The 57,193-nt window shown below is 56.3% G+C and carries 57 protein-coding genes (2 of these 57 running past the window's edge); 13 read left to right on the plus strand and 44 right to left on the minus strand.

Translation table 11 applies throughout. The features are described 5' to 3' along the window. Positions 1-266, minus strand: the start of a protein-coding gene (rimP, locus tag D9V82_RS02830; RefSeq protein WP_121910875.1) for a ribosome maturation factor RimP. Its footprint begins 274 nt before the window's first position; 266 of the gene's 540 nt are visible here — the first part of the coding sequence; the start codon lies at positions 264-266; the stop codon falls past the left edge of the window. Between the two features lie 38 nt (positions 267-304). On the opposite strand from rimP, the gene D9V82_RS02835 reads away from it, so the two are divergent. Beyond that, positions 305-1,153: a DUF4439 domain-containing protein gene (locus D9V82_RS02835; RefSeq protein WP_239088639.1), complete on the plus strand. Its 849-nt coding sequence runs from the start codon at positions 305-307 to the stop codon at positions 1,151-1,153. Between the two features lie 62 nt (positions 1,154-1,215). Here the strand turns inward: D9V82_RS02835 and D9V82_RS02840 are convergent, their stop codons facing one another. Further along, on the minus strand, positions 1,216-1,578 hold the full coding sequence (locus tag D9V82_RS02840) for a DoxX family protein (protein ID WP_121910876.1): 363 nt from the start codon (positions 1,576-1,578) through the stop codon (positions 1,216-1,218). Positions 1,579-1,637: 59 nt separating this feature from the next. Further along, positions 1,638-3,407 carry a proline--tRNA ligase gene (locus tag D9V82_RS02845; RefSeq protein WP_121910970.1) on the minus strand — a complete coding sequence of 590 codons (1,770 nt, stop codon included), beginning with the start codon at positions 3,405-3,407 and terminating at the stop codon, positions 1,638-1,640. A gap of 30 nt (positions 3,408-3,437) precedes the next feature. Between D9V82_RS02845 and yaaA the strand changes: the two genes are divergently transcribed. Beyond that, positions 3,438-4,160: a peroxide stress protein YaaA gene (gene yaaA / locus D9V82_RS02850; protein ID WP_121910877.1), complete on the plus strand. Its 723-nt coding sequence runs from the start codon at positions 3,438-3,440 to the stop codon at positions 4,158-4,160. A gap of 33 nt (positions 4,161-4,193) precedes the next feature. On the opposite strand, the gene D9V82_RS02855 is transcribed toward yaaA, so the two are convergent. From D9V82_RS02855 to D9V82_RS12555, 5 genes are read right to left on the minus strand one after another with little or no spacing between them, the layout of a single operon-like run. After that, positions 4,194-4,931, minus strand: coding sequence for an ABC transporter permease (locus tag D9V82_RS02855; protein WP_121910878.1), 738 nt, complete (start codon positions 4,929-4,931; stop codon positions 4,194-4,196). A 28-nt stretch (positions 4,932-4,959) separates the two neighbouring features. After that, entirely contained in the window at positions 4,960-5,859 is a 900-nt protein-coding gene (locus D9V82_RS02860; RefSeq protein WP_121910879.1) for an ABC transporter ATP-binding protein, read from the minus strand. Positions 5,860-5,918: 59 nt separating this feature from the next. Then, complete coding sequence (locus D9V82_RS02865; protein WP_121910880.1) at positions 5,919-6,644, minus strand: response regulator; 726 nt, start codon at positions 6,642-6,644, stop codon at positions 5,919-5,921. Continuing rightward, a complete protein-coding gene (locus D9V82_RS02870) occupies positions 6,637-7,569 on the minus strand; it encodes a sensor histidine kinase (protein WP_234462838.1) in 933 nt (310 codons plus the stop codon). Before D9V82_RS02870 ends, D9V82_RS02865 begins: the two co-directional genes overlap by 8 nt. A 54-nt stretch (positions 7,570-7,623) precedes the next feature. Next, complete coding sequence (locus tag D9V82_RS12555) at positions 7,624-7,818, minus strand: hypothetical protein (protein ID WP_234457579.1); 195 nt, start codon at positions 7,816-7,818, stop codon at positions 7,624-7,626. 66 nt (positions 7,819-7,884) lie between these two features. Between D9V82_RS12555 and D9V82_RS02875 the strand changes: the two genes are divergently transcribed. Then, positions 7,885-8,709: a PhzF family phenazine biosynthesis protein gene (locus D9V82_RS02875; protein ID WP_121910881.1), complete on the plus strand. Its 825-nt coding sequence runs from the start codon at positions 7,885-7,887 to the stop codon at positions 8,707-8,709. A 1-nt stretch (position 8,710) separates the two neighbouring features. Beyond that, positions 8,711-10,066: a protein adenylyltransferase SelO gene (locus D9V82_RS02880; RefSeq protein ID WP_121910882.1), complete on the plus strand. Its 1,356-nt coding sequence runs from the start codon at positions 8,711-8,713 to the stop codon at positions 10,064-10,066. A 106-nt stretch (positions 10,067-10,172) separates the two neighbouring features. On the opposite strand, the gene mqo is transcribed toward D9V82_RS02880, so the two are convergent. After that, on the minus strand, positions 10,173-11,669 hold the full coding sequence (gene mqo / locus D9V82_RS02885; RefSeq protein ID WP_121910883.1) for a malate dehydrogenase (quinone): 1,497 nt from the start codon (positions 11,667-11,669) through the stop codon (positions 10,173-10,175). A 281-nt stretch (positions 11,670-11,950) separates the two neighbouring features. Here mqo and D9V82_RS02890 point away from each other — a divergent pair, with 281 nt between their 5' ends. Together D9V82_RS02890 and mtr are read left to right on the plus strand one after the other, a co-directional pair. Further along, on the plus strand, positions 11,951-13,009 hold the full coding sequence (locus D9V82_RS02890) for an alpha/beta hydrolase (RefSeq protein ID WP_121910884.1): 1,059 nt from the start codon (positions 11,951-11,953) through the stop codon (positions 13,007-13,009). A gap of 35 nt (positions 13,010-13,044) precedes the next feature. Continuing rightward, positions 13,045-14,445 carry a mycothione reductase gene (gene mtr / locus D9V82_RS02895; protein ID WP_121910885.1) on the plus strand — a complete coding sequence of 467 codons (1,401 nt, stop codon included), beginning with the start codon at positions 13,045-13,047 and terminating at the stop codon, positions 14,443-14,445. A 142-nt stretch (positions 14,446-14,587) separates the two neighbouring features. Here mtr and map read toward each other — a convergent pair whose 3' ends face one another. From map to dxr, 5 genes are all read right to left on the minus strand, one after another. Beyond that, positions 14,588-15,457, minus strand: coding sequence for a type I methionyl aminopeptidase (map, locus tag D9V82_RS02900; protein WP_121910886.1), 870 nt, complete (start codon positions 15,455-15,457; stop codon positions 14,588-14,590). Positions 15,458-15,514: 57 nt separating this feature from the next. Continuing rightward, a complete protein-coding gene (locus D9V82_RS02905) occupies positions 15,515-17,365 on the minus strand; it encodes a penicillin-binding transpeptidase domain-containing protein (protein WP_121910887.1) in 1,851 nt (616 codons plus the stop codon). Between the two features lie 95 nt (positions 17,366-17,460). Then, positions 17,461-18,624: a flavodoxin-dependent (E)-4-hydroxy-3-methylbut-2-enyl-diphosphate synthase gene (ispG, locus tag D9V82_RS02910; RefSeq protein ID WP_121910888.1), complete on the minus strand. Its 1,164-nt coding sequence runs from the start codon at positions 18,622-18,624 to the stop codon at positions 17,461-17,463. A gap of 175 nt (positions 18,625-18,799) precedes the next feature. Further along, the gene (locus D9V82_RS02915) at positions 18,800-20,008 is read right to left on the minus strand and encodes a M50 family metallopeptidase (protein ID WP_121910889.1); all 1,209 of its coding nucleotides are present in this window, start codon (positions 20,006-20,008) and stop codon (positions 18,800-18,802) included. Between the two features lie 12 nt (positions 20,009-20,020). Next, on the minus strand, positions 20,021-21,181 hold the full coding sequence (gene dxr / locus D9V82_RS02920; protein WP_121910890.1) for a 1-deoxy-D-xylulose-5-phosphate reductoisomerase: 1,161 nt from the start codon (positions 21,179-21,181) through the stop codon (positions 20,021-20,023). Between the two features lie 139 nt (positions 21,182-21,320). On the opposite strand from dxr, the gene D9V82_RS02925 reads away from it, so the two are divergent. Next, positions 21,321-21,809, plus strand: a complete 489-nt coding sequence (locus tag D9V82_RS02925; protein ID WP_121910891.1) for a DUF2631 domain-containing protein — start codon at positions 21,321-21,323, stop codon at positions 21,807-21,809. Positions 21,810-21,993: 184 nt separating this feature from the next. Here the strand turns inward: D9V82_RS02925 and rlmN are convergent, their stop codons facing one another. Beyond that, the gene (gene rlmN, locus D9V82_RS02930) at positions 21,994-23,106 is read right to left on the minus strand and encodes a dual-specificity RNA methyltransferase RlmN (protein ID WP_121910971.1); all 1,113 of its coding nucleotides are present in this window, start codon (positions 23,104-23,106) and stop codon (positions 21,994-21,996) included. 104 nt (positions 23,107-23,210) lie between these two features. Between rlmN and D9V82_RS02935 the strand changes: the two genes are divergently transcribed. Then, positions 23,211-23,612, plus strand: a complete 402-nt coding sequence (locus tag D9V82_RS02935; RefSeq protein WP_121910892.1) for a LapA family protein — start codon at positions 23,211-23,213, stop codon at positions 23,610-23,612. Between the two features lie 107 nt (positions 23,613-23,719). On the opposite strand, the gene D9V82_RS02940 is transcribed toward D9V82_RS02935, so the two are convergent. The 5 genes from D9V82_RS02940 to rpsB form a co-directional block, all read right to left on the minus strand. After that, positions 23,720-24,598, minus strand: coding sequence for a phosphatidate cytidylyltransferase (locus tag D9V82_RS02940; RefSeq protein ID WP_183122447.1), 879 nt, complete (start codon positions 24,596-24,598; stop codon positions 23,720-23,722). A 123-nt stretch (positions 24,599-24,721) separates the two neighbouring features. Further along, positions 24,722-25,279 (minus strand): ribosome recycling factor, encoded by a 558-nt coding sequence (frr, locus tag D9V82_RS02945; RefSeq protein WP_121910893.1) that lies wholly within the window; start codon positions 25,277-25,279, stop codon positions 24,722-24,724. 70 nt (positions 25,280-25,349) lie between these two features. Continuing rightward, a complete protein-coding gene (gene pyrH, locus D9V82_RS02950; RefSeq protein WP_121910894.1) occupies positions 25,350-26,078 on the minus strand; it encodes a UMP kinase in 729 nt (242 codons plus the stop codon). 184 nt (positions 26,079-26,262) lie between these two features. After that, the gene (tsf, locus tag D9V82_RS02955; RefSeq protein ID WP_121910895.1) at positions 26,263-27,075 is read right to left on the minus strand and encodes a translation elongation factor Ts; all 813 of its coding nucleotides are present in this window, start codon (positions 27,073-27,075) and stop codon (positions 26,263-26,265) included. Positions 27,076-27,380: 305 nt separating this feature from the next. After that, positions 27,381-28,214 carry a 30S ribosomal protein S2 gene (rpsB, locus tag D9V82_RS02960; protein ID WP_121910896.1) on the minus strand — a complete coding sequence of 278 codons (834 nt, stop codon included), beginning with the start codon at positions 28,212-28,214 and terminating at the stop codon, positions 27,381-27,383. A 392-nt stretch (positions 28,215-28,606) separates the two neighbouring features. Between rpsB and D9V82_RS02965 the strand changes: the two genes are divergently transcribed. Continuing rightward, positions 28,607-29,128: a M23 family metallopeptidase gene (locus tag D9V82_RS02965; protein WP_234456537.1), complete on the plus strand. Its 522-nt coding sequence runs from the start codon at positions 28,607-28,609 to the stop codon at positions 29,126-29,128. 7 nt (positions 29,129-29,135) lie between these two features. On the opposite strand, the gene D9V82_RS02970 is transcribed toward D9V82_RS02965, so the two are convergent. The 8 genes from D9V82_RS02970 to lepB (D9V82_RS03005) form a co-directional block, all read right to left on the minus strand. After that, positions 29,136-30,053: a tyrosine recombinase XerC gene (locus D9V82_RS02970; protein ID WP_121910897.1), complete on the minus strand. Its 918-nt coding sequence runs from the start codon at positions 30,051-30,053 to the stop codon at positions 29,136-29,138. A 22-nt stretch (positions 30,054-30,075) separates the two neighbouring features. Further along, positions 30,076-31,257, minus strand: a complete 1,182-nt coding sequence (dprA, locus tag D9V82_RS02975; protein WP_121910898.1) for a DNA-processing protein DprA — start codon at positions 31,255-31,257, stop codon at positions 30,076-30,078. After that, positions 31,254-32,819 carry a YifB family Mg chelatase-like AAA ATPase gene (locus D9V82_RS02980; protein ID WP_121910899.1) on the minus strand — a complete coding sequence of 522 codons (1,566 nt, stop codon included), beginning with the start codon at positions 32,817-32,819 and terminating at the stop codon, positions 31,254-31,256. The genes dprA and D9V82_RS02980 overlap by 4 nt, the downstream gene beginning before the upstream one ends. Further along, the gene (locus D9V82_RS02985) at positions 32,806-33,219 is read right to left on the minus strand and encodes a YraN family protein (protein ID WP_121910900.1); all 414 of its coding nucleotides are present in this window, start codon (positions 33,217-33,219) and stop codon (positions 32,806-32,808) included. The genes D9V82_RS02980 and D9V82_RS02985 overlap by 14 nt, the downstream gene beginning before the upstream one ends. Positions 33,220-33,402: 183 nt before the next feature. Continuing rightward, positions 33,403-33,708 (minus strand): DUF2469 domain-containing protein, encoded by a 306-nt coding sequence (locus tag D9V82_RS02990; RefSeq protein WP_005278666.1) that lies wholly within the window; start codon positions 33,706-33,708, stop codon positions 33,403-33,405. 61 nt (positions 33,709-33,769) lie between these two features. Next, the gene (locus tag D9V82_RS02995; RefSeq protein ID WP_121910901.1) at positions 33,770-34,411 is read right to left on the minus strand and encodes a ribonuclease HII; all 642 of its coding nucleotides are present in this window, start codon (positions 34,409-34,411) and stop codon (positions 33,770-33,772) included. Further along, complete coding sequence (gene lepB, locus D9V82_RS03000) at positions 34,398-35,135, minus strand: signal peptidase I (RefSeq protein ID WP_121910902.1); 738 nt, start codon at positions 35,133-35,135, stop codon at positions 34,398-34,400. The genes D9V82_RS02995 and lepB (D9V82_RS03000) overlap by 14 nt, the downstream gene beginning before the upstream one ends. Then, a complete protein-coding gene (lepB, locus tag D9V82_RS03005) occupies positions 35,113-35,808 on the minus strand; it encodes a signal peptidase I (protein WP_234456553.1) in 696 nt (231 codons plus the stop codon). Before lepB (D9V82_RS03005) ends, lepB (D9V82_RS03000) begins: the two co-directional genes overlap by 23 nt. A 425-nt stretch (positions 35,809-36,233) precedes the next feature. On the opposite strand from lepB (D9V82_RS03005), the gene D9V82_RS03010 reads away from it, so the two are divergent. From D9V82_RS03010 to D9V82_RS12560, 3 genes are read left to right on the plus strand one after another with little or no spacing between them, the layout of a single operon-like run. Then, complete coding sequence (locus D9V82_RS03010) at positions 36,234-36,461, plus strand: hypothetical protein (protein WP_234456536.1); 228 nt, start codon at positions 36,234-36,236, stop codon at positions 36,459-36,461. Positions 36,462-36,463: 2 nt separating this feature from the next. After that, positions 36,464-37,297 carry a hypothetical protein gene (locus tag D9V82_RS03015; protein ID WP_121910905.1) on the plus strand — a complete coding sequence of 278 codons (834 nt, stop codon included), beginning with the start codon at positions 36,464-36,466 and terminating at the stop codon, positions 37,295-37,297. Positions 37,298-37,302: 5 nt separating this feature from the next. After that, on the plus strand, positions 37,303-38,274 hold the full coding sequence (locus tag D9V82_RS12560; protein ID WP_234456535.1) for a hypothetical protein: 972 nt from the start codon (positions 37,303-37,305) through the stop codon (positions 38,272-38,274). A gap of 332 nt (positions 38,275-38,606) precedes the next feature. Here D9V82_RS12560 and rplS read toward each other — a convergent pair whose 3' ends face one another. The 9 genes from rplS to rpsP all read right to left on the minus strand — a co-directional run bounded on the left by rplS (position 38,607) and on the right by rpsP (position 47,710). Next, a complete protein-coding gene (gene rplS, locus D9V82_RS03025; RefSeq protein ID WP_005278655.1) occupies positions 38,607-38,951 on the minus strand; it encodes a 50S ribosomal protein L19 in 345 nt (114 codons plus the stop codon). A gap of 172 nt (positions 38,952-39,123) precedes the next feature. Further along, positions 39,124-41,331, minus strand: coding sequence for a YhgE/Pip family protein (locus tag D9V82_RS03030; RefSeq protein ID WP_121910906.1), 2,208 nt, complete (start codon positions 41,329-41,331; stop codon positions 39,124-39,126). Positions 41,332-41,584: 253 nt separating this feature from the next. After that, positions 41,585-43,909: a Tex family protein gene (locus D9V82_RS03035; protein WP_121910907.1), complete on the minus strand. Its 2,325-nt coding sequence runs from the start codon at positions 43,907-43,909 to the stop codon at positions 41,585-41,587. Between the two features lie 151 nt (positions 43,910-44,060). Further along, a complete protein-coding gene (locus tag D9V82_RS12565) occupies positions 44,061-44,210 on the minus strand; it encodes a hypothetical protein (protein WP_234457581.1) in 150 nt (49 codons plus the stop codon). An 18-nt stretch (positions 44,211-44,228) separates the two neighbouring features. Then, positions 44,229-44,399: a hypothetical protein gene (locus tag D9V82_RS12570; protein WP_234457979.1), complete on the minus strand. Its 171-nt coding sequence runs from the start codon at positions 44,397-44,399 to the stop codon at positions 44,229-44,231. A 97-nt stretch (positions 44,400-44,496) separates the two neighbouring features. Further along, positions 44,497-44,871, minus strand: coding sequence for a hypothetical protein (locus D9V82_RS03045; RefSeq protein ID WP_239088638.1), 375 nt, complete (start codon positions 44,869-44,871; stop codon positions 44,497-44,499). A gap of 5 nt (positions 44,872-44,876) precedes the next feature. Then, positions 44,877-45,767: a tRNA (guanosine(37)-N1)-methyltransferase TrmD gene (trmD, locus tag D9V82_RS03050; RefSeq protein ID WP_121910909.1), complete on the minus strand. Its 891-nt coding sequence runs from the start codon at positions 45,765-45,767 to the stop codon at positions 44,877-44,879. Continuing rightward, positions 45,764-46,261, minus strand: coding sequence for a ribosome maturation factor RimM (gene rimM, locus D9V82_RS03055; protein ID WP_121910910.1), 498 nt, complete (start codon positions 46,259-46,261; stop codon positions 45,764-45,766). The genes trmD and rimM overlap by 4 nt, the downstream gene beginning before the upstream one ends. A 960-nt stretch (positions 46,262-47,221) precedes the next feature. Beyond that, positions 47,222-47,710: a 30S ribosomal protein S16 gene (rpsP, locus tag D9V82_RS03065; RefSeq protein ID WP_121910912.1), complete on the minus strand. Its 489-nt coding sequence runs from the start codon at positions 47,708-47,710 to the stop codon at positions 47,222-47,224. Positions 47,711-48,068: 358 nt separating this feature from the next. On the opposite strand from rpsP, the gene D9V82_RS03070 reads away from it, so the two are divergent. Next, positions 48,069-50,336, plus strand: coding sequence for an acyltransferase family protein (locus D9V82_RS03070; RefSeq protein WP_121910913.1), 2,268 nt, complete (start codon positions 48,069-48,071; stop codon positions 50,334-50,336). Positions 50,337-50,416: 80 nt separating this feature from the next. Here the strand turns inward: D9V82_RS03070 and ffh are convergent, their stop codons facing one another. The 7 genes from ffh to D9V82_RS03105 all read right to left on the minus strand — a co-directional run. Continuing rightward, a complete protein-coding gene (gene ffh / locus D9V82_RS03075) occupies positions 50,417-52,057 on the minus strand; it encodes a signal recognition particle protein (protein ID WP_121910914.1) in 1,641 nt (546 codons plus the stop codon). A 51-nt stretch (positions 52,058-52,108) separates the two neighbouring features. Continuing rightward, positions 52,109-54,247, minus strand: coding sequence for a [protein-PII] uridylyltransferase (locus D9V82_RS03080; RefSeq protein ID WP_420826860.1), 2,139 nt, complete (start codon positions 54,245-54,247; stop codon positions 52,109-52,111). Then, positions 54,248-54,586 (minus strand): P-II family nitrogen regulator, encoded by a 339-nt coding sequence (locus D9V82_RS03085; RefSeq protein WP_121910915.1) that lies wholly within the window; start codon positions 54,584-54,586, stop codon positions 54,248-54,250. Between the two features lie 225 nt (positions 54,587-54,811). Beyond that, a complete protein-coding gene (locus D9V82_RS03090; protein WP_121910916.1) occupies positions 54,812-55,180 on the minus strand; it encodes a Na+/H+ antiporter subunit G in 369 nt (122 codons plus the stop codon). A gap of 3 nt (positions 55,181-55,183) precedes the next feature. Continuing rightward, positions 55,184-55,474 (minus strand): cation:proton antiporter, encoded by a 291-nt coding sequence (locus D9V82_RS03095; protein WP_121910917.1) that lies wholly within the window; start codon positions 55,472-55,474, stop codon positions 55,184-55,186. Beyond that, positions 55,471-56,004 carry a monovalent cation/H+ antiporter subunit E gene (locus D9V82_RS03100; protein WP_121910918.1) on the minus strand — a complete coding sequence of 178 codons (534 nt, stop codon included), beginning with the start codon at positions 56,002-56,004 and terminating at the stop codon, positions 55,471-55,473. Before D9V82_RS03100 ends, D9V82_RS03095 begins: the two co-directional genes overlap by 4 nt. Beyond that, positions 56,005-57,193, minus strand: partial view of a monovalent cation/H+ antiporter subunit D family protein gene (locus D9V82_RS03105; protein ID WP_121910919.1) — the 3' portion only. Its footprint extends 353 nt past the window's final position; 1,189 of the gene's 1,542 nt are visible here — the last part of the coding sequence; its start codon lies beyond the right edge, outside the window — the gene reads right to left on this strand; it ends in the stop codon at positions 56,005-56,007. It lies immediately after the preceding gene.

Raw genomic sequence — 57,193 nt, forward strand, 5'->3', positions numbered from 1 at the left:
TCCACCCCGGGGGTGGATACCTCCAAGGTGTATCCGGCGCCAAAATTCAGCTCGCCTGCAGCCTCTTTTTCATCGAAGAAGCCAGAAATATCGTCGGAGACCTCCTCCAATACATCGGAGCTTGGCCGTTTATCACCGTCGATGCGGATGATGACCTGTGATTTCTTTCCTGCCTTGGTGGTTTTAATATCCTCCACATCAAGCCCGCGGGCTTCCAGGCGAGGTTGGAGCAAATCAGTTAATTGCTGTGCATCTGGGAAAGGCATGCCCACTAGCCTACGTCGTGCAAGGTACAGTCTTGTGAGTGAAATGCCGACGTTTTATTCTAACTTCCATAGCCTCGACTGCCGCTTTGCCCGCCCTTGGGGGCTGTTCCGCAGTTGATTCCGTCGTCGACTATTTTGGCCCTCGCCCAGAAGAAACACTCGAGCGCCTCGCCGTGGCCGCCGCGAGCGATAGCCTCGCTTTGCAGGGAGTCGATGATGCGGCCGCGGATATGCGCAGCTCCCAAGCCGATGCGTTGTATGAAGAAATTGCACGCCTTTGCGGCACCGATGAGCGAGGTAACGTCCCACACAGCTGTGAGGTAGAACGTCCCACACAGGCCCTATCGGCTACAGATAGCTCCCAGGTTCTAGAACAAGCCGCTTTAGCCACCACGGAAGCCGCCGATGAGGGCAACTCTGAGTCGCGGGCCATAGTCACCCAACAGGCCATCACGCTAAATGCCTGGCTGCCAGGCGGTGCCCCCGGAATTCCCCCGCTTTCCCAGCCCCACCGCGAGAGCGCTGTCGATTTGTTGCAGTGGGAATATGAGCAGGTCTTTGGCCTGGATTTCGCCCGGGCTTATAGCGGTCCTGCTGCCGAAGGGCGCATCGATAAACTCTTAAGCCTCCATCACCGCCGCATCAACCAACTCCATGGGGCGCTTGGACATAATGGCGAGATCCCCCAGCCGGAGCCTGCCTATTCCTCTGCTGCAGCCACGCTTCCCAGCGATGCGGATTCTACTGCCGCCTTTGTCGATACCTTGGTTGAACAGGATGCGGATAAGTGGCATGCGGCCGCAGTGGCTGCGGCGCAAGAAAAAAGACCTAACCAGGAGTGGCTGAACTGGTTAATCGGCATCGCCGCGCAATCCCAGGCCACCTAGACCGCGCCTACTGCGGCCCGAGGCACCCAGGAACAGCAGTAAGGCGCCGGATTTTGTGCCTTTTATGCCCTACCCTGCGCGATTTTCCAGGCGTACCGGATCAATGGAATCTGCAACGGTAACCGGATGATGTGATAAAGCTTTTTCGGCCATCCCGCATCGCGCTCTATCCAGGCGTGGTACATATTCGCCGGCCACACGGCAAGAAAGAGGGCCGCAGCGGATGCACCGCCGGATTCACGGGTGGCGCGATCAGTAAGCAGATAGCCAGTAACTATTTCCCAAGCGCCGGAGGCAAAGTTATACAACCGGGGCGAGCCCGGCAATTGCGGCGGCACAATGGATTCGAAATTTTTCGGGCGCAGGAAATGTAGCGCTCCCATGGTAATAAGAGCCGTGGGGAGCACTTTTTTATTAAGTCTCATACTCCCTACCCTACCCTGCAGCTCTTTATCAGCGCCGAGCCCTGGCGCGGTGCTTTAAGCTAAGCCCGCACCAACTCAAGGATTTTATCCGCAATCTCGTCCGCCGGAACCTCCAGTGTTTCCTGGCCGCGGATGCGCAACTCGATAATGCCGTCTTTGAAGGCGCGTCCCAAGATGGCCACAAACGGCATGCCGAGCAGCTCTGCGTCCTTGAACTTCACGCCGGGAGAGACCTTGGGGCGGTCATCAAAAAGCACCTCAAGGCCCGCCTGGGACAGCTCTTCCACCAACTTATCTCCGGCCTCCATGGCCTCAGCATCCTTATTCGCCACTGCCACGTGCACCTGGTAAGGCGCCACTGCAGCCGGCCAATTCAGGCCCTTCTCATCGTGGCGCTGCTCGGCCAGCACGGCCAGCATGCGCGAGATACCGATGCCATAAGAGCCCATCGTCGGGATGGCCCGCTTGCCGTTTTCATCGAGAATTTGCACATCGAAGGCCTCGGTGTACTTACGGCCCAACTGGAAGATGTGCCCCAGTTCGATACCGCGCTGCAAGACCAAGGTGCCCTGGTTATTCGGTGCGGGATCGCCCTCTTTGACCTCGGCTGCCTCCACAAACTCATCGACGTGGAAATCACGACCGCTCACGCAGCCCACGACATAGGAGTTTGGTGCATCGGCGCCGGTAATCCAGGAAGTTCCCGTTACAACGCGGGGATCGGCAAAGACCTTCACGCCATTGGAATTCAGCGCGCGGGGGCCTACAAAACCTTGCACCAAGAAGTCGTACTGCGCGTAAATTTTATCGCTTGCCAGGCAGAATTCTGCCGGTTCCAAGGCAGCCTCAAGGCGCTTGGGATCCAGTTCGCGGTCACCCGGAATCAGCACGGCCGCTAGTTCCTTTTCCTCTTCGCCATTCGCCTGCGCTGGATGGGTTACTTCCACCATGACACACTTGAGAATATCCGCGGCGCTGGCTTTATGGCCCTCGATCGCAATGTCCTCGACCTTTACCCGGTGCACCAGCGCTTCAATGGTGGTCGCATCCGGGGTGTTGTACTCTTTTGCTGGCGGTTGGCCCGCGATGTCTTTTTCTGGCGGCGCTTGCGTCACGACCGCCTCTACATTGGCCGCATAATCACCCTCGGTGGAGCGAACAAAGAGGTCTTCGCCCACCTCAGAAATCGCTAAGAACTCCTCGGAGGCAGACCCGCCCATCGCCCCAGAGGTAGCCTTGCAAATGGCATAATCGATTTCTAAGCGGTCAAAAATATTCTGATACGCCTTGCGGTGGCGAGCGTAGGAGGAATCTAGCCCCTCATCGTCCATATCGAAGGAGTAGGAATCCTTCATCACGAACTCGCGTCCGCGTAGCACCCCGGCGCGGGGGCGTTCCTCATCGCGGTACTTCGTCTGAATTTGATACAGGGTGACGGGGAAATCCTTGTACGAGGAGTACATGTCCTTTACAGCATTGGCAAACATTTCCTCGTGCGTGGGCCCGAGCAGCAAATCCGCATTCTTGCGGTCCTGCAGGCGGAATAGGTTAGGGCCGTATTCCACCCACCGGTTGGTCTTTTCATAAGGTTCTCGCGGCAGCAGGGCCGGGAATAGCATCTCTTGCCCGCCAATGGCGTCCATTTCTTGGCGTACTACGTCTTCAATCTTGCGCAGGGTACGCAAACCCAACGGCAGCCAGGTATAAATGCCCGGTGCAACGCGACGCACGTAACCGGCACGCACCAGCAGCTTGTGGCTAGGAACCTCGGCATCGGCTGGGTCCTCACGAAGGGTGCGGAGAAATAGTTCAGAAAGGCGGGTAATCATGGTCAAAATATACATCGCTACCCTAGCTATATGCTCATTATGCTCCCTCCTTCAGAAACCAAGGCCCATGGCGGCACTGGAAAGCCGCTTGATTTTGCCAACCTATCTTTTCCAGAACTAAGCGATACGCGACGAGAAATTGCCACTGAGCTGCAGTCTCTTCCTACTGATGAGGCAATGCGGGTGCTTAAGCTCTCGGAGAAGCTACGCGGTGAGGCCGAATCCAACAGTCAGCTCTTTACCACCCCCACTATGCCGGCGCTGGAGCGTTATACTGGCGCCCTTTTTGATGCCCTTTCGGCATCCACCCTTCCTTCTTGGCGGCGTCTTGCTATTGGCGATGCCCTCTTTGGTCTGCTGCGCGCAGACGACCTAATCCCTCATTACCGCTTATCGGGCAGTTCGAAGCTGGGAGGTCGCACCATGAAGTCGTATTGGGGCACACAGGTAACGCAGGCGCTAGAAAACATCGATGAGCTAGTCGTAGATCTGCGCTCTGGCACCTACCAACAATTAGGCCGGCTGCCTTCGGCTGTGACGGTGCGGGTAGAAAGCGTGCAGCCGGATGGCTCACGCAAGGTGGTCAGCCACTTTAATAAGCATTACAAGGGCCTGCTGGCCCGGGAGCTGGCACTGTCGCCTGTCGATGCCTTCAGTGTTGCCGATGTCGCCGCTATTGCGCGGGCAGCAGGCATGACGGTGGAAGAACCACCGCACGGCTCCCGTGAGCTCATCCTCGTCGTATCTTCCTAGGTAGTGAAATCAATCGGAACAAGGAGAGTCTCTTCAAACCACGGCGCGGTGACGCTGGACGCCTGCGGCTGCGCCGAGGACAGCTACCACCATGACCAAGACAATGACTCCAGATACCCATTGCGGCGTCATAAGCCCAACGGCGTCTTGGCCTTGGAAGAAGGTGCGCAGGTTAGCGTCGGGCAGAAACTGCAGGATGATTTTTGCCCAGCCCGTGTCCATAAAAGACAGCACGCTTTCGATGACGAAATATTCGATAATGAGCAGCATGGCTGCAACAGTGCCGCTGCGCAGGATATATGCCAAGCCGACGGCAAACAGCGTGTAAACGATATATTCCACAAAGGTAAACAGGAACACGGCATTTTCCGGGTAGTGCACAAAGCTGGAAAAATCATAAGAATTACCCAGCGCGCCGTTAATCACCATACCGAGTACACCGGCTAGACCGGCGGCTGTTACATTAGCCCCGGTGATCACAATTATTTGGCTCGAGAATACCTTTAAGCGCCGGTTTGAAGATAGGTAGCTCCAGGCTACGGTACCTTTGTCCAGATCGCCGCCGGCCAGCGTGGCCGAGGAAAAGATCATGATGACCACAGCGAAGATAGCGCCGATCGACGCATCAGAAGATTGGAAGGCACTTTCGTCATTGCGGCTTAAGCCCAACAGCACGTTCGCGGCAGTCAGCCCGACAGTGATGAGAGCGAGGTAGCCCCACGTAGAGCGGAGGGAGAATGCCTTGCGGAATTCGGAAACAAAGGTGTTCATGGCTTGTAACCTGCCTTTCGATTGCGATTTATACGGAGCGGTAGTCCACGTGGTCTGCGGTAATGCCGAGGAAAGCATCTTCCAAGGAGGGATGCTTGACCTGAAGGCCGCTAATACGGATGCGGTGGTCAAAGCACAACTGGCCGACAGTGTCGCTATCTAAGCCGGTAATGCGCAACACTTGCCCATCAAAGGAGGTTGCTGCCTGCATATCATGCAGCAGGCGGACCAACTTTTCTGGTTGGTCGACCACGACCTCCACGGTGGCGGCACCGGAGGCGGTGACAAATTCCTCTACCGTTCCTTCGCCGACAAGTGTGCCCTTGCCGATAACCACCAGGCGGTCCGCCGCTAACTGCATTTCAGATAGCAGGTGGGAAGAAACCAGCACTGAGCTTCCCCCGGCGGCATAGTCGCGAATGCGGTCGCGCATCCAGTGCACGCCTTCAGGGTCCAGGCCGTTAACAGGTTCATCAAGAAGCAGATGCTTGGGCTGGCCGATCAGGGCACAGGCAAGGCCGAGGCGTTGCTTCATCCCAAGGGAATAGCTCCCGACGCGTTTTTTCGCCACTTTCTCGAGCCCGACACGTTCCAAGGTGTCATCGACGTGATTCATCGATACCCCCTGCAGCGCCGCCATATAACCCAAGTGCGCGCGGGCACTGCGTCCGGGGTGAAACCAGGTGGCGTCAAGCAAGGTTCCCACCATGGAGGCGGGATCGGATAGTTCGCGAAATGGGGTGCCATCGAAAGTGGCCGTACCGGAGGTGGGATTTTCTAGTCCCACGCACATGCGCATCGTAGTGGATTTACCGGAACCATTGGGTCCCAGGAAACCGGTGACCTGGCCATCGGGAACCTCGAAAGAAAGGTTGTCTACTGCGGTAAAGGAACCGTATCTCTTGGAAAGCCGTGTGAGTGTAAGCATAGCTTTATCCTCGCGCTTTCCCGGCGCAATGTAACCATCCTCGAGGTGGATTTAGCCGTTCATCCCTGGGGATGAGAGAGCAGCTCTTCCACGGTGACTATCCCATGGGTATAGGCATAAAGCACAGCCTGGACGCGGTCACGAGACTCAGTCTTGGTCAGCACGTGGCGCACGTGGGTCTTGACCGTTGCCATGGAGACAAATTCTTCCTCGGCTATTTCAGTATTGGAATACCCCAACGCCATGAGCCTTAGAATATCCATCTCACGCGGGGTGAGCTCTGCTGCAGGCGGGCCCGTTGCCGCTGTGTGCGAAACCGGGTTGTCCTTCCCACAGTCCTTACCGCGAACTTGTTGGAGCACCTGGGCGGTAATGCGCGGTGAAAGCACGGCCTCGTCAGAATGCACGGTACGAATGGCTGAGAGTAGCTCCTCAGGTTCGACGTCTTTGAGCAAGAATCCAGATGCCCCCGCAGAGATTGCACCGTGGACGAAATTTTGATCATCGAAGGTGGTCAGCATAATGACCTTGGTATTCGGGGATACCGGGAGAACTTCCTCCGTTGCTGCGATGCCGTTAACCCGCGCCATCTGTACGTCCATGAGGATGATATCGACAGGCTCTTGCCGCGCAAGGTCAAGCACCTCATCGCCATCGGAGGCCTGCCATACCACGCTCAGGTCCTCCTGCGAGCCGATCAACATGGCGAACCCGGCGCGCAGGAGCGGTTGGTCATCGACAACCGCAATGCGAATAGGCTCAGGTTCCTGTTCCGGATTAGACACGCGGTACCTCCACGATAATTGTAAAAGTTCCATACTCGGCCATAGTGGACACACTGCCACCATAGGCCTTCACACGTTCGTGCATCCCGATGAGCCCGTAGCCTGGGGTGTGGTCCTCATCCGGCTGCGCCATAGGGTTGTGTCCCTCGATAACAAGCGCCGACTTATCACTGCGAAAGCGCAGTACTCCCCTATTCTGGCTGGAGTATTTGAGCAGATTCGTCAACATCTCCTGTACGACGCGGTAAATGGTGAATTGATAGAGCTCATCGCTATCGCCAGGCAGCTTTTCCATGCCGTAGACGGTGATATCGAAGCCGGCGCGCCGGGCCTCCGAGAATAGCCCAGCGATGTCTGCGATGCTGGGGGCCTTGGTTTGCGTGCGCGAGTCTTCTTCACGCAGGACAGATAGCAGGCTGCGCATCTGTTTTAAGGATTCGCGCGAGGTGGAGGCAATGGTATCGAGCGCCTCGGTGGCTACCTTGGGGTCTTTGGCGGCGGCGAAACGGGCGCCATCGGCAAGCGCAATGACGCCGGCGAGGTTGTGTGCGACGATATCGTGCATCTCGCGGGCGATGCGGTTGCGCTCTACGGCGCCGGCCATTTGCGCGCGCTCGATGAGCAGTTGTTGGCCTTCTTGGCGCTTGCGGTTATCGGTACCGCGTAGGTAGAAAAAGCCGAGGACCGGCCAACCGAGTAGGACCGTAGCAACGTAGGCAAACAGCGGATTAATGGTAACATCGCCCAGTCCAATGGCGCTGCCCGCAAAGACCTGTTCCCCAAACAGGCTTGCGGTGGTTCCCGCCAGTGAGCCTAGGGCAATCCAGGTAAGCCAAATATAGCGCACGCGCTTGCGCGGGTGTGTGCCAATGAGAAAGGCCGTATAGACAAAAATTGGGGCGTGGAAGTTTGTGAGGGAGGCCAAGGGCGTGAAAATACACAGCGTCATGGTGCCGGCCACAAAGAAGATGGATTTTTCTTACAGCTTGGGGTGCAGCCACAGCGCAAGCGGAATACCCACGGTGTACAAAACCGCCACTATGGCCTGGAAGGGCGAATCAGTGTGCAAAAAATTTGCAGCGTTAGGCAAAAGAACGCCAAAGAATGCGGGTATGATGATTCGCCACGGCGGTCCAATCCAATCGCGCAGACGATCCGGCCAAAGCTTAGACATAAGGACGAGGTTAGCGCACCAGCCAACCTGCCAGCCTCATCCCTAGGGCTGACTAGACTGGTTGGCATGCACCTCCAGTTCTTTGAAGTCGATGTCTTTGCCACCTCGGCGTTTTCCGGCAATCCGCTCGCCGTCGTGGCTCATGCCGATGAGCTCTCGACGCAGCAGATGCAGGCCATCGCGCACTGGACTAATTTTTCTGAAACCACGTTCTTACTCAATCCCACCGATCCCGCGGCAGACTATCGCGTGCGCATTTTTAGCCCGCATGAGGAATTCGCTTTCGCCGGCCACCCCACCCTGGGCAGCGCCGCCGTCTGGCGGGTGCTCGGCAATGAGCCTCAGAAGGAAGGCACCATAGCGCAGGAATGCGGGGTGGGGTTGGTCTCCGTGCGCGAGAACGAGGGCATTTATTCTTTTTCCACCCCGCCTCTGCGCGCTAGTGGGCCACTGAGCAGTGGCGAGCTTGCAGAGGCCTGTGCGGGATTGAATATCTCGGCAGCAGACGTCCTTGATTCCGCTTGGGTAGACAATGGACCTGGTTGGAGGCTTATACAGCTGCGCGATGCCACGGCAGTACGAGCAATTCGGCCCGCAGCTATTCGCCCCAAGGTGGGCGTGGTAGGAATGCTCGATAGCGCCGCGGGCGCCTCTTCGGCTGCTTATGAGGTGCGTGCTTTTACCGCAGAATTCGAAGATCCAGTCACCGGTTCTTTCAATGGCGGTGCTGCGCAATTTATGCGCTCGCGCGGGCTGGTTCCCGCCCGCTACACCGCCTGCCAGGGCAGCCAGCTGGGAAGAAAAGGCGAGGTCTTTATCTACGATGACGGCACAGATATATGGGTTGGCGGCCGCGTCCACATCCGCGTACAAGGCCGATTGGAGGTCTAATATGCACCTATACCACGACTATGCCGAACACCTACCAGAACTAGTGGCGGTGACGCAGGGTGAAGAACAACCGGATCCTAAGCTTGCCGTTCTCAATGAAAAGTTGGCACAGCAGCTGGGCCTTGATACGGACTGGCTGCGCTCTACAGATGGCCTGAACTTTCTTTTGGGTCGCAGCGGCGGGCACGCGATGGCTTATTCCGGCTTCCAATTCGGTACCTTCAACCCACAGATGGGCGATGGCCGGGCCATGCTGTTAGGCGAGGTGGACACGGAAGGACAGCTATGGGATCTCCACGCCAAAGGCACGGGACTTACCCCCTATTCCCGGCCGGGTTCTGATGGCCGCGGCACTCTCTCGTCGATGTTGCGCGAATACTTAGTCTCCGAGGCTATGCATGCGCTCGGCGTGCCCACCACGCGCTCACTCGCCGTGATTTCCACCGGTCGGCCTATTCAGCGGGGCCGCGTACAACCGGCAGGTGTTCTGGTCCGCGTGGCGGCAAGTCATATCCGGGTAGGAACTTTTCACTATGCCGCGCAGTTTGGCCGTGTCCAGGACCTAGCGAACTATGCCATTGCACGCCACTACCCTGGAGCAGGGTACCGGGAGTTTTTCCAGGGGGTGATGGAACGCCAGATTGCCACTGTCTCTGCATGGATGCGCTTAGGTTTTATCCACGGGGTAATGAATACAGATAACACCACCGTCTCCGGCGAAACTATTGATTATGGCCCGTGCGCTTTTATGGAGTCTTACTCCCCTGATACGGTATTTTCCAGCATTGACCAGCAAGGACGATATTCCTTTGGCAATCAACCAGCAATCCTGGGCTGGAATCTCGCCCGGCTCGCGGAATCCCTCGTACCGCTTTTCAGCGCCACTATCAATGCCGGGGTCGATTTCGCACAAGAGGCCATTAATGGGTTCCAGGAGAAATTTGCCTCCCAACGCCGAAAAGACATCGCCACCGCCCTTGATACCTCTACCACGGTAGCCTCAGCCTACTTTGCCGCTATGCAGCTCTCTCGGCCGGATATCACGCTAGCGCACCGGACGCTTGCTGATGCCGCCCGCGGCCACACCCGCCCTGCTCAAGAATTGTTCTCCAATAATGATTTCTTGGATAGCTACCTGGCCAGCGAGCCCGCGCCACAGACCGTGGACGCTGCCATGCCCCGGGTCATTCCCCGCAACATAGCCGTCGAAGCCGCACTGCGCGCCGCCGAAACCGGCGATATGGAACCTTTTACTGAGCTTCTCCACGCCGTAACCCACCCGTGGCAGCCGCATCCGTCTTATGAACAGCCTGATCCAAATGGGCTGGCAGGTTTCCGGACATACTGCGGTACCTAATTGTGAGATTCTCGAAATTCCAGCTTAAACAGCACAAAGCCCTCCGCGCAGCAGGTTCTGCACGGAGGGTAAGAAGCTGGCACTGTGCACACAGCTAACGGCGTTTTTAGCGATCTAACTTCAGCGTCTTCTGAGTGTATTCCCACATCTCATCGTAGAAGTCCTCATCATTGGCCAGCTTCATGCCGTAGGACGGCACCATCTCGCGAATTTTATCGCTCCACTCAATCATGCGCTCGCCAAAGCAACGCTCGAGCAGCTCCAGCATGACCGCCGGGGCAATCGAAGCACCCGGGGAAGCACCAAGCAGGCCGGCGATATTGCCTTCTTGGTTATTGATCAATGCGGTACCGAACTCGAGGGAACCAAAGCGTGGTGCACCTGCAGGCTTGATAACCTGAACACGCTGACCGGCAATCACGGTTTCCCAATCGCTTTCTTGTGCATTTGGAACGTATTCACGGAGGGAATCGACGCGGTCGGAGAAGTTCTTGCGCACCTCATCAATGAGGTACTTGGTCAGGCCGAATTCCTGCACAGCAACACCCAGATAGGAGGTGATGTTATTCGGGCGGATCGACTTGAAGAGATCTAAGTAGGAACCCTTCTTCAAGAACTTCGGACTCCAGCCACCGTAGGGGCCAAATAACAGGCCCTTTTCGCCGTCGATGATGCGAGTATCCAGGTGCGGCACCGACATCGGAGGAGCGCCCACCGCTGCTTTACCGTATACCTTGGCTTGATGCTGTTGAATAAGCTCCGGGTTCTTAGCGCGCAGCCACAAACCGGAAATGGGGAATCCGGCGTAGCCTGCTACTTCTTTCACCTTTGCTCTGCGGAGTAGATCCAAGGCGTAGCCGCCGGCACCAACAAAGACGAACTTCGCCTTTACCACGGTGATATCGCCGGTGTGGTTATTCTTGGAGTAAACTTTCCAGCCATTTCCATCGCGGTCAATATCGAATACCTCGTGGCCGTAACGGATCTCCGTTCCAGAGGCCCGCGCAGCGGTTAGAAACTGCTTGGCCAGGGCACCGAAGTTCACATCGGTCCCGACTTCGGTCCACGAAATAGCGACCTTATTGGAAAAGTCGCGGCCGTCTGCCATGATGGGCAGCTTCTCTGCAAAGGTGGAGTCATCAGCGGAAAACTGCATGCCGGGGAACATGTGCTTTTCACTCAGCACCTCATAACGGCGCTTCAAGTAATCCACCTGGATTTCGCCTTGCGCGAAGGACACGTGCGGAACCGGGTTAATGAATTCGCTGGGATCAGTCAGGATGCCGTTGTTGAGCTGGTGGGACCAGAATTGGCGCGACTTCTGAAACTTCTCATTGATCGAAATCGCTTTAGAAATATCAATGCGGCCGTTCTTTTCAGGCGTGTAGTTGAGCTCACACAGAGCGGAGTGACCGGTACCGGCATTATTCCACGGGGAGGAGGATTCCAGGGCGGGACCGTCAAGGCGCTCAAAGATCATCTGGGTCCAGCTCGGCTCCAACTCGCGGAGCATAGCGCCCAGGGTGGCACTCATGATGCCGGCACCTACCAGCGCGACATCGACCTCATCTACAACTTGTGCTGTCTTCTTTGCTGAGGGCACTGTATTAATCCTCCTCGAATTACAATTTATATACATCGGCGCTTTTTACACCGCATATTTAAAGCGCTGTGCGCCCCACACCGCGACTGTTTTACACAGACAACCTGCCGATGTGTCACGCATTTAAGCATTACCTTACGCGTTTCTGCTCTGGATTGGTTTTTCTCCCCCACTCGGGTCAACACAATAGAGGGCGTTGCGTTACACATCTCACCTTTCGTGGAAAATGGCTGTTCACGTTGTTCACGTTGCGAGGCTCACGAGTTGACTAGACTCATGGCATGGTTACAGCAACTCCGTCATGGGGGCCCGATATCCTCGGCCCTGATTTTCAATCGGCCACCCTCGACCTTGGCCCAGACCCTGACGGCGAAGGGGATGTTGTGACCACCCTCGTCCACTACGCGTCGACCTCGGCTGCAGACGGCGCAGCTGCGGGCCCCGCCGATGCTCCTTCGCTTTGCTCCGCTTCCTCGCGATCTTCCCGCCCGGCCCTGGTGTGGCTGCACGGGATGACGGACTACTTTTTTCACACGCACGTCGCGAAACACTTTGCGTTACAAGGCTATGACTTCTACGCAGTCGATCTGCGCAAGTGTGGTCGCTCGCATCGCCCCGGCCAGTCCTGGCATTACGCTTCGGATTTATCTCTGTATAACACCGACCTCACCGCGGCCCTCGATTCCATTGCCAACGATAAGGTAATCGTTATAGCCCACTCCACCGGTGGCCTGATTGCACCACTGTGGATGGATTTTTTGCGCCGCCATGACCCACAGCGCTTTTCTCGAGTGAAGGGCCTGATACTTAATAGCCCCTGGCTCGACATGATGGGCGTTCCCAGCTGGGCGGTCCGCGCACTGAAGCCGCTCATATATTCCACCGCCAAACTTGCACCCAAGGCTGCCTTGCCGGGGGGCAATCTCACGGCTTACGGCGAATCGCTACACTGTGACTTCCACGGCGAGTGGGACTATGACTTGGACCTCAAACCTTTAGCCGGGCATCAGAAATATATCGGCTGGTTGGCTGCCGTTTTTCATGGTTTCGACGCCATGCACAGCGGCCGTATTAATACCGGTGTCCCCGTTTTAACCCTGCAAGCTACCCGCTCCGTATTGGCAACGCCGTACTGCGATACGGTCAATCATGTCGATTGCATCATCGATGTCGCACAGACTAGGCGGTGGGCGAAAGAACTCAATGCCCACTACACCCTGCATTCCATCGACGGCGCGCGTCACGATGTCTTTTTATCCCTCCCTCATCCCTTGAAGGAGGCCTTCGCAGCGTGCGATGCGTGGCTGCCCACCATCGTGGAAGCGCCCACATCAGTATAAATACCCAAATTGGACACACAGATTAAGGTACAGATATGTCCACAATTGATACAGCACATATTCCTGCCGCAGAGGAACACTACGACCTCATCATCGTCGGAACCGGTTCTGGCAATTCAATTGCCAACCCCGATTTTGACGATAAGAAAATCGCCATCATTGAGGAGGGCCGCTTCGGTGGCACTTGCCTGAACGTTGGCTGCATCCCCACCAAGATGTACGTCTACGCCGCCGATGTCGCACTTGCTGCCCGCGAAGGCAAGCGCCTCGGCATTGACGCCCAGCTCAATAACGTGGAGTGGGACTTCATTGTTGAGCGTGTCTTTCACGACCGCATCGACCAGATCGCCCAAAGCGGCGAAGAATACCGCCGCGGTGAAAAGACCCCGAATATCACCGTTTATGACGAGCATGCCCGCTTCGTTGGCCCAAAGACCATCCAAACCGGTGACCACATCATCAGCGCCGATCAGATCGTCATCGCTACCGGCTCCCGTCCGGTAATCCCGGAGGTCTATGCGAACTCCGGTGTGAAGTACTACACCAACGACGATATCATGCGGATGGACCGCCAACCAGAAAGCCTGATCATCGTGGGCGGCGGGTATATCGCCATGGAATTTGCCCACGTCTTCGATGGCCTCGGTACCAAGGTCACCGTGGTCAACCGCAGCGAGACCCTACTGCGCCACCTCGATTTCGATCTCTCCTCGCGTTTCAACGAACTTGCCCGCGAGCGCTTCGATGTGCGGATTGCTAACGGCAGCAAGCTGGAAGAAACCGATCACGGTGTGAGACTGGAACTCGATAACGGCGAGAGCCTCGAAGCAGACGCAATCCTGGTTGCCACCGGCCGCAAGCCAAATGGCGATCTCATGGATGTAGACAAGGCCGGCATCAAACTGCTAGATGATGGTCGCATTTCCACCGACGCCACTGGCCTCACGGATGCAGAAGGCGTATGGGCGCTTGGCGATGTCTCTTCGCCCTACATGCTCAAGCATGTCGCCAACGCCGAAGCTCGGACCATCCAGCACAACCTGCTCCACCCAGATGAACTGCAGGAGCTTCCCCACGACAACGTTCCTGCCGCCGTCTTCACCCACCCGCAGATCGCCTCTGTCGGATTGAAGGAAGAAGAGGCGCGGGAACAAGGCTTCGAAGTTACCGTGAAGATTCAAAACTTCGGCGACGTGGCTTATGGCTGGGCTATGGAAGATTCCACGGGTATTTGCAAGCTGATTGCAGACCGCAAGACGGGACAGCTCCTCGGCGCCCACCTGATGGGCCCGCAGGCCTCTACCCTGATCCAGCAGCTTATTACCGTGATGACCTATGAGATCGACCTGCGTGACTTTACCCGGAAGCAGTATTGGATCCACCCAGCCCTTCCTGAGGTCGTAGAAAACGCCCTGTTAGGCCTCGAATGGGACTAAACCATCCCCCGAAAAATTGCAGAGACTAACATGCTCAGGCCCCATAGCTTAGGCCGACTCCCCAACCGCGTGCAGTAATTCACACGCAGTGGTTAAAGAGGCAGCTTGTCATGCTTAGGGCCTTTAAGAAAGGCCTTGGCGGTTAATCCTCATCTGGGAGAGTCAGGATTTCATTTCCCTCATCGGTGATGACCAACGTGTGCTCGAACTGGGCAGTAAACTTACCGTCTCGGTTTTGCACGGTCCAGTCATCATCCCAGATATCGTAGTCCAAAGAGCCCAGGTTAATCATCGGCTCTACCGTCAAGGTCATGCCCGGTTCCAAGATATCGCGGTACGCAGTGGAATCGTAGTGCAAAACCACCAGTCCATTGTGGAAGGTGGGTCCTACACCATGACCGGTGAAGTCACGCACAACGTTATAACCAAAGCGCTTGGCGTAGGACTCGATAACACGGCCGATAACGTTAATCTCCCGGCCCGGCTTTGCGGCTTTAATACCACGCAGCATGGCCTCTTTGGTGCGCTCTACTAAAAGGCGATGTTCCTCTGATACGTCCCCGGCCAAGAAGGTCGCGCAATTGTCGCCGTGCACGCCATTTTTATAAGCGGTGATATCGATATTAACGATGTCACCATCTTCAATCACGGTGGTATCCGGAATGCCGTGGCAAACGATTTCATTAAGCGATACGCAGGTGCTCTTGGTAAAACCCCGGTATCCCAGGGTGGACGGATACGCACCGTGGTCACACATATACTCGTGCGCCACGCGGTCAACCTCGTCCGTCGTTACGCCAGGCTGTACAGCCTTGCCGGCTTCCTTCAACGCATTGGCCGCGATCTTGCAGGCCTCCCTCATCTTCTCAATCACTTCGGGGGGCTGCACAAAAGGCTCACCAATGGCCTCTTGTACTTCATCTTTCCACACGTATTCCGGGCGCTCGATATCATCCGGCACGGACCGGATTGGGGTTGGTTTACCTGGCTTTAATTTTCCACGAGTACTCATAATTGCTCATGGTAGTCCTCCTAACGCTGAGCGCAGTATCCAGGTGCCGAGTCTGTCTTAAGGGACCGCAGGGATTGAGCGATCACCGGGACGCGAGCGGTAATCATCTAGCTTCCGCAAGAAATTATCGGTGACGGCTACCGAGGATTCGGAGCCACCGCCCAGCACGATAAGCGTGGCGAAGGCGATATCGTCTTCTTCTCGGTAGCCGGTAAACCAGGCGTGCGAGCCGTCATTGATCTCGGCCTCACCGGTCTTGCCGTAAATCGTTCCACCTGCTTGCATTCCGCGGGCGGTACCGCTGGTGACCACCTGGCGCATCATGCCGCGCACATTATTCAGCACGTTGTCTGGTATCTGCGTTGGCTTATCCGATGCCTTCGTATCGCGGCCCTCAATAAGCGTTGGCATTGGGGTCTTTCCCGCCGCTACAGAGGCAGAAACCAAAGCCATGCCAAACGGGCTGGCAAGGTCGTAGCCTTGACCATAACCTGCCTCTGTTCGCTCCAGTGCTTCTTTGCCCTCCGGAATCGAGCCGGTCAGGGTGGTAAGGCCGGGGATTTCATAATCCACCCCGAAGCCAAACTTCTTACCGGTTTCCTTCAGTTCACCGGGGGCCAGCCTGGTAGAAATATCCGCGAAAGTGGTGTTGCACGATTGGGCGAAGGCTCGGCTTAACGGCACGTTGCCGAGAGAAAACGCGTTGTAGTTAGTTACCACACGGCCGTAAATATCCATCGTGCCGGGGCACGGAACTATGGTATCTGTGGTCAGATCTTGTTTGTCCACGCCTGCGGCGGCGGTAAGGATCTTGAAAACCGAGCCGGGCGGGTACTGGCCTTGCAAGGCAACATCACCGTCTTCGTCCGCCTTCTTGGTTTGTGCCACCGCCAGGATATCGCCATTGGAGGGCCGGATTGCTACCAGCATGGCCTGAGCGTCCGCGCGTTGATCCACCGCTTCTTGGGCAGCACGTTGGACGTCATAATCTAAGCCGATCTTGATCGAGGGGGCGGCCTCAGGCGCATGCTTTTCAACATCGGACAGCGCTGCACCATTTTCGTTGACGATGGCAATAGACCAGCCGGTCTCGCCGTCGAGCTCATCATTGACAGCCGACCGCACGCGGGATAGGAGATCAGGGGCGAGGCCACGGTCCCGGGTCACCAGTGCGGGCTCCTCATTAATGCGGACGCCGTCCATCCCCTCCATCTTGGCACGGATGACAGACTCCTGTTCTTGTGTATAAACCCCCACCGAATAGGCAGAATGTGCCTTTTCCAGCTTGTCGGCGAGGTCCTTGGCGTCTACTTCCGCAATCGAGTCGTCCTCACGGTGCGCCGCAGCCAGGGCGCTGCTGATCTTGGATGCCGTGGGGCGGACATCCGAAAGCGATTTTGTATCCACAATAACGCGGTAGTGCAGCCCTGGGCTCATGAGCTCCACCCCATTCGAGGAAACGACGCTAGCGCGCGTGGCTTCCAACGCGCGCAGCTCCAGGTGCTGGTGCGCGCCCAAGTCCGGGTGAATAATGCTAGGCTTCCACCGCACTGTCCACTCATCTTCGGCCTTGGTCAAGGTCATCTGCGTGGTATAGCTCAAGCTGCGATCCTTGGGCAGATCCCAGGCGACCTTGTAATTCACCGTAGCCACTGCTTCGTCCTGCTTGACCCCCTCAAGTTCAATATGGAGCCCCTCTGCCTGCAAGCCGGAGTACGTAGCATCGATGGCCTGCGTCGCATCATCAGGGGAGTCAGTAAGCTCCGCCAATGCCTTGGCATTTCGGCTCTCCATGCCTTCAATAAACTGTTCTGCCACCGGCTCGGCGGATACGGGCTTAGGGGTACAAGCAACCACACCAGTTGCCGCAAATAAGACTGTAGCAACCAGTGCGAATAACTTCTTCATGCTTTGGCACTTTAGCAGCGTACCCGGCAAAAAGACTGCCCCACACCGAGGTGCAGGGCAGTCCCTTAAAAAATTGGCGCGCGGAGGGGTGCAGCTTACCGCGTCACCCGGACATCAGCCTTAGCTCCGTCCACGGCTTCGATGCCTTCCTCATCTGCAAGGCGCATTGCCTCTTCGATAAGAGTCTCCACGATCTTGTCTTCCGGCACGGTGCGCACCACTTCGCCCTTGACGAAGATCTGGCCTTTGCCGTTACCGGATGCCACGCCCAAGTCAGCGTCGCGGGCCTCACCGGGGCCGTTGACGACACAGCCCATGACGGCAACGCGAATAGGAAATTCCATGCCTTCAAGGCCGGCGGTAACTTCTTCCGCCAGCTTATACACGTCCACCTGCGCGCGGCCGCAGGACGGGCACGACACGATTTCCAGCTTGCGCGGACGCAAGTTGAAGGACTGCAAAATCTGGTCGCCCACCTTAATCTCTTCTTCAGGCGGGGCTGACAGCGAAACGCGAATAGTATCGCCGATGCCTTCTGCCAAAAGGGCACCAAAGGCAACAGAGGACTTAATGGTGCCCATAAACTTCGGGCCCGCTTCCGTTACGCCCAGGTGCAGTGGGTAATCGGTCTGCGCGGCCAGCAGGCGGTACGCCTGCACCATCAACACGGGGTCAGAGTGCTTAACGGAGATGGCGATATCGCCAAAGCCGTACTCTTCAAACAGGCTGGCTTCCCACATAGCGGACTCGACGAGTGCTTCCGGGGTGGCCTTGCCGTATTTTTCCAGCAGGCGCTTATCCAGCGAACCGCCATTAACACCGATACGGATGGGGATCCCCGCATCGCCCGCGGCCTTGGCCACTTCCTTAACGCGACCATCAAACTCACGGATGTTGCCGGGGTTGACGCGAATTGCCGCGCAGCCAGCATCGATGGCCTGGAAAATGTACTTAGGCTGAAAGTGAATATCCGCGACGACTGGGATCGGGGATTTCTTTGCGATGACCGGCAAAGCCTCCGCATCCACCGGCTTCGGGCAGGCCACGCGCACGATATCGCAGCCAGAGGCAGTAAGTTGTGCGATTTGCTGCAGGGTGCCGTTGATGTCATGGGTCTTGGTATTGGTCATCGATTGCACCGAAATTGGATAATCAGAACCTACGCCCACTGGGCCTACGTGCAGTTGCCGCGTCTTCCTGCGCGGGTGCAATACCGGCGGAGGCCCGTCAGGAATTCCTAGACCAATAGGACTAGACATGAATGCTCCTTATTTCTAGCTCGTGGCTCGTTGCCAAATGTTATTGCACAGTGAGTATTGAACGTCCCCACTCTAGCACTAGATGGTTAAGCGCTAAAGTTCCCGCTCGCACTGCACATTGCACTGAATGATGAGCATTCCACCCACACAGCGCGACGGGCACGGGGCGTCGAAACTAGCCAAATAGCCTGATCGGGTTGACCACATCCGCGATAATTATCACTACACCCAGCACCATGAGTAGGGCCGCCATCGCATAGGTAATGGGCATCAACTTGGTGTAATCGGCCGGCCCCAGCGGCTGCTTGCCCATTAGCCTGCGAATACCATCGCGGATCTTCTCATATAAGATGACCGCAATATGACCGCCGTCAAAAGGCGGCAGCGGAATGAGATTAAACAGGGCTAGGAAAAAATTCAGCGTCGCCAGCATCATGAAGAACGATGCCCACAGTGACCGCTCTACGAGTTCACCACCAACCCGCGATGCACCAACTACGGACATCGGCCCATCGATATCCCGCTCATGACCAAAAATGGAAGCCACCACTCCAGGTACCTTGGCCGGGAATTGCTTGATTCCTTCCACCGTCGCCCCGAGTGAATAGGTGGTGAAATGCCACGTTGCTGGTACTGCCTGCGTCGCTGAATACTTCTTAACGATGTCAAGGACCTCATTGCTCAGCCCGATCGATCCGGCGTCCACCAATTCACCCTGTTGGTTCAGGCGCTTAACAGTCTCCAATTCGATGGAGAAGTCTCTTTCCACACCGCCGCGCTCTACGGTAAGCGTCACGGTCTCACCGGGGCGCTGCATGACCTCATCGCGCAATTGCGTAAAAGATTCTATACGCTCGCCATCGAGCGCGAGAATAATATCACCTTTTTGGACACCGGCCTTATCAGCGGGCCCGTTACCCGTGCACGATTCCAGCTCCTGGTTTTCTTTTTGATTAGCGCTGCAGGTTACTTGCCCTACCCGTGGGCGCACATCCGCATCAGGATTTGGCAACCCCGCCGTCATCGCCACGACATACACGATGATGAAGCCGAGGATCAGGTTGACCCCAATACCGCCTGCAAGGACGATAATGCGCTGCCACCAAGGCTTTTTATACATCGCATAGGGCTTTTCTTCCTCCGCCAGGAACTCATCCTGTGCGGTCATTCCGGCGATATCGCAAAATCCGCCCACCGGAAACGCAGCAAGACCGTATTCGGTATGCCCCTTGCGGAAGGAGAAAACGCGCGGGCCAAAACCTATGAAGTACCGCCGCACCCGCATGCCAAAGGCGCGGGCTGTCCACATATGCCCGGCCTCATGGAGAGCCACAGTCAACCCTATGCCAAGAGCGAAAAACACTATGCCCAGCAAGTTTGCCATTGAAAAAGCCTTCTAGTCAGCTAAACGGTCAATGCGCGCATTCGCACGCCTGCGAGCCTCACCTTCTACGGCAAGGATTTCATCGAGGGTAGAGACTACACCAGCAAACTGGCAAGACTCCCCAAGGATTTCGCCGACGACATCAACAATTTCTGGGAAATGAATGCGGCCAGACAAGAACGCTGCAGCGGCTTCTTCATTGGCAGCGTTATAAATCACGCCGGTACCCTGCGCCGCAGCCTCCCGGGCGAGGGATACGGCAGGAAAGGCGGTATCATCGAGCGGCTCAAATTCCCACCGATGCGCCTGGGAAAAATCCAGGGCCGGTTGCGCCCCCGGCACCCGCTGAGGCCAATTTAGAGCTAGAGAGATAGGCAACTTCATCGACGGCGGTGAAGCCTGTGCAATGGTGCAGCCATCTCTGAAGGTGGCCATCGAATGGATAACCGACTGTGGGTGCACCGTGACCTCGATGCGATCTGGCTCAATATCAAAAAGGAGTGCCGCCTCGATGAGCTCGAGCCCCTTATTGATCAAGGTGGCGGAATTCAACGTGTTCATCTGACCCATAGACCACGTGGGGTGCTGCGCGGCTTGCTGCGGGGTAACGTCCCACATCTGCTCCCGGGTCTGGCCGCGGAAGGGACCGCCCGAGGCGGTGAGAACAAGCTTATCCAGCTCACCATCTTCGCCCCCACGCAGACATTGAGCCATCGCAGAATGCTCCGAATCCACGGGAATGATCTGGCCTTGCCTTGCAGATTTAGTGATCAAGGTGCCGCCCGCAACCAAGGACTCCTTATTCGCTAGCGCGAGATACTCGCCCATTTCCAGCGTCGCCAAAGTTGCTTTGAGTCCCAGGGAACCCACTAAGGCATTGAGCACCGTATCGGCAGGAACCGAACGCACAAGCTCTTCCGCTGCACCGTTGCCGGAAAGCACTGTGCCACCTAAAGCTGCAGAAACCTCTGCTGCCGCCGCAGATTGAGCCACGGCAATGCGGTCAAACGAAAGGTGTAAGGTGTGCGCTTGCTCAATGATCTGTTGCGGGTTAGACCCGCCCGCGGCAATGCCCACAACCTCAAACTTATCGGGGTTATCCGCAATTACTTCTAATGCTTGCGTGCCAATAGAGCCGGTGGAGCCGAGAATAAGTACTTGCTGAGTAGTCACTCCTCTACCCTAGCGATCCTTCGCGCCGCCCTGCTAGGAGATCAGGACGGGCAAGCAGGCGGGGGTGTTTAATCGCCTTTGCAGCCACGATGTTTTAAAATTGGAAACAGTCTAGAGACATAGGTGTGCCCTTCGACGAATGGACACACGCGATAGCGAAGGAGAACAAGTGTCTTCCCACAAGCCGGTACCGCAGGTGTATGACGGTGTTTCTACCGAGGATGTTCCATCCGCAGGCTTCGGTTGGTCCCGAATCAGCCGTTCTGGTGTGCAAATCGCGGGTTGGATCTCCGTAATTTTCATGATGGGTTTCAACTTTGGTAACCACAAGGGCCATGTAGAGACCGTCTGGCTCGTCACCCTAACCGTCCTTTTGGTTGTGGGCTTGCTCATCTTCGCCTTCCAGCCGAAGCTCAACCAGGTGCGCACCATCACCTCTAATAATAAGGCGGCCAGCCACCAAGAACGGGACTGGATTTATGACCAGAAGACCGTTTCCGGTGCCTACACCGAGTTGACCGACTCCCAATTGCGCGCGTTGAATATAGAGCCTTCCCGCGTTTCCCACCTGCGTGTCGATTCTGCCTCCGCCGCTGCCGAGGTAAGCACCGGCAAGCACGCTCTGTAATCCTAGCTACGGAAAACCGCCGAGCCTTTCTATGCAAGAGGCTCGGCGGTTTTGTGATTTCACCCTGGTGTGTAGCTCTACTCTCCCACAGGTGCGAACGCCGCTTGCCCAACACCGACTTGCACTCATGACAACACCACCTAGGCACTCACCCGAATATAGCTAGGTGGCCGTGATGGCAGGCTTAGGCCGAGATATCTTCTCTTTCATCGGCGGCAAGCTGCCCGCATGCTGCAGCGATTTCATCGCCCTTAGTATCGCGCACGGTGCACGGCACTCCTTGCGCCTGAACGCGCCTGACGAATTCTTCGAGTCGTGCCCGGGGGGCTGCGTCCCATTCCGAGCCCGGCGTCGGGTTAAGCGGGATAACGTTGACGTGCGCCTTAGAACCGAGCTTCTGGTGCAACTTGCGGCCTAGCATATCGGCACGAAAATCCTGATCGTTCTTGTCCCGAATGAGGGCATACTCGATAGATACACGGCGGGCGGATTTATCGGCGTAGTATCGCGCGGCGTCGAGGACTTCATCAACGGACCAGCGATTATTGACCGGCACCAAACTATCGCGCAGTTCATCATCCGGCGTATGCAGCGATACCGCAAGCGTGCAGGCAAGGTCCTCGTCCGCAAGCTTGCGAATGGCAGGAGCCAATCCCACGGTGGAGACGGTCACATTGCGCTGGGAAAGACCAAAGCCGCTGCCATCTTGACCGGTAATCTGGCGCACCGCCTGGACCACGCGTTTATAGTTGGCCAACGGCTCGCCCATACCCATGAACACTACATTGGACAAGCGGCCGCCCTCGGCGGCCATCGCAGCGCCTGCGTGGCGGAACTGTTCCACGATTTCACCGGTAGAAAGATTACGGTCCAGTCCCCCCTGGCCGGTGGCACAAAACGGGCAGGCCATTCCGCAGCCGGCCTGGGAAGATATGCACAAGGTAGCGCGGCCAGGGTACCGCATCAAGACGGACTCCAAAAGGGTGCCGTCGTGCAAGCGCCACAGGGACTTAGTGGTCTGCCCATCATCAGTCGAAGTCGTACGAATGGGCTCCATAAGCTCAGGGAAGAAGACCTCTTTGACCTCTTGGCGCTTGCCAGCAGGGATATCCGTCATCTCTTCAACGTCGTCCGTGAGATGCTCGTAGTAATGCTTGGCCACTTGCTTGACACGGAATTTAGGTAGGCCGATTTCTGCGAGCTTATCTATACGCTCTTTTTCAGTGAGGTCTGCAAAGTGCTTAGGTGGCAGTCCGCGCCGCGGCGCGGAGAAATTAAGTTTTACTGGTTGAGCCATAATAATGCTCATCTTTCCACGCTTTACCGGAAATTTTCCAATTGAGAGCGTCTCATGGTGTAGCCAAGTGGAATTTTGGAAGGGTTTACAGAAATAATAGACATATGACCAATGCGAAATACCCTGAAGATGACTTCTCCACCGCCGGTAACGAGGCGACCACGGGAGACGATAATACCGCTCTAGCTGAACCTGGAAGCAAGGATGTCTCCACCGGCTTCGGCACCAGTGAGCCTGCTACTACTCGCTCAAAGGCCCAGGGCTCATTCGCCGCTAGCACTTGGGCGGCGCTCATTGTCGGTTTCCTCTTGCTGATCGTGTTGATCATCTTCATCATGCAAAACCAACAAGAGGTTCCGATGAACTTCCTCGGCTGGTCGGGGGAGTTCCCGGCAGGCATTGCCTACCTGATGTTCACCATCGGCGGCGCGCTCATTATGGCACTGGTGGGTGTGTGGCGCATGCTCGAATTGCGCCGCCAGTTGCGCAAGCAGACCGCAGGCTAAAAAGCCTACCGCCGCCTTCCCCTGCTCAGAACTTTGTTCCGCTTACATAGTAAGAAGCGGCGGTTTTAAGCCCTGCACCGCCGACGGCGCGGTGGCCTCGGCTCGGACTAAACCGCAAGATTGGCTATAAAACTGATGGCGACCCAGGTAACCATGGCAGCGGGAAGCATTCCATCAAGGCGGTCCATGAGGCCACCGTGCCCGGGGAGAATGTGGGACATATCTTTAATACCCAGCTCTCGCTTAAATTGTGATTCCACCAAGTCACCCAGCGAGGCACAAATGACGAGGCCGAGGCCCATCAACGCACCTACCCAGGCCGAGTGATGCAATAGGAAGTGAACGGAAAACGCGCCGGTGATGATACCGAAACCAATCGAGCCACAAAAACCTTCCCAGGATTTCTTCGGACTCACGGCCGGCGCCATGGGGTGCGAGCCAAACATCACGCCGACTATGTAGCCACCGGTATCGGAGGCGACCACGCACAACATAAAAACCAGGATGGAGGCCGAACCGCTGGCTACCGGGGTAGAAATTAGGGACAGCATCGCTGCAAAGGTCGCAAAAAGCGGAATCCACGTCAGCACGAAAATACCGACGGACATGTCCCGCAGGTAATTGATAGGCGGACGATGACGCCCATTATGGAAAAGTCTGCCGAACATCAAAATGAGCACGGCAGTGACATAAACCGCCACGAGCCCGGACGCGCCAAGAGGCCAGGAAATCCACACCATGGCCTGTCCCAAAATGATTAACAAGGTGCGCGGAATATAATAGGAATTCTCGCGCAAGCGGCTAAGAACTTCCCACATGGCCACGCCGACCGCGACGGCCACCGCCGCATACCAAGCCAAGGGGCCAACCCGTATAGCGAGAACAACGAGGACGCCGAGCCCCACGCCTACTCCAATAGCCGCCGGTAAATCACGACCAGGGCCATTTTTTGGTTGCGGCAATCGGCGGTTCAAGGCGTCACTCACAGTGACCGGCTCCTTTCACTTGGCGTTATAAGCGCATCGCAAGGCTTAGCTCTTTCCTATACAACAAACTACGTATAGAAAAGCGCCGCCGGCCGATGTGGGCGCGGCGGCAGTGGAAAAGGCCTAAACCTCCATCAATTCGGATTCCTTATTTTCTACCAGCTTGTCAATCTGCTCAACGTAGCCAGCTGTAATCTTTTCCATTTCCTTTTCTGCAGCAAGGACCTCATCCTCGCCCTCTTCCCCATCCTTTTGGAGTTTCTTCAGCTGCTCCATGGCCTTGCGGCGAATATTACGGATCGCAATCTTACCGTCCTCGCCCTTGCTTTTAGCCAGCCTTACCATTTCCTTACGGCGTTCCTCGGTCAGCTGCGGAACGGTCACACGCAGCACGTGGCCGTCGTTGGTGGGGTTGACGCCCAAGTCCGAGTTACGGATGGAGTTTTCAATCTCTTGAATCATGGACTGCTCATATGGCTTAATGAGCAACATCCGGGGCTCTGGCACGGAGATGGTAGCCATTTGAGTAATCGGAGTCGGCGCTCCGTAGTACTCCGCGATGATTCCATTAAACATCGCCGGGTTGGCACGGCCGGTGCGAATAGTCACTAGCTGCTCGCGGGTGTGCTCGACGGAAGCGGTCATATGTTCTTCGGCTTCGAGCTGAATGTCATCGATCATGAGGCTGAATCATCTTTCAACGTTGAAGGGTAGCTGTATAAAAGGTAGCAGGTTCTGAACCGTTTTAGAATTAAGACTGCACCAGCGTGCCAATAACCTGACCGCTAGCTGCGCGAGCAATATTTCCCTCTTCCAAAAGATTGAAGACCAAAATGGGCATGTCATTGTCCATGCACAGGCTAAAGGCGGTAGCATCGGCGACTTTGAGTCCCTTTTCAATTACCTCGCGCGGGGTAATTTGGGTGTAGAGTTCCGCATCAGGGTTCGTGCGCGGGTCATCCGAATACACACCATCGACGCCCTTGGCCAGGAAGAGGACATCGGCACCAATTTCCAGTGCGCGCTGCGCGGCCGTGGTATCCGTGGAAAAATACGGCATGCCCATGCCTGCACCGAAGATAACGACGCGTCCCTTCTCCAGGTGGCGGTCAGCACGCAATGGTAGGTACGGCTCGGCAATTTGTGCCATGTTGATAGACGTTTGTACGCGGCAGTCAACGCCCTTTTGATTTAAGAAGTCCTGCAGGGCCAACGAGTTCATGACGGTTCCCAGCATGCCCATGTAGTCAGAGCGGGCGCGGTCCATGCCACGCTGCGAGAGCTCTGCTCCGCGGAAGAAGTTGCCGCCGCCGATCACCACGGCTATCTCGATCCCCTGCTCAGCTACTTCAGCGATTTGGCGAGCTACATTTTCGACAACGTCCGGGTCAATTCCCACCTTGCCGCCGCCAAACATTTCGCCGCCGAGTTTCAGCATTACTCGTTTGTATCCGCTTCGTTTCTCGTCTGCAGAAGTCATGCCTTAATCTTCTCCTTTTGCGCGCGCTGATCTAATTCATTTTCCATCCTACCCACACACCTGTTGCTTCCCCACACTGCACCGCACCCCAGCAGCCACCCCTTCTTCCCTGTCTCTAGACAGCAGAAAAGCCCACCAGAGGGTATAACTCCCGTGGGCTTTAAAGGCTAAAAGGGGCTTAAGCTTAAGCTCCAACCTCGTAGCGAACGAAGCCGGTGATGGTGGTGCCAGCCTCTTCTGCGACCTGCTTGACGGTCTTCTTGTTGTCGGACAAGGAGGCCTGCTCCAGCAAGACAACGGACTTGTAGAAGCCGTTGAGGCGGCCTTCCACGATCTTTGGAAGCGCAGCTTCAGGCTTGCCCTCTTCGCGGGTAGTGGCCTCAGCAATGGAGCGCTCTTTCTCGACGATCTCTGCAGGAACGTCCTCACGCTTCAAGTACTCAGCATTCATAGCTGCGATCTGCAAGGCGGCAGCGTGTGCGCCTTCCTTGTTACCTTCGTAGGAAACCAAGACACCAACTGCAGGAGGCAGGTCAGCGGAGCGCTGGTGCAGGTATACAGTAACATTATCGCTATCGACGGTGACTGCACGGCGAGCCTGCAGCTTCTCACCGGTCTTTGCAGACTCCTGGTCAACAAAGTCGGAGACCTTCTGGCCGTCGATCTCTACGTCGTTAAGCTCTTCGGGAGAGTTAGCCTTCGCTGCGGCAGCAGCTTCAACAATCCTCTTAGCGAAGGACTGGAAGCCCTCGTTCTTTGCCACGAAGTCGGTCTCACAGTTGATCTCAACCATGGTGTTGCCGGATACGGCAATAAGCCCCTCGGTAGCCTCGCGGTCAGCACGCTTGGACACATTCTTAGCGCCCTTGATGCGCAGGAATTCAACAGCCTTGTCGTAGTCGCCGTTGTTTTCTTCCAGGGCCTTCTTGCAATCAAGCATGCCGGAGCCAGTCGCTTCGCGCAGTGCCTTTACATCTGCAGCAGTGTAATTCGCCATAATTAGGGCGATCCTCCTTGAAAATCAGTCAGTGTTCGTTGAGATAGCGTAGTCGACGAAGCGAGCTCGCGCCGTCTTTGGGTGGGGGCATTTACCCCAATTTTCTCTCATCAATGCGGTTTTACGGAGGCTAATTTTAGCCGCCTCCAGCATAGATAAAAGTAACCCCCACCGCCGTAGCACACGGTGGTAGGGGTTAGGTAAACAGCCTTGCACAGGAATTATTCCCTAGCTGCCCCACACCGAAATGTGCGTGGGGTATTCAATTAAGTGCAGTTAAGAAAGAATCCTCACAAGAAGCAAGCCTACTGCGCAGGCTTGTCCGCGGGTGCTTCCTCGGCCTTTTCTGCAGAAGCAGGATCGGATGCAGCTGCAGCAGCCTCAGCATCACGCTGTTCCTTCTCTGCGGAATCGCCGGCGGCTTCCTTAGCGGCTGCAAGTTGACGCTCCTCGCGAGCCTTCTTGCCTTCCTCGATGGCAGAAGCCACAATGCCGGACAGCAGCTTGGTGGAACGGATTGCGTCGTCGTTGCCCGGGATCGGGAAGTCAACATCATCCGGGTCGCAGTTGGTATCCAAGATAGCAACAACCGGGATGTTCAGCTTATGAGCTTCCTTAACCGCAATGTGTTCCTTATTGGTATCAACAATCCACAGTGCGGAGGGGGTCTTGGCCATTTCAGAGATGCCGCCCAAAACACGCTCAAGCTTGGCGCGCTCACGATTGAGCATCAGAACTTCCTTCTTCGTGCGCCCCTTGTAGCCGTCCTCGCGCTCATCCATCGCCTGAAGCTCCTTCATACGCTTCAGCCGCTTGGAGACCGTCTGGAAGTTGGTGAGCATACCGCCCAACCAACGATGGTTGACATAAGGCATGCCGACGCGTTTCGCCTCTTCAGCAACTGCTTCCTGCGCCTGCTTCTTGGTGCCAACGAACAAGATCGTGCCACCGTGAGCGACGGTTTCCTTTACGAATTCGTATGCCTCATCAATGTAGGTCAGCGTCTGCTGCAGATCGATGATGTAGATGCCGTTACGGTCAGTAAAGATGAAACGACGCATCTTCGGGTTCCAGCGACGGGTCTGGTGGCCAAAGTGCACACCAGCGTCGAGGAGCTCGCGCATGGTTACAACTGCCATGATTTCGCTCGCTTTCTTTCAATTGTCTTTCGGTTTTTCAAATGTACGGTGTTTTATTCCGCACCCTAGCAACGAAGGCCCTGCCGACACCTTGTTTCCAAGGACCTTGTCAGCTGCCGGACCGCCGCACCCTTGACGCAGGATACGACCACTTCGTCGCGCGTAGTCAATGCCTCCATGATGCTCACCATCGAGCGGACACACTGCTACCGATGACAGTAATCGCAGCCAGCTGGATTTTCCAAACCGAACGAGCACTTTTCCACAAGTTTCTCTGGGCATTCAACCTCAATTGTCACTGAAGTTTCTTCCACCCCAACGCTGGCGGTTTATCCACAGCCAGCCCGCGCTTCACAGGACATTATTGACCTCGGTACTACACACTGGGCCCTATGTACCTATTGCCGCGACCACGTACCAACGCCGGTTGCCGATGCCCCCTCTTTCCAACCACCGCCACCATCCTGACCAGTGCCTTAGTACTGCTGTGCGCTGCGCCTGCCGCCGCATACGTCGATCCCGCCTCGGGAAAACCACACCCAGTTCGGGTACTGCGGGGATTTGATAAGCCCGAATACAAGTGGAGCGCAGGTCACCGCGGCGTCGATATGGCGCTACGAATAGGCGGCCGAGTCGTCGCCGCCGAGTCCGGCACCGTTGCTTTTGTTGGCACCGTTGCCGGCACACCGGTCATTTCGATCGACCATGCCGACGGCATTCGTACGACGTATCAACCCGTGCACGCGAGCGTCACCCAAGGACAAGAGGTCCGCGAGGGTCAAACCATCGGCAAGCTCGGCCACCCAGTAGACGGCAGTCCAGGGCTACATTGGGGCGCCCGAATTGCCAAAGACAGCTACATTGATCCATTGAGCCTGCTGGATATGCCAGTCATCCGGCTCAAGCCTTTATGAAAATTATCTAGGCCCGCGGGTGCGCCTGGGAATAGACCTGCTTAATACGTTGCGTGGAGACATGCGTATAGATTTGCGTGGTACTCAAAGACGAGTGGCCCAGGAGTTCTTGGACCACACGCAAGTCCGCGCCTCCTTCGAGGAGGTGTGTGGCCGCAAGGTGGCGCACTCCGTGCGGTGTTAAGCCACTAGCGTCCGTAACCGCGGCAGCTTTTTCCACGATGCGCCGCACCTGGCGTTGATCAATGCGTGCTCCCCTGCTGCCTACAAAGATGGCGCGGGTATCTCCTCGCGCCAGCTCTGTACGCCCGCCGTCTATCCACTGTTGTAGGGCATCGGTTGCGGCGGCACCGAAGGGCACGACCCTTTGCTTATTACCCTTACCGGTAACCCGCGCGGTGGAACGCTTAAAGTCCACGTCCCCGATATCGAGGCGTACCAACTCCGCAACGCGCATTCCGGTGGCATAGAGCAGCTCCAAAATGGCGCTATCGCGTTGAAAGTGGGCTTCATCGACAGAAACAGCATTGCCCACAAGTTCGCCGGCCTGTTGCGGTGTCATTACTGTTGGAAGATGCTGGCCTACTTTCGGTGTTACCAACCGTGCCGCGACATCACGGCTGAGGTAGCCCTCCCTTTCCGCCCAGGAGGAAAAGGCTTTAACTGAGGCGGTCCTGCGTGCCAGCGTTGCGCGCGCCTTCCCTTCCGCAACGGCGTTGCCGAGCCACTGCCGCAAGTTATTCAGGTTAAAATCTGCAAAAGTAGAAATGTCTTCGGCGAGGTTTTTTAAGTCAGCGCGGTAGCCACGCACCGTGGCCTCCGCACGGCCTTTAACGTGGAGTTGGAAGTCCGCAAAATCCTCGATAGCCTCGTCCATCTGCCCCACCGGGGCATGACTTCCTGCAAACTTCCGTTTATCACTCATACCCCACGAGCTTACTTCCTTTTCAACCCATCTCTAAGCGAACCCAGTTATTTCCCTCGCGTACGATCACGCACATTTTTTCTAGGGCGAGCAATAGGTGAACCGTGAGTGGCAAGCGAAATCCAGCGTCCCGCGCGATATCTTCTGCGGTGGCCGCGGGACTTCCTGGCGGCGGGGTTGCATCAAAGACGCGCAGCTCATTCCGCGATAATCGCTGCGTTAATGACGCCGCAAAATTCATTTCGTACTGCGCCTCTGGATCGACCGTCCCGGCGCGACTGACTAAGGCGCGAACTTCGTCAGCACTGGCGACCAACTGGGCGCGTCCGTCCTGGATCCGCTGATGGCACCCGAGCGAACCGCTCGTTGTAATTGGTCCCGGCACGGCCATGGCAACGCGCCCTAAAGCTTCCGCCCAGTTGAGGGTATTGAGCGCTCCGGAGCGATATGCCGCCTCCATGACCACGATCCCTTGGCTAAGCGCCGCGACAAGGCGATTGCGGATAAGGAAGCGATGCCGCTTGGGTGCGGTTTCTGGAGCAAATTCGGAGACAATACAGCCATTGTCGGCAATCTGATCGAAGAGCCCGCCATTGCGGGCCGGATAAGTTTTATCGATTCCACATGCGGCAACCGCGACAGTGCGCCCCGCATTGCGCAAGGCGGTCTCATGCGCCACGGTATCTACCCCCAAAGCGCCACCGGAGACAATTGTCCATTCGTGGTTTACTAGGCCTGAAACCACGCTTTGGGTTGCTTGCCACCCATAGCGCGAAATGGCGCGCGTGCCCACGATTCCCACGGCTTGTCCTACCTCAGGTTTGAGTGCTGAGCCGCGTACCCACAAACTATGTGGCGGTACGGCTTGTTCATCGAAAGTGGCCGGTGCGTCCACACCATTCTGGTAGAAACCAAAGGCAGATGAAAATGCCTCTGCTGGCCACTCCGGGCTATCGGCTGTAATCAATCGCGCCCCAACACGCTCTGCCGCAGCGAGATCTTCTTGTTGCCGCACCCAGTCAAACCGCGCGGCAGTACGGGATAAAAGTGGACCGATCCAATCGGCTCGGTGATAAATCCCGTGGGCAATTTCTTCCGCCGAATGATGCTCCAGCAAGGCCTGCAAGGAGGCGGACGGCCCCTCGACCACGCGATTGAGATACACCCACGTGGCAAGCGGAGTAGACAAATCAAGATCACTCATGCTGAAAGTCTCCCCACCGTCTGACTCGAACGAAGGTCAAGGGCCTGACTTACTTCCGCGAGATCGGGTCTGGATCTTCCGTGCAGATCGGCCAAGGTCCACGACACACGCAGGACGCGGTCGATCCCGCGCTGCGAAATCTCGCCATCGGCTAGATAGGCAGACAGCATGATCATTGCAGATTCGGAGGCAGGACGGTGCCGGCGCAAATAGGAAGAGGGGACGGCGCCATTGACGCGTGCGGGAATGCCGTCAGCTTCCCAGCGTGCCCGGGCGCGATCCCGGGCTGCTGCGACCCGCTCAGCAATGGCAGCAGATGATTCTTCGCCCTCCGCGTTAATGCTAGCCGACTGCCCCGACAGGGTGACCACCATGTCCAAGCGGTCGCGCAACGGCCCCGATAGATTGGATAAATAATTGAGGCGGTCCTGCGGATTGCAGATACACTTCGAGGGATCCTCGGCAGCACACCGGCAGGGGTTAGCGGCCATGATGAGTTGGAAACGCGCCGGGTAGTCTATTTCTTGCTGCGCTCGTGCCAGGCGGACGTGGCCTTCTTCTAAAGGCGCACGCAAACCGTCGAGGACCGGCGCGCTGATCTCGCTGACCTCGTCGAGGAATAACACCCCGTTATGGGCCAAGCTAACGGCCCCAGGGCGAGGATGGCCGCTTCCGCCTCCTAACAGCGCGGCGCGGGAGACCGAGGAGTGCGGGGCGATAAAAGGAGCCCGAGAAACCACTTGACCGAGGGTTCCCGTTAGCGAGTGGACTGCGGTGGTTTCTACCATCTGATCCGGGCTGAGGGCCGGAAGAATGCTGGGCAGGCGCGAGGCGATCATGGACTTCCCGGAGCCCGGTGGGCCAATCATCAACAAATGATGCCCGCCAGCGGCGGCGACTTCCGCTGCCCACTTTGCATGGTGTTGTCCCGCTATATCGCTATAGTCGAGCCGCTCTCGTGCGGACCTAACTGTGGGGCGGTCATCGCAGCACGTCGCTGCGCGAGGTAGGTCACGTTCTCCCAGGGCCCACGCAAAGGCATCAAAAAGCGTGGCAGCAACCAGTACATTCATATCAGGAACGAGGGTAGCTTCGGCGGCATTTCCGGGCGGAATAACGAGCGTAATAATGCCCTGCTCGCGGGCGGCAAGCAATGCTGGGATAATGCCGGGTACAGCTCGCACCGTGCCATCCAGACCCAGTTCCCCGAGCACCAGAGTTTCTTCGAGAACCGGGCTGGACGCCTGCCCGGTGCGCGCGTAGTCAGCACTGTGTTGTTCTACGTGGGCGGCCAAAATCGCCAGGGCCATGGGCAGGTCAAAGTGGGAACCTGATTTTGGTAGTGAAGCCGGTGACATGGACACGATGACCTTTGTTTTCGGCCATGGCAGGCGGGAATTCGCAGCGGCAGTCTTAATACGGTCGCGGGATTCAGATATCGCCGTATCCGTATGCCCCACCACATGGATTCCAGGTAGTCCCTGTCCCACGTTAGCTTCGACGTTGATGATGCGGGCGAGCACGCCGTGTAAGGAGACTGCTAAACATTTACCGAGGGCCATCGTCTACCCCCGTAAAGTGCTCTAGCTCAAAACCCTCGCCTTTTACCACGAGAGCTATGACATCAAAGCGCACTGTGGCCAGCGGCTTGCCGCCTAACCATTGGACGGCGGCCCTACGCATGCGGGAGAGCTTGTGTGGCGTTACGGCCTCGGCTATTCCAAAGCTGGCGGTCGACCGGGTTTTAACCTCCACGAAGACGATCGTGCCATCTGGCTCGCGGCCGATAAGATCGAGTTCTCCTACGCGGTATCTAACGTTGGCGGCAATGATGTCAGATCCGCGCTGGCGAAGGTAGCCAGCGGCGAACGATTCTCCCCGCTTTCCTAGTTCTTGTCTATGACGAAGATGTTTCGTGGCAAGGTGTTTCGTGGCAAGGTGTTTATCGGATGCAAATTGCATGTACGGCGTCCTTTTCTTTCGTGCTGTTTGTGCTCCACGCACAGAACACCGCAGGACGCGGGCCCGCTGCAAGCCCGAAAACTAGAAAATCGCCGCGCCTGTGGATAACTTTGGCATCGCACAAAGTTATCCACAGCTGCGGCGGGATGAGGCGGGCGCCGAATTGACAAGGGCACCCTATGCCTAGTCCGGCATGATGAAATCCGGCTTATCCAGTTCCTCGATATTGACGTCCTTATACGTAATGACGCGCACGTAGCGCACGAATCGCGCGGAACGGTACATGTCCCATACCCAGGCATCAGACATACGCACCTCGTAGTACACATCGGGCCCGGCAGTATGGGGAATCAGCTCTACAGCATTGGCCAAATAGAAACGGCGCTCGGTTTCTACGACATAAGAAAACTGGCTGACAACATCGCGGTATTCGCGGTAAAGGGACAGCTCTACTTCTGCCTCGTAGTTTTCGAGTTCCTCTGCACTCACTGTGGACCTCCAAAATATGGGATAGCTCGCCCTAGCTTAGCGCGTAAAACCACAATTTTCGCTAGGCACGCGCAGTGAATTGAGCATGTGCACGCTGGACATTGCTGTAGCTCATCCGGTGTTGCGGGCTCGCCCCCAAAGCGGCAATTGCGGCCTCGTGAGCTTTGGTGCCATAGCCTTTATGTCCAGCCAATCCATAGCCGGGAAAGCGCTCGTCTAGATCCCGCATAAGGTGATCCCGGCTTACCTTAGCCAGCACGCTTGCCGCCGCGATGCAGCGTACCTCCGCATCCCCGCCAATAATGGGAAGATGAGGTTGGGTAAGGCCGGGGATAAAAAGGGCATCTGAAAGCACATATCCTGGGCGCTTTTCCAGACGCGCTATCGCCCTGCGCATGCCCGAGGTATTGGCGTACTGGATTCCGCGCTTGTCGATGTCCCCTGCACTAATATGTACCACAGCCCAGTCCACAGCCTTGTCTTTAATGATGGGAAAGAGCGTTTCTCGCTGGCGCGGCGTGAGCCTTTTGGAATCGGTCAAGGTATCCAATTCGCGTACTATGCGCTCGGGCAGGATGCAGGCAGCGATGGTGATGGGGCCACAGCACGCACCGCGGCCGGCCTCATCTACACCAACAACAGGGCCGAGCCCCGCCCGAGCCAAAGCGACTTCAAAAGTGCGCTGCTGCTTAAGCCGCCGCATCCTGAATGTCCGGGTCGTCAACTCCACCAAAGCGCGATACGGGCAACACCACGGCTTCTACCTTTCCGCGCACGTTGGCCACCGGCACGGTGCCTTGCAAGTGATCGCCTATGTGCGCGCGGGAATCAAGGGAATTGGTGCGGTTATCCCCCATGACCCACAAATTGCTTTCAGGAACGGTGACAGGCCCAAAGTACTGGCCACCGCAGGCCTGCGACCCATAGCTGGGGTCGACCGGTATCTCGGGCGGATCCAACGTGAAACTTTGATCTATCGGTGCGCCATCTACCATCACCGCGGAATCGCCCTCTTCGCACTTGACCGTCTGGCCCTCGGTGGCGATAACGCGCTTGACAAGGATATTTTCCCCATTGGGCAAAAGCCCCACGGATGCAAGGACGTTGTGGGCACCGCGCATCAGCACGTTCTCGGAGCGCTGCACCTCAAATTCCGCATTCCAGGACTCTGGGCCTTCAAAAACCACTACATCGCCTGGGGCTGGATCATGGAAGTAATAGCTCAGCTTCTGCACCGCGATGCGGTCATTATCGCAGCCGGTGCAGCCGTGCAGCGTGGGTTCCATCGACGCGGAGGGAATAACGTACATACGGCCAACGAAGGCCTGCAGTAGCACCAACAGCACGAAGCCACCAATGACTGGAGCGAGAAAATCGCGCGTGCGTAAGCGCTGTTGTCGCGGCTTAGGATTGGATGTCTGGGTCATCAACCCCACCAATGCGATTGAACGGCCAGAATACGAACTGCACCTTTCCGCGCACATTTTCAACAGGGATCGTGCCGTGGAAATTATCGCCCATGTGGTAGCGAGAATCAGCAGATGCGGTGCGGTTATCCCCCATCACCCAAATATTATCCTCAGGCACCTTCACCGGGCCGAAATAAGGGCCGCCGCAGGCTTTCGATCCGGTGGACTCATCCACCGGGTAGGTCGGCGGATCCTGTACGTAGTCCTGATTTATCGGCTTGCCATCCACCATGACGGCAGGATCACCTTCGTGGCAGGACACCGTCTGCCCACCACTGGCGATAACGCGCTTGACCAGGGTATTTTCATCTGGAGGAGCCAGGGAAATAAAGCTCAGCGCATCCTGGATGCTGTGAATGACGGAATTGGATGAACGCGGTGAGACGTAACCCGCGTTCCAGTCATCCGTGCCTTTAAAGACTACGACATCTCCTGGCTCCGGGCCCTTATCACCATAGTACGAGACCTTTTCTGTAAAGATACGGTCATTTGTGCACCCCTCACAGCCGTGCAGCGTCGGCTCCATGGATCCTGAAGGAATCACATATTGGCGACCAATGAAGTTTTGAAATAGTCCAACGACCACCAGCACAGACATGACGACTATGAGAGTCTCCAACCACCACGGCATTTGTTTTTTATCCGTGGTAGCTTTCCCCGTGGCCGCTTCTTTACCCGGCGAGATACTTTCGTTATTCACCCGTCAGATTTTAGCAACTGCGTGCACACGAGCCGGATTGGCTCCCGTGGCCGCGAGACAATTCACAGGAAATCGAAATGATTCGAGCTCGGACTCCGGGATCGTTGCAACGCTGATGATTACTTGGGGTTGGTGTTGCCCGCAATCTGCGGACGCATAGTGGAGCTACCTCATGGTTAGGCGGCTATTTCTTCGCTTTTGGTTTGTGTGATGTGTTTCTCGAGCACGACAGCGCTGAACATCTTGTGTGCATAAAATTGGCGCCGGTGGAGATCACTTGAATCGAGCGTGTCAAGTTGTTCGACCCCAGCGCTGGAAAAGCTGAGTTAAGTGTAACCAGTCGTGGACGTCCCGATTTGAATTTCATCTACAAGAACGGTAAGACAAATAAAACCGAGTTTGACCGCCCACCTGTGTCCAGGGCGCTGCGCCATGCGCAGCAGCAGTTGGATGCGAATCCGGATGCTGATATTTGGTTGCTTACTCTAGACAATATTGATGAGTCCTCTGAACTTGGGAAAGTCATCAAAGCCAATCGAGACGGAGTAGACAACTATGTCGCTTCGCTTAGGGAAGGGATTTAAAGATGAGCGTGTACCTGCGGCGCGATATTGATTATCTGCTAGCCCCGTATTCTTATGATCAGTTATTTTTGAAGCTGCCTTTTGATTATGCGGTTGAGGCTGCCGCACAGTCCCGCGTTTTCCTTACACATCAGGATGCCGCTAATAGTTACTGGTCACAGCAATACGTGAACATTGATACCACCGTCGATGAACTTCCCCATGCGCTACGCCTTGGGGTGCACGATCCGCAGTTTCCTCGTCGTTGGGCAGCAGTTTTGGAAACCACGAATCCTGATTGGGTGTGGTTTATCAACGATGATTCGAACAACTATCACGATTTTTTCGCAACCGTTAGGTATAACGGTTCTATTCCTTTTGTTCCGGGGATGACCCAGCTACGTATCGTGGATGAGCCAGATGAACGCAAAATCGTCAAAGGGTGGAATTACCGCTCAGGAAGCAAGTCCCTCATCATCGGCACCTACGATATGGATGCCGCTATCGGCAAACGCGCCCCTGCCGCTGAAATCCGAGATTACAACACTTTTATCGTAGGAATCGGGGAAGGAGAAACACGGTTCCAGGCTTTTACCGACTGGCCTGACGGCGAAGACTTCGCTTTCCCCGGACTAGAAAGACTCAAAACCAAAAAAGGCCCGCTACGCAAACGGTTCACTACCGATGATCTCTTCGACTGCGCACAGCTTTTCGGCCTCGATCCCTTCAACAGGCAGTTTCTTACCGGACGGGCAACACTCATCAATAGTGGTTACCCTTTGCCTAAAAAGTACGGGCCATGCGCTTTATTTGAACGTCGCGAGCACACCTGGGACCGCGAACACGAAGGGAACTAAAGACAATGACGAAGTATTTCTACCCTAATTCCATCGCGCCGGTATCCCATGCTGTGGCGCTGCTGCGGTTTCCACTATCGACCGTTGTTGAAGAATTTCAACAGTGGGCATCAGGAATAGAAAGCATTTATACAAGGGAATATTTCCACAGGCAGAAGCAAAAGGTTGAATGTGTAGTTCATGCGGACAAAGTATCGGCCAGTAGGAACCAGCTTGCAGAGTTACTTAAACCGCAAAATCACACTACACAGTTTGTATTCGTCCCCACCGAGTCAGAATGGACTGCAGTTTTTAGCCCCTGCTGCTTTACCAAAGCACCAAAGATGCCACGGATTGGTGAATTTGCCTACTGTCTGGCGCGCAAGAAAAAAATTGAGTCACAAGTTCCTTACTACATCGAAATTAAGCATACGCCGTGGGTAGATACCGACGATGTAGCCTTTTTCCATCGCGCAAGCTACGGGGACATAGATTTTATGATGTGCGCGCTTCCCTCCGAATTGCCCGATGACTCTTTAGGGCGATTTGATTGTTGCTTCTACAGATCTTTAAGCAGCCACAGAAAATTAAAAGCTGATGGCACCCTACATCGTTTTATGTCGTACCTCGAGGATCAAAGTGAACCTTTCAAAGATTACGGGTTTGATTTTTCCTCGCTGCCAAAGGTCACTGAATTCCCACAAGAATCGTTTACACAAGAACACGCACAGATGATGTGGTCCCAGTTCGGGGAGAAACAAATAGAAGCCATCCTCGCTCCGCTAGGTGTATCCCCATACGATGACGCCTTCTATGGGACCAATGGCTACTTGGCCCGTCTCACACCAGCACACGTAGTCGACCCACACACTAATGAGTTAACAGCAGCTCCCGACTTCGATCCACCGGCACGTATCCCGCTAGAAAAGTACCAATTTTTCCAAGGACTCCACGACGGCCCCCTCCGCTCCTGGTCATCAACACCCATTACTGAATAGAAACCGGACCCAACCCCTAGAAACCTAAACACATCAGGGGTCAGGCCCCGCGCCTTGTAGCGACCAGGTGTACCGAAAGTCCACATTTGACGAGATCTACAAGTTGCAAAGCCTGGCTACCGCGGCGACCAAGCCACGACGATCTGACTCGGACAACGAATGAAAAGGGCCAACAACTCCAGATACAACTACATTCTCCTTAAGGGAAAAGTGTTGCAACGATACACTAAAACCACGAGGAGGAAGGCACAATAAAACTCTCCCATCCTTTCCCAGCGCCATGAGGGTGGGGAAAGAAAGGGAGAGAAATGCTGCGCGCAGCGGCGCTAGAACTATCGGCGCTCCTTGATACGAGCCTTCTTGCCACGCAGATCGCGCAGGTAGTACAGCTTCGCACGACGGACGCGGCCGCGGCGGGAGACCTTGATGGACTCGAGGTTCGGGGAGTGAACCGGGAAGGTACGCTCTACGCCGATGCCGAAGGAAACCTTACGCACAGTGAAGGTCTCGCGGATGCCGGAACCCTGGCGGCGGATGCAGATACCCTTAAAGAGCTGTGCACGCTCGTTGTTACCTTCGATAACCTTGACGTTGACGTCGAGGGTATCGCCGGGGCGGAAAGACGGAATGTCATCGCGCAGCTGTGCTGCATCGACCTTGTCAATAATGTTGGTCATACCAATATTCCTTTTCAGTTTGGGACAGAGGACCCTGGCAGCTAAAAGCCTCACCGGTTCGTGCCCGTTACATAGAACGAATGTTGATTTTTCCATAGGAACTGGACAATTCCAAATTCCTCCGGTTCGCAGTTTCTACTACCCTACCTGGGGCGAGCAGCCTGGGAGTACCTTAGGCTGGCATAGGCGAGCGCAACAGCGCATGATGTTCATCGAGCATTTTTGCCGTGCCCAGGTGCCGCGCCCGGAGGACGAGGTACGAACCCACCACGGCAACCACCGTAATGCTAAAGAGGATGATGATTGCGCCCCAGAACGTTCCATCATGAATGCCATCGGTGGCCCGAGTAAACGCATCCTTAGCGTAGGACATCGGGTGGAAAGGGTGCAGCAGGCTGAGGGCACGCGGAATCGCTACCACCGGCCATACCCCGCCAAAGACCATCACGCCCAGGGCAAAGACACCGGCGGCAAAAATCGAACCGATCCTTCGCCCAAAGGTAACGAGGAAGAACTGGTAGGTCGCCGCACCTACGGCGGATATCGCAGCTAGGACGAGCGCGATCATCGCCCAACCGGCCGGTTGCCACCCGAGGGTGGAAGACATGAGGGCCAAAAACGCTACTACAAGGAAGTTCAATCCGGTCAGGGCAAAAAAGGCACCGAATACGCTGCGCGCAGGGCTATTTAACCGGGCTCCCCTACGCGCCATGTAATACGGCAACGTCATCGCCAGCAGCAGCATCACCAGAAAGCCGAAGACGATCACAAAGAGCATGGACGCGCCGCCGGTGATGTTCTTCTCGGTCGGGTCCGCAGGGTTTACCACCGTTTGCACGGGGTGGACATTGGATGCGGTGAAGTTAATGGGTACCGCCACATTTTGCGCAGAATCCTCTGGGCGGGAGACGGTAGGGGCTTTGGCGGCGCCTTCGGCAAGCTTCGTGGAGAGTTCGCCAGAACCTGCCTTGAGGCGGTCCATGCCGCCCTTGAGCTCAGCTCCGCCTTCTGCCAGCCGGCCGGTACCCTCCTTGAGCGCACCTGTTCCATCGTGGAGGCGAGAGGAACCATCCTGCAGGCGGGACGCACCGTCCTGCAGTTGCGCGGTACCGTTGTTCAGCTTCCCTACTCCGCCGCGTAGTTCCTTAATACCATCGGACAGGCGGTGTGCCCCGCCGTTTAACCTAGTTAGGCCGCCGAGATACTCCGATTGCGGATCGGACAGGTTGTAGTGCAACTGGCCGGTACCTTCAGAAAGCTTTTCCAGCTGCCCCACCATATTTCCACTAGATGCGGGATCAAGCTTGGATACGAGCGAATGAAGCTGGTCTGCTTGCTGGGTCATGCCGAGCCCACGGAGGATGTCTACTAGCTCGGTAAGGCTGGGCACCACGGCTTGGGCCTGCCTCAGCACGGGGATGAGCATGCCCGTGAGCTGGTTGACCCCGGCATCGATCTGGCCCGCACCATCGGCGAGGCGGCCGGTTCCGGCAAGGAGCCTATCGGCGCCATCGGCAAGCTGAGAGGCGCCATCATCGAGACGCGCGGCGCCATCGCTTAGCCGGTCCGCACCCTCATGCAACTGTCCGACGCCGTCATTTAGCCGCGTCGTTCCGTTGAGGAGCTCGGCCGTTCCGTTATTGAGCGTACCTGCACCGTCATCGAGCTTGTTGATGCCCTCAATCGCGCGACCGCCGCCTTCTTGCAGCTTTCCCACGCCTTCATCGAGTCGACCCGCGCCGTCCGCGGCTTTGTTCAGGCCGTCGCTCAACTTAGTGAGCCCCTCGATGACCTGGTCCGCATACTTTTTGGAAATGGCGTTTTCCACACTCGTTTGCACCCGCGGAATAAGGCTGGAAGAAATCACCGAACCATTCGTGCCGTAGTAGTCATTAGTGGCGAAGTTGATCTCCGGCTTCTCGGGCTTATCGCTGATAATAGTCACGGCTCGTTCCGAAAAGTTTCTCGGTATCGTCACAACCATCAAATACTTACCCTTGACCAAGCCTTCATCGCCTTCGTCCTTGTTAACCGCAGAGAAATTGAGATAATCGGTATCCAGCAGGCCCTCGACCACTTGGTCGCCATAGTTGGTGTGCTTGCCCTGCCTGTCCACACCGGCGTCTTCATTGACCACGGCGAGGTCAATATTGCGCATATACTTGGACGGATCCCACATGGCCCACATCATGGTTCCGGCCACGATGATGGGCGCAACGAGGAAGAAAACGATCAGCACCCGCGACAAAGCGCTACGCGGGCGCCAGTCCAGGAGGCGGTGCCAGCCCAGCACTCCGCGACTCTTGCGCGTCTCACCGGTTATCCAAGGCATCACTGCGGGATCCCCAGCACCTTGACCGCTATCGGCCGCACGACTCATAGTTGTCTCCTTATGGCAATAGTTCGGCGCCCCCTATCCCATCGATTCAGGAGTTCCTCGCCGAAGTAGGAGAAGAAGGACGTCTTTTATTTAGTTTTACTAAACTTACCATTATTGTACTTGGGGTGCCACACCGACTGCGACGTGATGGAAATGATCTTGCGCGTGTGTCCGTTTGGCGGGAAAACTCCCCCCACCACCGATCCTGGCAGTGGCCCGCCCTGGGGTGCTGGTAGGCCACTACAAAGAGCAGTTAAAAGCCGGCCTTCTTCAGGGCATCGGCCATGGTCCCTTTGGCTGCGGGGCGCCCGCGCGAGCCACTGCGGTCGACATTGCGGCCGCCCTTCTTCCCCGCTGCGCGCGAGGGTTTTTCACCCCCGCGCTTGCCGGATCCGCGCGGCGAGTCGCCGCCACTACGCTGCGGCGCAGGCTGGCCTGGCACATCGTCCAACCGCAGTGACAGGCCAATGCGGTGGCGATCAACGTCAACCTCCATCACCTTAACTTTGACCACCTGGCCAGAACGCACGATTTTATGGGGATCGGAAACAAATTGATGGCTCATGGCAGAGACATGGACAAGGCCGTCTTGGTGCACGCCGACATCGACAAATGCACCAAAGGCCACCACGTTGGTGACCGTGCCCTCTAAAACCATGCCGGGGTTAAGGTCAGAGACCTTATGCACGCCTTCTTTAAAGGTGGCGGTCTTAAACTCAGGGCGCGGATCGCGGCCGGGCTTATCCAGCTCGGCGATGATATCACTGACGGTAGGAATACCGAAGGTCTCGTCAGCGAAATCGGCGGGGTCCAGCTTGTCCAGCACCCGGGTATTTCCAATGAGCTCGCCGATACCCAGCCCTGTTTGCTCCGCAATCCGCGTCACAATGGGATAGGCCTCCGGGTGAACGGCGGATGCATCAAGCGGGTCCGCTCCCCCATTAATACGCAAGAATCCGGCGGCTTGTTCAAAGGCTCTCGGCCCCAAGCGCGGCACCTTCTTCAGCTCTTTGCGGGTAGTAAAAGAGCCGTTATCATTGCGGTAGGCCACAATATTGGCGGCGATGGTGGGGTTAACACCCGCCACGCGCTCCAATAGCGGCGCCGAGGCCGTATTGAGATCGACACCGACTCCATTAACAGCGCTTTCCACCACACCGTCCAACGTCCGCGCTAGCGAAGTCTGATTCACATCATGTTGATACTGGCCCACACCGATGGCCTTTGGATCGATTTTCACCAGCTCTGCTAGTGGATCCTGCAGGCGCCGAGCAATGGAGACCGCCCCGCGTAGCGAGACATCCATATCGGGAAACTCCTCCGCCGCCAGCTGTGATGCGGAGTAAACCGATGCACCGGATTCGGATACCACGACGGGCGTCGGGCGCTGACCGCCCTCCTGTTTGAGCAGGTCAGCGATCTCGTGTGCGAGCTTTTCCGTTTCCCTGGAGGCAGTGCCATTGCCGATGGCCATGAGGTCAACCGAATGGCGAGCGCACAGCGTGGCCAGAGTCTGCATCGCCTTCGACCACTGATTTTGTGGTTGATGCGGGTAGACGATGGTGGTATCAATCACCTTGCCCGTTTTGTCCACCACAGCACACTTGGTGCCGTTGCGATAACCCGGGTCAAGGCCGATGGTGGCGCGCTGGCCCGCTGGTGCGGCAAGCAGCACATCGCGCAGGTTCGTTGCAAAAACCTTAAGGGCGCCTTCTTCTGCTACTTCCTTCAAACGTAGTCGCACATCCAGGCTGGAGGAGACGTACAGCTTGGTGCGCCATCCCCAGTGCACGGCATTATCTAGCCACGCGGAGCTGCGATCCAGCCCGAAACGATCCGCGATGAGGTCTTCGTAGTCAGCATCGTCACCGGCATCGAGGTGCAGCCGCAGCACCCCCTCGTTCTCCCCGCGCAGTAGCGCCAGAATGCGGTGAGAAGGCAAAGAAGAAAAGGGCTCATTGAAGTCAAAGTAATCCTTGAACTTCGCCCCCTCCGCTTCCTTTCCTTCTACCACCTGCGCCTGCATGGCACCTTGGTTGAACATGTGCTCACGCACGCCACCTACCAAGTCCGCATCAAGCGCAAAGCGATCGATGAGAATGGAGCGCGCACCCTCCAATGCCTTCTTAGTATCCGCAAAACCTTCCGTGAGATACCCCTGCGCCAGTTCCTCCGGCAGGGCAGTCGGCTGCGCAATCAATTTGTCGGTCAAGCCTTCCAAGCCGGCTTCGCGGGCGATGTCTGCCTTTGTCTTGCGCCGTTTTTTATACGGTAGATACGAATCCTCAAGCCTAGCCTTGGTATCACAGGCAAGAATCTGTGCGCGCAGGCCATCGCTAAGCTTGCCCTGTTCTTCGATGGCAGTGAGAATTGTCTCTTTACGCTCTTCTAACTCGCGCAGGTAAGTGGCCCGCTCTTCGATGGTGCGCAATTGCGCGTCATCCAGACCACCCGTAACCTCCTTGCGATAGCGCGCAATGAAAGGCACGGTATTTCCCTCTGCCAAAAGCTTCAGCGCCGTTGAAACCTGGGTTTCATGAGCACCAATCTCCCTCGCAATGGTGGCCGCAATATTCACGTAGATTCCTCACACTTCTATTTCAAAGCTTGGTGGGCGACCCACCCAATCTACCGCATGCCCTTCTCCTCACCCCTCCTGCCACGGGGCATTCAAAAAACTCCCCTCCCACACTCTGAAAGCAGCAAGAAGAGGAGCAGACTAATTTGCTTTAGTAGATGACTACCTTGTCCCTATCGCCGCCAGAGCAACTCACCCGCGAGGAATTACCGGAGCGGTACATCGTATAGGTACTACCGGTAGTCGGTGAATAAACGCTCACCGTGACATTCGTTCCGCCGCCGGCCACCCAGTTATTCATGAAGGTATCGTAAACGTTTTAGGCCAAGGCTACTAAGGTTCTGCCCGTGGCAGCGTAATAGCTCGTGTAGTCGCCCCACGAGTGCCCATTTCCGCCACGACTCCGCTGCGGCTGAGAATACGCTGGGTACTGGTTGTACTGCGGCTGTTGGTTGTATCCACCAAAATCATTTCCATTGGGAAAAGTCATGCGAGAAACCCCTGGAGAGCAAGTAAAAAAGCGAGTGTGTGCTGCACTTACAGCAGCACTACCCCAGCACCGATACAAGTTTTCCAGGGAATTTTTCTTAATTTTCTTCGCTGGATTCTGCGCTCCACACCGGCTCGGCCGACCACGCCAATTCGGTATGCCCAATTTCTGCACTTCCCAACCACGCCGCGGTGGGTGGTAGGCACTCAGCGACCATGGGCGCGATTTTAGGCAGGGGTACGGTGGTATCGCCGTTGACGATGACCCGCCACAGCGGCGTATTTCCCGCCTCGGTGCCAGTACCGAGTTCATATTCTTGGGCCAACGGGCTGTCTTCCGGCGGTGACTGAGCAATCACAGTGGCAAAAATATTCACCGGCCTAAAACCCGCAGTGCGTAATCTCTCAGGCATCTCGGCTTGGAGCTCTTCCCATTCTTCCGCGGGCATCAGCACGGAGAGATCCACGCTCACCTGCACTACTGTGCCTTACCTTCCGATTCATGCTCGCGTAAGTGAGCTATAAATGCCTTATCCGTCTTGCTCAATTCCACCTGGTCCAATAACTCGGGGCGGCGCCGCCAAGTACGTTCCAATGCTTGTTCTCGGCGCCACCTGTCTACCAGTCCATGGTTTCCAGAGGTCAACACCTCCGGCACCGCAAGCCCGCGCCACTCCCGCGGCTTGGTATAGCTCGGGCCCTCCAATAGGCCATCAGAAAATGAATCCTCCTCATGCGAGCGCTTATTGCCCAATACCCCCGGGATAAGACGGACGATAGCCTCTGCTATCACCAAAACCGCAACTTCCCCGCCAATAAGGACGTAGTCCCCGATGGATACCTCCCGCACGCGGTAGCGCTTCTTCGCATCTTCGACCACGCGCTGGTCGATACCCTCGTAACGCCCACAAGCAAAAACAATATGCTCCTCGGTGGACCATGCCCGCGCATCAGCTTGGGTAAACGGTGCCCCAGCAGGGGTGGGAACCAATAACAGTGGAAGGTCACCACCTTCGCTGTCGCCCTCTCGCTCGGCATTCGCAGCACCGGTGCTATACACCTGGGCTTCGACCCCTTCTAATTCATCGTGGCGCGGGCGGTTAAGGTGCGGCGAGGCGGAGGCGAGGGTGGGGGCGGTGGTCCCGAGGGAGACATCGTCAAGCGCGGGGCCCCATACCTCAGGCTTCATGACCATTCCTGGGCCGCCGCCAAAAGGCGAGTCATCGACTGATTTATGCGCATCCGTGGACCACTGCCGCAAATCGTGCACACTCACCTCAAGGCGACCCTGCTCGATGGCCTTACCTAAAAGAGCATGGCGCAACGGCTGCAGGTATTCCGGAAATATGGTCACTACATCGAGCTTCATAAATCCAACAGCCCTTCTGGGGGTTCGATGATGCACCTGCCGGCTTCCAAATCGACTTCCGGAACGATGGCATGAACGAAAGGCACCAGGGCGGAGCTGCCCGCGGTCAGCTCAACCTCCAAGAGATCTTGGCTAGGCCCGTGCACAACGGAGGCAACGGAGCCGATGTCCACACCGTGGTGGATAACGCGCAGCCCTTCGAGCTCGTGATCATAAAAGCCTTCGTCATCGCCCTCTAAAGGGGCGGCAAAAAATTGAGTCCCCCGCAGACTATCCGCCTGCGTGCGATCTACAATTTCTTCGCATGTCACCAAAAGCCGCCCCTTGTGGCTGCGCACCGCAGAGATTGTCAGCTCGTGCTCCTTGCGGCCCTGCTTTCCCTGCAACTTTTCTCCCACCGCAAAGCGCACCTCAGGCTCATCCGTAGTGGGTTCTACCACTACTTCTCCCTTGATCCCATGCGACTTAATGACGCGCCCAATCATTAATTCCATGGCGCAGAGTTTACCGCATGCACCCGGTTATCTTTATCTCCTACCGCGTTGCTCACAATCCCGCCGCTAGGCATTACGCTTGAGGTATGAACGACTCACCCACCTTTTCTTCAGAGCTACGTGGTACGCGTCAGGAGGGTCCGGACTCGCCCTTAACCGACCTTGACCTAGTAGCGCTGGCCCCTCCCACCGACCCCCAACGCCAGCGCCCTGGAGTCAGACGGGTCTTCAAAGGTGATCGCGCAAATCTCATCCTTTTTAGTTTTTCCCCTGGCCAAACCTTGCCGGATCACAAGGCCGCTCACCCCATTACCGTGCAGGTGATACGCGGCGAAGTGCTATTCACCTGCGGGGAGAAAACAGTCAGACTAATCCCGGGTACCATGGTGCACTTGCCGGCATACCACGTACATAGCGTTGCCGCGCCCCTACCGGTTATGGATTCGGATTCACCTGCACAGCAGGCGGACATGCAGCCTGCACTTATGCTGTTAACGATGCTGACGGGCTGATCAACATAGACCCCTGTGAGGAAAATTAAAGAAAAGCCACAAGACTATTAGCATTCGCGCCAGCACCCGCGCAGGCCTTAGGCCAAACACCAAATAAGTAATACTTTCTGCACAATAGCCTGCCTTCCTGGTCCACCGTCCATGGCTGTACCATGCATGCCATTAAAAGTCCCTATCCGAACTTCCGCAGGCGGACATCCATAACTTTTCAAGCCCGTGGTCACAGGCTGCCTGCGTGGGGTGAATTTTGAATATCCGGGCGATGCGTAAGGCGATTGGCTCGAATCGTGGCCGCGCGGTGAAAAAGCGCTAGGCACTAGGATTCAGGCAGTAGCCAAGCAGGAAAAATCCCCCACTCGGCATCGCACACAAATGAAACGATGACCGAAGGGGGATGAAGTTTATGCACAGCGTTCTTCTCAGTAGAGAGCGCTGGAGACGGGCCAGATTACTCTGCGGACTCCTCAGAAGCTTCTGCCTCGCCGGCAGCAGCAGCGGCAGCCTCAGCTGCAGCAGCCTCTTCAGCTTCCTTCTTCTTCTTTGCTTCCTGCTTAGCCTTCTTCTTTTCGGTAATGGCCTCGATAGTTGGGCCGTTATTAGCCTCAGCCAATGCCTCGTTGAAGATCTCCAGCTTGGATTTCTTCTCCTCAGCAACCCTCAAGGTGCCTTCTGCACCAGGCAGTCCCTTGTACTTCTGCCAGTCACCGGTTACCTTCAGCAGTGCCAAGACAGGTTCAGTGGGCTGCGCACCAACGGACAGCCAGTACTGTGCGCGCTCCGAGTCGATCTTGATAAGGGAAGGCTCTTCCTTCGGATGGTAGATGCCAATGTTCTCGATAACCTTGCCACTGCGGCGGGTACGAGCATCTGCGATCACTACGCGGTATTCAGCGACGCGAATCTTACCTACGCGCTGCAGTTTAATTTTGACAGCCATGATGGCTCCTTTTCTAGTCACTGGGCAGTTCAGACGCATGCTTTTTAGCACGCCGGTTCAACCCTTGGATTTTATCTGCGCGTGACGTACCGGCCGACCGTAGACGGAAACGGTGTTACGCAGAATGAAACATCTCATTATCACCAGCAGTTCGCACTGCTGCGATAACCTAATCCACTTTAGCGCGTGCCGGCATTATTCTAAAATCTTCACTTCCCCTCCCCGCTGCCTAGGCCCGTTATGCTTCTGAGACCTTTAGGGAGTACCCTTGTGAGCCGGACGTACACCTTCGCCCTAGAAGGCTCGCGAGTAAGCCGAGTTTGTTTTCCCCATGAACAAGCACACGAAATGACGTTTTATGCCAAAAGATTCTCCACGCAACTTTCGATACCGCTATGACCTTGATGGTCTGCGCGGAATCGCAATTGGCCTCGTAGTTATCTACCACGTCTTCGTAGGTCGTGTCTCTGGGGGCGTGGATGTCTTCTTACTGCTTTCCGGTTACTTCTTCTTAGGCTCACAGCTGCGCTATGCCAGCAAGCCCAACGCATCCTTGAACCCGTGGTGGCCCATCTGGCGCACACTGCGCCGCTTGGTGCCAAGCCTCGTAGTAGTCATCGGTGTGACGTATATTTTGGTGCGCCTTTTCACGCCACAACTCATGCACACTGCATTTACCCAGCAAATCACGGCAACAGTGCTGTACTACCAGAACTGGGAGTTGTCCCGCCAAAACGCCGACTACACTGCGGCCGCCGCCGATACATCCCCGCTGCAGCACATGTGGTCAATGTCCGTGCAAGGCCAGTTCTACCTCATGGGCATTGCCCTCGCCCTCATCCTTGCTGCGATAATGAAGCTGCGCCCGCAGCAATCTTCTCTGCGCCCAGTCCCTTTCCCCACGGTCAACCACATCGCCGGCCCGATTCTCATCGTGGTAACCGTCGCCTCCTTTGCCTACGCCTCGCGCCATGGGCTGCACGGAACGCCGGAGAACTACTATTCCACATGGTCGCGCGCCTGGGAGCTGACCCTTGGTGCGGTTCTAGCCATCTACGGCTCCGCGTGGAAGATTCCTGCCCGCTTTTATGACTTATTTACCGGCCTTGGTCTTTTCATGGTTGTCTCTACCGGTGCCCTCATCGCAGAGACCACCTCCTACCCAGGCCCGCTGTCGCTTTTGCCCCTGGGCGGTGCCGTGCTTATCATTTTGGGCGGCGGCGGCACGATTTCTAAGGCCATGGCTTCTGCCAAGGCACGCTGGCTCGGCGAGGTGGCCTACCCGCTGTATTTATGGCACTGGCCTCTGCTCATTGTGTCCACCTCGTATTTGGGCCAGCAGACCCCGCCATGGTGGCTAGGCATCATTATTATTGTCATTTCCCTGCTGCTTGCGGATATCACACATCGATTCATCGAGCGCCCTCTCCGCCAGCACCGCAAGCGACCCTTGGAAGAGGATCTTCCGACACACAAGGCCTTCTCTAGTTTGTCTACCCGTGCCGGGGCCGGTCGAGCCATCGGCGGTGTCCTGGTCGGCAGCTGCGTGACGGCGCTGCTTCTCATTCAGCCCCTGTGGCTGCGGGCCCTCAATATCGCTGACGCGGAGATACTCAACCCCAAGAAGTATCCCGGCGCCACCACATTCCTCGATGACATCACCCCTCCAGGCGGCGTAGAAATCAAACCAGATCCCGTCGTGGCCAGAAGCATCCAGTCGCCGGTTGCTGCGAATTGGTGTTTCGTACCCGATAGCCAACCTGCCGATTTCTTCTTTGAAACGCGCAAGGACGGCAAGACGCCATGTATTTTCGGCGATACCAGCTCCGACACAGAAGTATATTTGGTGGGAGGGTCCCACGCAGAGCAGTATTCTTCTGCCCTCGATCGTCTAGGGCGCGAAATGGGATTTAAGCTCGTTCCCCTCTTGCGCCAAGGCTGCCCCATCGAGCTTGGCGATGACGTCACGGTCAGCCCGGAATGCGCCGAATGGGGAGAGCTAGTCATGGACCGCATCGCCAGGGCCGACCCGGCAGTAGTCATCTCCAATACCACCCGCCCGCAAAATAAATATGGGCATGGCCCTGACGCGGTACCTGCCGGCTACAAAGCATTCTGGGACGAACTATCCAAGCGCGATATCCCCTTCCTGGGTTTCCGCGATAACCCGTGGGGATTCGATAAGGACGGGAAACCGCGCGAATTCGATGAGTGCTACGTCGCCAAAGAGGATGCCGATGGTTGCGGTATGCGTGTTGAACAAGTCTATCGGCCTTATGATCCAGGTGCGGTAGTCCTATCACAATACGAGAATATGTTGTCGCTCGATACCGCGCCGTGGTTCTGCGACGCTGATGGGGATTGCCCCGTCATCATTGGCAACACCATGGTCTACCGCGATATGCACCACATCACCAACGCCTTTGTAGATTCCGCAATGCCGATGATTCGAGAAGCTCTCACGCCCTTCTTGAACGGCGAAAAAGTCCAGCAAGAGGCGCCAAAAATCTCCCCTGAAGAAGCGAAAGCAGCGCTAAAGGAATCTCCAGCCGCCCCCACTACCGGTAGCCCGCGAGGAGCAAACCCGGTGCCGTACCCCAATACCCCAGAAAACGACCCGGTATGACGGTGTACTCACAACGACAGGAAAAGGTGGCCCATTACAGCACAGGTAATGGGCCACCTTCGATTTAAAACTCTGGTCGGCTACTTTTTCCCCTTGCCAAAGTTGAGGTTATCGAGGTCGATATCCCCCATACCTTTGGGCATCGTGGGCATACCGGGAATCTTTCCACCGGTACCGAGGCGACCGCCGCCGGGGCCACCCAGTTGCTGCTGCAGCTGCTGTAGTTCTTCCATTCCTGGCATACCGCCTGCCATTCCCGGGATAGCGCCCGGCATCTGGGGGCCGCGGTTGCCACCGCCGCCTTTACGCTTCTTGCGCTTGCCATTTTTGCCTTTGCGCCCCTTGGGCTTTTTCTTGGTGGCAGAACGCCCGCCACCACCCATGCCAAACTGGCCGGCCATCTTGGACATCATCTTCTTGGCTTGGTTGAAGCGCTCAATGAGCTGGTTGACCTCGGACGTGCTTACACCGGAACCATTGGCGATGCGCTTACGACGCGACGCGTTCAAAATCTTCGGGTTTTCGCGCTCCTCTGGGGTCATACCGCGAATGATGGCCTGGATACGATCTAACTGCTTTTCATCTACCATGGCGGCCATTTCATTCATCTGCTTGCCGCCAGGCATCATCTTCAGCAGGTTGCCAATCGGCCCCATCTTGCGAATCATCAACATCTGGTCAAGAAAGTCATTCAGCGTGAGCTCACCGGAGCCCAGCTTGGCGGCTGCTTCTTCAGCTTTCTGGTGATCCAGAGTGGCTTCCGCCTGCTCAATCAGGGAGAGCAAGTCACCCATGCCCAGGATCCGGCTGGACATACGCTCTGGGTGGAAGACATCGAAATCATCAAGCTTCTCACCGGTGGAGGCATATAAAATCGGCTTGCCTGTCACTTCCCGAATGGACAACGCTGCACCACCGCGGGCGTCACCATCCAGCTTCGTGAGAACCACGCCAGTAAAATCCACGCCATCGCGGAAAGCCTCCGCCGTTTGCACGGCGTCCTGTCCAATCATGGAGTCAATGACGAATAAGACTTCATCCGGGTCTACGGCATCGCGTATATTGCGCGCCTGCGTCATTAGGGTTTCATCAATGCCCAGGCGGCCGGCGGTATCGATGATAACCACATCGTGTTGCTTTTGCTGTGCCTCAGCGATACCGCGCTTGGCGACGTCCACCGGATCCCCATGCGAGGTACCCATCTCGTGGTCATTGGAATCCAGGGAAGTACCCGGGTCCGGGGCGAAAGTCGGGACATTCGCGCGCTCGCCGACGATCTGCAACTGCTGCACAGCTCCTGGGCGTTGCAAATCACAGGCCACCAGAATGGGCGTGTGCCCTTTTTTCTGGAGGTGGCTGGCCAGTTTGCCGGCCAAAGTGGTTTTACCGGCACCCTGCAGACCAGCCAGCATAATGACAGTTGGTGGTTTTTTGGCCAAGTTTAACCGGCGAGTTTCCCCGCCGAGGATCTCGATGAGCTCCTCATTGACAATCTTGACTACTTGTTGGGCGGGGTTGAGCGCCTCAGATACTTCCGCGCCGCGGGCGCGTTCCTTAATGCGCTTGATAAACCCGCGCACCACCGTCAGAGAAACGTCAGCTTCGAGCAATGCCAAACGAATCTCACGAGTCGTGGCGTTGATATCCGCCTCAGTTAATTTGCCCTTGCCGCGCAAGCCCGCCAGGGCTGACTGCAGGCGGTCTGATAGTGAGTCAAACACTACGGATGCGCTCCCTTAATTTAAATCGATCTAAAGTTCAATTACTCAATCCTAGTCCCTAGCCAGCGCCCTGGTCACATTCCCCACCACCTGGGCGCGAGAAACCAACGCCCCGAAGAAAACGTGCACAATCATCGTGGCCCCCAGAATCTCATGTCGCAGCCACATAAACTCCGGCAACGCCTCCACCAAATAGCCCAACGCGCCTATTCTTTCCACGGTGCGAATCTCCAAAATTCCACCCACATTAAAGGCTGCCGTGGTGGGCTCACCTGCGATAGCGGGAAACTCTGTGTACGTGCGCGAATTATAGGACTGGATAAACCGGTCCGGTTCTGCGACCTCTGTGAGGTTTTTTTGGACTGTGCGAATGTCAAACTCCGCCTGATAATCACCAGCACCACCGCGTACACAATTGGCCCGCACAATAGTCCACCCCAGGGCAGCTATCAGGGCAAAAATGCGTTTAAATTCTGCCTTGTTGGCACCGGACCAGCTTACGGTGGCCACTTCCTCCTGCCAATCAACCACGAGCCCTACCCCATAATCTTCCCGGGGAACGTGGACCAAGGGCCGAGTAACTATGCGTGGCTTATTTGCCTCAAGGGCGCGGGCCACGATCAGGGCCTGCGCCTGTGCAGTACGGGTGGACCACATTCCGGGGCCCGTTGATAAGGCATCCGCCTTAGATAAAGTCGCAAGCAGCGAAATGATCAATTGGTCATACTGGCACGCATCTAGTAGGGCATCACGTGCGGAATCCGATCTTGGATCCATACTCGCCGCCAATCGCGCTAAGGTGGTGTGTTCTGCTACCACGGTTTGCACGCGCGATATATCTGCAAGATTAAAACGCATGCGCGCGGCTTGTTGTGCTACCAATTCAGCCCCCACTTGTGCATGCGGGCGGTCGTAACCCTTGCCTAAATCGTGATATAAAGCGGCCAAAAGGAGGAGATCCGGGCGGGCCACCGAAGTCCGCACTTCGGCGCACCGCGTCACGGTGGCAACCAGGTGATAATCCACGGAATGCAGGTGAGTTCGTTCTCTGGGTAATAATCCGCGCACATGATTCCATTCCGGAACCAAGCGCTCCCATAGGCCGTAGCGATCCAGCTCAGCAATCACCCGTGGAGTGTTGTCCGGCGAAGACAAAATGGCAAAAAAATCATCTACGGCCGCCCGCGGCCACCGCTGCGGTGGGGGTGGAAGCTCCTGCAACGCCCGCCACGTCGCCATTGATACGGAATATCCCGTCCGCGCCGCGGCCGCCGCCACGCGGGTCAACAACCAGGGATCTTCGGAATTGAAAGTGCGGGGCAAGGAGATAACGGCGCCATCTGTTACGACATCCACATCAAGGGGACGCCGCACGCGGCCCCTCCCCCGGTGCACCCCACCGCCACGACTACCCAAAATGCCGCGGGCAGTGGCCAAACTGCGCTCTACCGCCTCATCGATACCGGAAGCCGCACTAACTAACGCAGCCGTTACCTCATAGCGGCTGCTAAAACCCAATTCTTCCGCCACGTCTGCGGCAAAATCCGGGTCCAAAATATCGCGGTGCCGGCGAGCTTTTACGTGCAAGAGGGTCCGTACATCGAGTAATAAGCGCCGTTGTTCATCCAGCGCGGGCAGATCACACAGGTTGCCTAAAGCTAAAGCGCGCAGGAGCTGAATATCTCGCAGTCCCCCACGTCCATTTTTCAGGTCTGGGTTGGTCATGGTGGCGACGGCGCCAGAGCGGTTCCAGCGCGCGATGGCGTTATCGACGAAGCTATCAAAGCCTCGCTGCAGCTGGCGCCGCCATGCATGCAGGAGCCGCTGACGGGCCTCATCAACAAGCGGTTTCTCGCCCGCGATATAAGTTAGATCTAGCTGTGCAAAGCCGGCCGAAGTGTCCTCCAGAGCAATCTCGGCGCACTCCTGCGGGGTACGCAGAGCAAAGTCCAAGCGATATTTGGCATCCCACACCGGATACCACAAGTCCTCTAGCAAACCAGAATCTGGCTCGTTGTTCTCTGGGATGATTAATATAACATCCAGATCGGAATACGGAGTCATCTCCTGTCTAGCCAAAGAGCCGGTTGCAGCTAGCGCCGTGTGCGGCGGCAAGTCCAAAGCCTTGAGGACCCGCACCGCCGCGGCATAGGCTTCACTACGAAGAGCGGATGCCCCCACTATTTTCATTTAAAGGGCAGTTTCGCCGCGCTCTCCCGTGCGAATACGAATAACGTCTTCAACCGGGGTAATCCAAATCTTGCCATCGCCAATCTTGCCGGTATAAGCCGCATCGACGATGGCGTCAATGAGGTCTTCGACCTGGTGATCAGCGGTTAACACTTCCAGCTTAACCTTGGGCACAAAGTCCGTGGCGTACTCTGCTCCGCGATAGACCTCACTGTGCCCGCTTTGCTGCCCGAAGCCCTGGCTTTCGGTCACGGTGAGACCGTGCACATCTTGCTGTTTTAATGCCTCCCGGATATCCGGTAGAGTAAACGGTTTCACAATGGCGGTAATTAGTTTCATTTAATCCTCCTACGGAAAAGGTCATTCAGCAGCCAATTGTGGTGCGGATATGCTGCGTCCTAGTCTAGCCCCAGCCAAATAGAACGTGCGCGCACTACGGCGGCAATCGGTATATTACGGGCGGATCCGCTGCAGTCGCGTTGTCCGCTGCGTAAAAGAAACACGGGCCACACTCCATCCGTGAAGGAGGTGCAAACCCGCGTTTCAAAATAGGTAAAGAACACCCTAAATTTCGTCTTCATCAGCGTAAACGGTCTGAATTTCCTCATTATTGTGTTGGGCATGTTTGACGTCAGTTACCGCAACGCCATAGATGGAACGCCCCAGGTAAAACGAGCCCACCGCGCCAATAATCCAGACGCCAAAGAAGGCGAAAAATCCCTTGATAAGAAGGCCCAGTGAAAAACCGTCCTGTCCAAAATCCACTACTAGCTTGGCGACGATAATAAGCGGCACCGCCAAACCCACGGTCGGGCCCATCAAGTTGGCGCGGGTCAAGGCATCCGGCGCACGCCACAAGGAGACCACGGTGGCCACGACAAGGATGGTGGCCACGATGAGCAGTACCGAAGCAATAATTTCGTACACAGCCATGGCTTATCGCCGCCCTTTCGAAATAATGCGGGCCATGGACAAAGTCGGCAAAATACCGGCTGCAATGGCACCAATCAGGGCAATGTCATAAGCCAATGGAGCATTGTTAATCATTGACCAACCAAGATACATGCAGATCATGCCATAAAAGACGATGTCTGACATCACCGCCCGAGTAAGCTCATCGCGGGTGCGCAGCGCCAATAACACCCCGCACCAGGCGGCACCGCCCATAATGAACACGCTCACCAGTACGACCCAACCGAATGGGGTCAATGTTGCAAAATCAATCATCGGTCGGTCTCCTTCCTGCGTTGAATTTTCCGGGCTAGGTGCTTGGGCTTTTCTACGTCTGCCTGACGCTCCGAGAGCGGAGTATCCTCGGCCCGCGCCAGATCTGGCGAGCGCATATAGCGGCCGAGTGTATCCAAGGGAAATTCGTAGAAAGCCTCATCAAGCTCCGTCGTATTTCCTTGCCCAGGAACGCCGTAATCAATGCTCTTGACGCGCGGGGCCAAACGCTCTTCCATCTCGGCCAAATCAGCGACAATTGCCGCAGGGTCGGAACCCTGTACCGCTTGTACTAGCACAATGCGGGGCAGCCCCTTTCGCGGTGGCTCACGCAGTCCCAAGGACAGCGTGCCAGGAGTGGCAGTGATAGAGGAAGTAAACCAGAAAATCTCCCAGGCGCCGGTAACGCGCAGTGGATATCGGATGATAACTGGGTGGTACTTGTTATCAGGCTTAAATGCTGACATCGCCAAGCTGAACCCAGCAACGAAAATTTCCTTGATGAGCCAGAGTGCATAACCTACAGCATGCATTTATCGGCCCTCCTGAATGTCATCGATATTAGGTAGTGCGGCTGGGTCATCCCCCAAGATGGTGTCGGTATAAGCCGTTGTGTCCAGCAGTTGCTCGGCTGCGGTTTCTACCGCATCGATGACCCAACCTGAGAAAAGGAACATGCCCAGCGAGACCAGGATGAGGGTTGCAGAAGGCGCCATCAGTTTCTTGCGGATGATCAGCTCATCTGGAACCTTATTCGAGGGCAAATCATGTCCCCAGAAAGTTTCACGCCACACGCGCAACATTGCCAAGAATGCAGCGAAGGAGGCGATGATGATGGCGGAAATCACAATCCAGGCCGAAGCGCCACCATTACGCGCGACCTCGAAAACTATCATGAGTTTACCCCACATGCCGGAGAACGGCGGAAAACCTACAATGGAGAAGGCACCAGCGGCAAAAATCCAGGCGATAATGGTATCGCGGCGCGCAAGGCCAGATAGCTTCGTTAGGTCACCCGTACCGTAGGTCTCTTCGATGGCACCGGAAGCCAGAATCAATGAGCCGACGGTCACCATGTGGTGAATCGTGTACATAATACCGGCGGCCAACGCGCGGCTTGGATCTTCGGCAGTAAAAGCCAACATCACCAAGATGAAAGGCATACCGTTAAGCATCTGGTAACCCAGCACGCGGCGAATGGTCTTTTCCTTCAGGCCACCAAAAGCACCGATCATCATCGAAATCAGCATGAGGACGATGATGAGTACGTTCCATCGCTGCTCAAGATCGAAAAGCTGCACATACAGCCGGTAGAGCATATACACTGCGACCTTCGTGTGGAGGCCGGAGAAAAGGCCCATCACTGCAGCCGACGTTCCTGGGTAGGTACGCGGTAGCCAAGACTGCACCGGAAACACGCCAGCCTTGGCGGTAACGGCGATGAGAATAATGCCCGCAGCAACGGTGACCGGGCCATTGCCGGCGGCAGCACCCTGCAAGGAGGCTAGGTTAACCGAGCCGGTAACTGAATAGATATATCCCACACCTACCAGCAGCAGCGTGGAAGCAAAAAGGTTGACTAGGATGAACGCGCGTCCTGCCGCCAAGCGAGACCACGTGCCCGACATAGTGATGAGGCCGTAAGACGGCAGCAGCATGACCTCTATGAATACAAAGAAGTTAAAGAGATCAGCGGTTAGCAGCGCACCGCACACACCTGTG

The organism is Corynebacterium macginleyi, from assembly GCF_003688935.1.
Classification (GTDB): domain Bacteria; phylum Actinomycetota; class Actinomycetes; order Mycobacteriales; family Mycobacteriaceae; genus Corynebacterium; species Corynebacterium macginleyi.

What these genes read in the sequence shown, in the direction of transcription:
- D9V82_RS02880 (WP_121910882.1), top strand. Translation starts at nt 8,711, where the DNA reads ATGCACCTATACCACGACTATGCCGAACACCTACCAGAACTAGTGGCG.
- D9V82_RS03080 (WP_420826860.1), bottom strand. Translation starts at nt 54,247, where the DNA reads ATGAAAATAGTGGGGGCATCCGCTCTTCGTAGTGAAGCCTATGCCGCG.
- D9V82_RS03030 (WP_121910906.1), bottom strand. Translation starts at nt 41,331, where the DNA reads ATGAGTCGTGCGGCCGATAGCGGTCAAGGTGCTGGGGATCCCGCAGTG.
- D9V82_RS12570 (WP_234457979.1), bottom strand. Translation starts at nt 44,399, where the DNA reads ATGACTTTTCCCAATGGAAATGATTTTGGTGGATACAACCAACAGCCG.
- D9V82_RS02855 (WP_121910878.1), bottom strand. Translation starts at nt 4,931, where the DNA reads ATGAACACCTTTGTTTCCGAATTCCGCAAGGCATTCTCCCTCCGCTCT.
- pyrH (WP_121910894.1), bottom strand. Translation starts at nt 26,078, where the DNA reads ATGACTTCTGCAGACGAGAAACGAAGCGGATACAAACGAGTAATGCTG.
- D9V82_RS02965 (WP_234456537.1), top strand. Translation starts at nt 28,607, where the DNA reads ATGTACCTATTGCCGCGACCACGTACCAACGCCGGTTGCCGATGCCCC.
- D9V82_RS02905 (WP_121910887.1), bottom strand. Translation starts at nt 17,365, where the DNA reads ATGAAGAAGTTATTCGCACTGGTTGCTACAGTCTTATTTGCGGCAACT.
- D9V82_RS02840 (WP_121910876.1), bottom strand. Translation starts at nt 1,578, where the DNA reads ATGAGACTTAATAAAAAAGTGCTCCCCACGGCTCTTATTACCATGGGA.
- D9V82_RS03070 (WP_121910913.1), top strand. Translation starts at nt 48,069, where the DNA reads ATGCCAAAAGATTCTCCACGCAACTTTCGATACCGCTATGACCTTGAT.
- D9V82_RS02860 (WP_121910879.1), bottom strand. Translation starts at nt 5,859, where the DNA reads ATGCTTACACTCACACGGCTTTCCAAGAGATACGGTTCCTTTACCGCA.
- D9V82_RS02875 (WP_121910881.1), top strand. Translation starts at nt 7,885, where the DNA reads ATGCACCTCCAGTTCTTTGAAGTCGATGTCTTTGCCACCTCGGCGTTT.
- D9V82_RS12555 (WP_234457579.1), bottom strand. Translation starts at nt 7,818, where the DNA reads ATGTCTAAGCTTTGGCCGGATCGTCTGCGCGATTGGATTGGACCGCCG.
- D9V82_RS02935 (WP_121910892.1), top strand. Translation starts at nt 23,211, where the DNA reads ATGACCAATGCGAAATACCCTGAAGATGACTTCTCCACCGCCGGTAAC.
- yaaA (WP_121910877.1), top strand. Translation starts at nt 3,438, where the DNA reads ATGCTCATTATGCTCCCTCCTTCAGAAACCAAGGCCCATGGCGGCACT.
- D9V82_RS12560 (WP_234456535.1), top strand. Translation starts at nt 37,303, where the DNA reads ATGACGAAGTATTTCTACCCTAATTCCATCGCGCCGGTATCCCATGCT.
- D9V82_RS02995 (WP_121910901.1), bottom strand. Translation starts at nt 34,411, where the DNA reads ATGCGGCGGCTTAAGCAGCAGCGCACTTTTGAAGTCGCTTTGGCTCGG.
- D9V82_RS02845 (WP_121910970.1), bottom strand. Translation starts at nt 3,407, where the DNA reads ATGATTACCCGCCTTTCTGAACTATTTCTCCGCACCCTTCGTGAGGAC.
- D9V82_RS02985 (WP_121910900.1), bottom strand. Translation starts at nt 33,219, where the DNA reads ATGCAATTTGCATCCGATAAACACCTTGCCACGAAACACCTTGCCACG.
- lepB (WP_121910902.1), bottom strand. Translation starts at nt 35,135, where the DNA reads ATGACCCAGACATCCAATCCTAAGCCGCGACAACAGCGCTTACGCACG.
- ispG (WP_121910888.1), bottom strand. Translation starts at nt 18,624, where the DNA reads ATGTCTAGTCCTATTGGTCTAGGAATTCCTGACGGGCCTCCGCCGGTA.
- D9V82_RS03085 (WP_121910915.1), bottom strand. Translation starts at nt 54,586, where the DNA reads ATGAAACTAATTACCGCCATTGTGAAACCGTTTACTCTACCGGATATC.
- D9V82_RS02925 (WP_121910891.1), top strand. Translation starts at nt 21,321, where the DNA reads ATGGACACACGCGATAGCGAAGGAGAACAAGTGTCTTCCCACAAGCCG.
- D9V82_RS03100 (WP_121910918.1), bottom strand. Translation starts at nt 56,004, where the DNA reads ATGCATGCTGTAGGTTATGCACTCTGGCTCATCAAGGAAATTTTCGTT.
- D9V82_RS12565 (WP_234457581.1), bottom strand. Translation starts at nt 44,210, where the DNA reads ATGAATAACTGGGTGGCCGGCGGCGGAACGAATGTCACGGTGAGCGTT.
- D9V82_RS02890 (WP_121910884.1), top strand. Translation starts at nt 11,951, where the DNA reads ATGGTTACAGCAACTCCGTCATGGGGGCCCGATATCCTCGGCCCTGAT.
- map (WP_121910886.1), bottom strand. Translation starts at nt 15,457, where the DNA reads ATGAGTACTCGTGGAAAATTAAAGCCAGGTAAACCAACCCCAATCCGG.
- trmD (WP_121910909.1), bottom strand. Translation starts at nt 45,767, where the DNA reads ATGAAGCTCGATGTAGTGACCATATTTCCGGAATACCTGCAGCCGTTG.
- rimM (WP_121910910.1), bottom strand. Translation starts at nt 46,261, where the DNA reads ATGGAATTAATGATTGGGCGCGTCATTAAGTCGCATGGGATCAAGGGA.
- D9V82_RS02970 (WP_121910897.1), bottom strand. Translation starts at nt 30,053, where the DNA reads ATGAGTGATAAACGGAAGTTTGCAGGAAGTCATGCCCCGGTGGGGCAG.
- D9V82_RS03090 (WP_121910916.1), bottom strand. Translation starts at nt 55,180, where the DNA reads ATGGCTGTGTACGAAATTATTGCTTCGGTACTGCTCATCGTGGCCACC.
- frr (WP_121910893.1), bottom strand. Translation starts at nt 25,279, where the DNA reads ATGATCGATGACATTCAGCTCGAAGCCGAAGAACATATGACCGCTTCC.
- tsf (WP_121910895.1), bottom strand. Translation starts at nt 27,075, where the DNA reads ATGGCGAATTACACTGCTGCAGATGTAAAGGCACTGCGCGAAGCGACT.
- dprA (WP_121910898.1), bottom strand. Translation starts at nt 31,257, where the DNA reads ATGAGTGATCTTGATTTGTCTACTCCGCTTGCCACGTGGGTGTATCTC.
- D9V82_RS03095 (WP_121910917.1), bottom strand. Translation starts at nt 55,474, where the DNA reads ATGATTGATTTTGCAACATTGACCCCATTCGGTTGGGTCGTACTGGTG.
- D9V82_RS03015 (WP_121910905.1), top strand. Translation starts at nt 36,464, where the DNA reads ATGAGCGTGTACCTGCGGCGCGATATTGATTATCTGCTAGCCCCGTAT.
- rpsB (WP_121910896.1), bottom strand. Translation starts at nt 28,214, where the DNA reads ATGGCAGTTGTAACCATGCGCGAGCTCCTCGACGCTGGTGTGCACTTT.
- D9V82_RS02915 (WP_121910889.1), bottom strand. Translation starts at nt 20,008, where the DNA reads ATGGCAAACTTGCTGGGCATAGTGTTTTTCGCTCTTGGCATAGGGTTG.
- rlmN (WP_121910971.1), bottom strand. Translation starts at nt 23,106, where the DNA reads ATGGCTCAACCAGTAAAACTTAATTTCTCCGCGCCGCGGCGCGGACTG.
- rpsP (WP_121910912.1), bottom strand. Translation starts at nt 47,710, where the DNA reads ATGGCTGTCAAAATTAAACTGCAGCGCGTAGGTAAGATTCGCGTCGCT.
- rplS (WP_005278655.1), bottom strand. Translation starts at nt 38,951, where the DNA reads ATGACCAACATTATTGACAAGGTCGATGCAGCACAGCTGCGCGATGAC.
- D9V82_RS02980 (WP_121910899.1), bottom strand. Translation starts at nt 32,819, where the DNA reads ATGGCCCTCGGTAAATGTTTAGCAGTCTCCTTACACGGCGTGCTCGCC.
- lepB (WP_234456553.1), bottom strand. Translation starts at nt 35,808, where the DNA reads ATGCCGTGGTGGTTGGAGACTCTCATAGTCGTCATGTCTGTGCTGGTG.
- mtr (WP_121910885.1), top strand. Translation starts at nt 13,045, where the DNA reads ATGTCCACAATTGATACAGCACATATTCCTGCCGCAGAGGAACACTAC.